Annotated in this window: 47 protein-coding genes and 7 pseudogenes (1 of these 54 running past the window's edge); 31 read left to right on the top strand and 23 right to left on the bottom strand. The window is 70.4% G+C overall.

The features are described from left to right. A protein-coding gene (locus tag ACH4SE_RS32025; RefSeq protein ID WP_398547042.1) for an ABC transporter substrate-binding protein crosses the window boundary here: on the bottom strand, positions 1-887 show its 5' portion. Its footprint begins 427 nt before the window's first position; only the first 887 of its 1,314 coding nucleotides appear in the window; the start codon lies at positions 885-887; the stop codon falls past the left edge of the window. A 296-nt stretch (positions 888-1,183) separates the two neighbouring features. On the opposite strand from ACH4SE_RS32025, the gene ACH4SE_RS32020 reads away from it, so the two are divergent. The 9 genes and pseudogenes from ACH4SE_RS32020 (at position 1,184) to ACH4SE_RS31980 (ending at position 10,293) form a co-directional block, all read left to right on the top strand. After that, positions 1,184-2,905, top strand: coding sequence for a class I mannose-6-phosphate isomerase (locus ACH4SE_RS32020; protein ID WP_398547041.1), 1,722 nt, complete (start codon positions 1,184-1,186; stop codon positions 2,903-2,905). Beyond that, positions 2,902-3,834 (top strand): ROK family protein, encoded by a 933-nt coding sequence (locus tag ACH4SE_RS32015; protein ID WP_398547040.1) that lies wholly within the window; start codon positions 2,902-2,904, stop codon positions 3,832-3,834. Before ACH4SE_RS32020 ends, ACH4SE_RS32015 begins: the two co-directional genes overlap by 4 nt. A 44-nt stretch (positions 3,835-3,878) precedes the next feature. Next, complete coding sequence (locus ACH4SE_RS32010; protein WP_398547039.1) at positions 3,879-4,910, top strand: LacI family DNA-binding transcriptional regulator; 1,032 nt, start codon at positions 3,879-3,881, stop codon at positions 4,908-4,910. Further along, positions 4,907-6,238 carry a glycoside hydrolase family 125 protein gene (locus tag ACH4SE_RS32005; RefSeq protein WP_398547038.1) on the top strand — a complete coding sequence of 444 codons (1,332 nt, stop codon included), beginning with the start codon at positions 4,907-4,909 and terminating at the stop codon, positions 6,236-6,238. Before ACH4SE_RS32010 ends, ACH4SE_RS32005 begins: the two co-directional genes overlap by 4 nt. 738 nt (positions 6,239-6,976) lie before the next feature. Continuing rightward, positions 6,977-7,633, top strand: coding sequence for a helix-turn-helix domain-containing protein (locus ACH4SE_RS32000; RefSeq protein WP_398547037.1), 657 nt, complete (start codon positions 6,977-6,979; stop codon positions 7,631-7,633). 167 nt (positions 7,634-7,800) lie between these two features. Continuing rightward, positions 7,801-8,184 (top strand): annotated as a pseudogene (locus ACH4SE_RS31995) (universal stress protein); the annotation flags it as partial. Between the two features lie 123 nt (positions 8,185-8,307). Continuing rightward, positions 8,308-9,000: a CBS domain-containing protein gene (locus ACH4SE_RS31990; protein ID WP_398547036.1), complete on the top strand. Its 693-nt coding sequence runs from the start codon at positions 8,308-8,310 to the stop codon at positions 8,998-9,000. Continuing rightward, entirely contained in the window at positions 8,997-9,554 is a 558-nt protein-coding gene (locus ACH4SE_RS31985) for a flavodoxin domain-containing protein (RefSeq protein WP_398547035.1), read from the top strand. Before ACH4SE_RS31990 ends, ACH4SE_RS31985 begins: the two co-directional genes overlap by 4 nt. 40 nt (positions 9,555-9,594) lie before the next feature. Next, positions 9,595-10,293: a CBS domain-containing protein gene (locus tag ACH4SE_RS31980; protein ID WP_398547034.1), complete on the top strand. Its 699-nt coding sequence runs from the start codon at positions 9,595-9,597 to the stop codon at positions 10,291-10,293. Here the strand turns inward: ACH4SE_RS31980 and ACH4SE_RS31975 are convergent. Together ACH4SE_RS31975 and ACH4SE_RS31970 are read right to left on the bottom strand one after the other, a co-directional pair. Then, positions 10,235-11,110, bottom strand: coding sequence for a universal stress protein (locus ACH4SE_RS31975; RefSeq protein WP_398547033.1), 876 nt, complete (start codon positions 11,108-11,110; stop codon positions 10,235-10,237). The two genes, ACH4SE_RS31980 and ACH4SE_RS31975, sit on opposite strands and share 59 nt — an antisense overlap. A 174-nt stretch (positions 11,111-11,284) precedes the next feature. Beyond that, positions 11,285-12,157, bottom strand: a complete 873-nt coding sequence (locus ACH4SE_RS31970; RefSeq protein WP_398547032.1) for a universal stress protein — start codon at positions 12,155-12,157, stop codon at positions 11,285-11,287. A gap of 488 nt (positions 12,158-12,645) precedes the next feature. Between ACH4SE_RS31970 and ACH4SE_RS31965 the strand changes: the two genes are divergently transcribed. Then, entirely contained in the window at positions 12,646-13,371 is a 726-nt protein-coding gene (locus ACH4SE_RS31965; protein WP_398547031.1) for an aspartate/glutamate racemase family protein, read from the top strand. A 582-nt stretch (positions 13,372-13,953) separates the two neighbouring features. Here the strand turns inward: ACH4SE_RS31965 and ACH4SE_RS31960 are convergent. Next, positions 13,954-15,261 (bottom strand): cation:proton antiporter, encoded by a 1,308-nt coding sequence (locus ACH4SE_RS31960; RefSeq protein ID WP_398547030.1) that lies wholly within the window; start codon positions 15,259-15,261, stop codon positions 13,954-13,956. A 766-nt stretch (positions 15,262-16,027) separates the two neighbouring features. On the opposite strand from ACH4SE_RS31960, the gene ACH4SE_RS31955 reads away from it, so the two are divergent. Both ACH4SE_RS31955 and ACH4SE_RS31950 read left to right on the top strand, forming a co-directional pair. Further along, positions 16,028-16,762 carry a DUF1963 domain-containing protein gene (locus ACH4SE_RS31955; protein ID WP_398547029.1) on the top strand — a complete coding sequence of 245 codons (735 nt, stop codon included), beginning with the start codon at positions 16,028-16,030 and terminating at the stop codon, positions 16,760-16,762. 445 nt (positions 16,763-17,207) lie between these two features. Further along, a pseudogene (locus ACH4SE_RS31950) lies at positions 17,208-17,741 on the top strand (IS5 family transposase); the annotation flags it as partial. A gap of 582 nt (positions 17,742-18,323) precedes the next feature. On the opposite strand, the gene ACH4SE_RS31945 reads toward ACH4SE_RS31950, so the two are convergent. Next, positions 18,324-18,989, bottom strand: a complete 666-nt coding sequence (locus tag ACH4SE_RS31945) for an NADPH-dependent F420 reductase (protein WP_398547028.1) — start codon at positions 18,987-18,989, stop codon at positions 18,324-18,326. A gap of 92 nt (positions 18,990-19,081) precedes the next feature. Between ACH4SE_RS31945 and ACH4SE_RS31940 the strand changes: the two genes are divergently transcribed. The 3 genes and pseudogenes from ACH4SE_RS31940 to ACH4SE_RS31930 all read left to right on the top strand — a co-directional run. Continuing rightward, positions 19,082-19,447: a winged helix-turn-helix transcriptional regulator gene (locus ACH4SE_RS31940; RefSeq protein WP_398547027.1), complete on the top strand. Its 366-nt coding sequence runs from the start codon at positions 19,082-19,084 to the stop codon at positions 19,445-19,447. A 335-nt stretch (positions 19,448-19,782) separates the two neighbouring features. Beyond that, positions 19,783-21,552 carry a RecQ family ATP-dependent DNA helicase gene (locus ACH4SE_RS31935; protein ID WP_398547026.1) on the top strand — a complete coding sequence of 590 codons (1,770 nt, stop codon included), beginning with the start codon at positions 19,783-19,785 and terminating at the stop codon, positions 21,550-21,552. Beyond that, a pseudogene (locus tag ACH4SE_RS31930) lies at positions 21,543-21,714 on the top strand (IS630 family transposase); the annotation flags it as partial. The gene ACH4SE_RS31935 and the pseudogene ACH4SE_RS31930, both read left to right, overlap by 10 nt. Before the next feature lie 40 nt (positions 21,715-21,754). Here the strand turns inward: ACH4SE_RS31930 and ACH4SE_RS31925 are convergent. The 7 genes and pseudogenes from ACH4SE_RS31925 to ACH4SE_RS31895 all read right to left on the bottom strand — a co-directional run bounded on the left by ACH4SE_RS31925 (position 21,755) and on the right by ACH4SE_RS31895 (position 25,081). Then, a complete protein-coding gene (locus tag ACH4SE_RS31925) occupies positions 21,755-22,294 on the bottom strand; it encodes a GNAT family N-acetyltransferase (RefSeq protein ID WP_398547025.1) in 540 nt (179 codons plus the stop codon). 131 nt (positions 22,295-22,425) lie between these two features. Continuing rightward, positions 22,426-23,067, bottom strand: a complete 642-nt coding sequence (locus ACH4SE_RS31920) for a gamma carbonic anhydrase family protein (protein WP_398547024.1) — start codon at positions 23,065-23,067, stop codon at positions 22,426-22,428. A gap of 196 nt (positions 23,068-23,263) precedes the next feature. Then, positions 23,264-23,368, bottom strand: a pseudogene (locus ACH4SE_RS31915) (IS5/IS1182 family transposase); the annotation flags it as partial. Positions 23,369-23,453: 85 nt separating this feature from the next. Continuing rightward, positions 23,454-23,588, bottom strand: coding sequence for a hypothetical protein (locus ACH4SE_RS31910; RefSeq protein WP_398547023.1), 135 nt, complete (start codon positions 23,586-23,588; stop codon positions 23,454-23,456). A 2-nt stretch (positions 23,589-23,590) separates the two neighbouring features. Next, complete coding sequence (locus ACH4SE_RS31905) at positions 23,591-23,872, bottom strand: transposase (protein ID WP_398547022.1); 282 nt, start codon at positions 23,870-23,872, stop codon at positions 23,591-23,593. A gap of 253 nt (positions 23,873-24,125) precedes the next feature. Next, positions 24,126-24,605, bottom strand: coding sequence for a hypothetical protein (locus ACH4SE_RS31900; RefSeq protein ID WP_398547021.1), 480 nt, complete (start codon positions 24,603-24,605; stop codon positions 24,126-24,128). Positions 24,606-24,685: 80 nt separating this feature from the next. Then, positions 24,686-25,081 (bottom strand): hypothetical protein, encoded by a 396-nt coding sequence (locus tag ACH4SE_RS31895; protein WP_398547020.1) that lies wholly within the window; start codon positions 25,079-25,081, stop codon positions 24,686-24,688. Positions 25,082-25,521: 440 nt separating this feature from the next. Here ACH4SE_RS31895 and ACH4SE_RS31890 point away from each other — a divergent pair, with 440 nt between their 5' ends. The 3 genes from ACH4SE_RS31890 to ACH4SE_RS31880 all read left to right on the top strand — a co-directional run bounded on the left by ACH4SE_RS31890 (position 25,522) and on the right by ACH4SE_RS31880 (position 27,861). Beyond that, a complete protein-coding gene (locus ACH4SE_RS31890) occupies positions 25,522-25,980 on the top strand; it encodes an RrF2 family transcriptional regulator (protein ID WP_398547019.1) in 459 nt (152 codons plus the stop codon). Positions 25,981-26,044: 64 nt separating this feature from the next. Then, positions 26,045-27,208, top strand: a complete 1,164-nt coding sequence (locus ACH4SE_RS31885) for an MFS transporter (protein ID WP_398547018.1) — start codon at positions 26,045-26,047, stop codon at positions 27,206-27,208. Between the two features lie 215 nt (positions 27,209-27,423). Continuing rightward, positions 27,424-27,861 (top strand): hypothetical protein, encoded by a 438-nt coding sequence (locus ACH4SE_RS31880; RefSeq protein WP_398547017.1) that lies wholly within the window; start codon positions 27,424-27,426, stop codon positions 27,859-27,861. A gap of 678 nt (positions 27,862-28,539) precedes the next feature. Here ACH4SE_RS31880 and ACH4SE_RS31875 read toward each other — a convergent pair. Then, positions 28,540-31,242, bottom strand: coding sequence for a hypothetical protein (locus ACH4SE_RS31875; RefSeq protein ID WP_398547016.1), 2,703 nt, complete (start codon positions 31,240-31,242; stop codon positions 28,540-28,542). A 715-nt stretch (positions 31,243-31,957) separates the two neighbouring features. On the opposite strand from ACH4SE_RS31875, the gene ACH4SE_RS31870 reads away from it, so the two are divergent. The 3 genes from ACH4SE_RS31870 to ACH4SE_RS31860 are packed head-to-tail and all read left to right on the top strand — an operon-like array spanning position 31,958 to position 36,884. After that, positions 31,958-33,238 carry a hypothetical protein gene (locus tag ACH4SE_RS31870; protein WP_398547015.1) on the top strand — a complete coding sequence of 427 codons (1,281 nt, stop codon included), beginning with the start codon at positions 31,958-31,960 and terminating at the stop codon, positions 33,236-33,238. Further along, a complete protein-coding gene (locus ACH4SE_RS31865; RefSeq protein WP_398547014.1) occupies positions 33,235-35,787 on the top strand; it encodes a ThiF family adenylyltransferase in 2,553 nt (850 codons plus the stop codon). Before ACH4SE_RS31870 ends, ACH4SE_RS31865 begins: the two co-directional genes overlap by 4 nt. Continuing rightward, on the top strand, positions 35,784-36,884 hold the full coding sequence (locus ACH4SE_RS31860; RefSeq protein ID WP_398547013.1) for a patatin-like phospholipase family protein: 1,101 nt from the start codon (positions 35,784-35,786) through the stop codon (positions 36,882-36,884). Before ACH4SE_RS31865 ends, ACH4SE_RS31860 begins: the two co-directional genes overlap by 4 nt. A 336-nt stretch (positions 36,885-37,220) precedes the next feature. Here the strand turns inward: ACH4SE_RS31860 and ACH4SE_RS31855 are convergent, their stop codons facing one another. After that, complete coding sequence (locus ACH4SE_RS31855; protein WP_398547012.1) at positions 37,221-37,571, bottom strand: hypothetical protein; 351 nt, start codon at positions 37,569-37,571, stop codon at positions 37,221-37,223. A 92-nt stretch (positions 37,572-37,663) separates the two neighbouring features. On the opposite strand from ACH4SE_RS31855, the gene ACH4SE_RS31850 reads away from it, so the two are divergent. After that, positions 37,664-38,511, top strand: a protein-coding gene (locus tag ACH4SE_RS31850) for an IS5 family transposase (protein ID WP_398547011.1) whose coding sequence is annotated in 2 segments (ribosomal slippage) — positions 37,664-38,024 and positions 38,024-38,511 — 849 coding nt in all. Because the reading frame shifts where the segments join, the coding sequence is not laid out codon by codon here. Here ACH4SE_RS31850 and ACH4SE_RS31845 read toward each other — a convergent pair. Beyond that, complete coding sequence (locus ACH4SE_RS31845) at positions 38,508-38,852, bottom strand: DUF2750 domain-containing protein (RefSeq protein WP_398547010.1); 345 nt, start codon at positions 38,850-38,852, stop codon at positions 38,508-38,510. The genes ACH4SE_RS31850 and ACH4SE_RS31845 overlap by 4 nt on opposite strands. A 111-nt stretch (positions 38,853-38,963) precedes the next feature. On the opposite strand from ACH4SE_RS31845, the pseudogene ACH4SE_RS31840 reads away from it, so the two are divergent. The 3 genes and pseudogenes from ACH4SE_RS31840 to ACH4SE_RS31830 all read left to right on the top strand — a co-directional run bounded on the left by ACH4SE_RS31840 (position 38,964) and on the right by ACH4SE_RS31830 (position 41,531). Beyond that, positions 38,964-39,839 (top strand): annotated as a pseudogene (locus tag ACH4SE_RS31840) (IS5 family transposase). Between the two features lie 197 nt (positions 39,840-40,036). Beyond that, complete coding sequence (locus ACH4SE_RS31835; RefSeq protein ID WP_398547009.1) at positions 40,037-40,774, top strand: hypothetical protein; 738 nt, start codon at positions 40,037-40,039, stop codon at positions 40,772-40,774. Between the two features lie 112 nt (positions 40,775-40,886). After that, the gene (locus ACH4SE_RS31830) at positions 40,887-41,531 is read left to right on the top strand and encodes a hypothetical protein (protein WP_398547008.1); all 645 of its coding nucleotides are present in this window, start codon (positions 40,887-40,889) and stop codon (positions 41,529-41,531) included. 27 nt (positions 41,532-41,558) lie between these two features. Here the strand turns inward: ACH4SE_RS31830 and ACH4SE_RS31825 are convergent, their stop codons facing one another. Beyond that, positions 41,559-42,326: a transposase gene (locus tag ACH4SE_RS31825; RefSeq protein WP_398547007.1), complete on the bottom strand. Its 768-nt coding sequence runs from the start codon at positions 42,324-42,326 to the stop codon at positions 41,559-41,561. Positions 42,327-43,083: 757 nt separating this feature from the next. Then, a complete protein-coding gene (locus ACH4SE_RS31820) occupies positions 43,084-44,385 on the bottom strand; it encodes an amidohydrolase family protein (protein WP_398547006.1) in 1,302 nt (433 codons plus the stop codon). A 389-nt stretch (positions 44,386-44,774) separates the two neighbouring features. On the opposite strand from ACH4SE_RS31820, the pseudogene ACH4SE_RS31815 reads away from it, so the two are divergent. Beyond that, positions 44,775-44,914, top strand: a pseudogene (locus tag ACH4SE_RS31815) (IS5/IS1182 family transposase); the annotation flags it as partial. Further along, on the top strand, positions 44,903-46,462 hold the full coding sequence (locus tag ACH4SE_RS31810) for a serine/threonine-protein kinase (protein ID WP_398547119.1): 1,560 nt from the start codon (positions 44,903-44,905) through the stop codon (positions 46,460-46,462). The pseudogene ACH4SE_RS31815 and the gene ACH4SE_RS31810, both read left to right, overlap by 12 nt. Before the next feature lie 30 nt (positions 46,463-46,492). On the opposite strand, the pseudogene ACH4SE_RS31805 reads toward ACH4SE_RS31810, so the two are convergent. Next, positions 46,493-47,511: pseudogene (locus tag ACH4SE_RS31805) on the bottom strand (IS5 family transposase). Positions 47,512-47,674: 163 nt separating this feature from the next. Here ACH4SE_RS31805 and ACH4SE_RS31800 point away from each other — a divergent pair. Both ACH4SE_RS31800 and ACH4SE_RS31795 read left to right on the top strand, forming a co-directional pair. After that, positions 47,675-48,013: a hypothetical protein gene (locus tag ACH4SE_RS31800; RefSeq protein WP_398547005.1), complete on the top strand. Its 339-nt coding sequence runs from the start codon at positions 47,675-47,677 to the stop codon at positions 48,011-48,013. A 7-nt stretch (positions 48,014-48,020) separates the two neighbouring features. Next, positions 48,021-48,791, top strand: coding sequence for a transposase (locus ACH4SE_RS31795; protein WP_398547004.1), 771 nt, complete (start codon positions 48,021-48,023; stop codon positions 48,789-48,791). Between the two features lie 332 nt (positions 48,792-49,123). Here the strand turns inward: ACH4SE_RS31795 and ACH4SE_RS31790 are convergent, their stop codons facing one another. The 4 genes from ACH4SE_RS31790 to ACH4SE_RS31775 form a co-directional block, all read right to left on the bottom strand. Continuing rightward, positions 49,124-49,876: a hypothetical protein gene (locus ACH4SE_RS31790; protein WP_398547003.1), complete on the bottom strand. Its 753-nt coding sequence runs from the start codon at positions 49,874-49,876 to the stop codon at positions 49,124-49,126. Positions 49,877-49,975: 99 nt separating this feature from the next. After that, positions 49,976-51,025, bottom strand: coding sequence for a MalY/PatB family protein (locus ACH4SE_RS31785; protein WP_398547002.1), 1,050 nt, complete (start codon positions 51,023-51,025; stop codon positions 49,976-49,978). Positions 51,026-51,316: 291 nt separating this feature from the next. Further along, a complete protein-coding gene (locus tag ACH4SE_RS31780) occupies positions 51,317-52,294 on the bottom strand; it encodes an aldo/keto reductase (RefSeq protein ID WP_398547001.1) in 978 nt (325 codons plus the stop codon). A 10-nt stretch (positions 52,295-52,304) separates the two neighbouring features. After that, positions 52,305-53,267 (bottom strand): alpha/beta hydrolase, encoded by a 963-nt coding sequence (locus ACH4SE_RS31775; protein ID WP_398547000.1) that lies wholly within the window; start codon positions 53,265-53,267, stop codon positions 52,305-52,307. 131 nt (positions 53,268-53,398) lie between these two features. Between ACH4SE_RS31775 and ACH4SE_RS31770 the strand changes: the two genes are divergently transcribed. Both ACH4SE_RS31770 and ACH4SE_RS31765 read left to right on the top strand, forming a co-directional pair. After that, positions 53,399-54,052, top strand: coding sequence for a TetR/AcrR family transcriptional regulator (locus tag ACH4SE_RS31770; RefSeq protein ID WP_398546999.1), 654 nt, complete (start codon positions 53,399-53,401; stop codon positions 54,050-54,052). Positions 54,053-55,101: 1,049 nt separating this feature from the next. After that, a complete protein-coding gene (locus ACH4SE_RS31765; protein WP_398546998.1) occupies positions 55,102-56,832 on the top strand; it encodes a SpoIIE family protein phosphatase in 1,731 nt (576 codons plus the stop codon). A 179-nt stretch (positions 56,833-57,011) separates the two neighbouring features. On the opposite strand, the gene ACH4SE_RS31760 is transcribed toward ACH4SE_RS31765, so the two are convergent. Continuing rightward, positions 57,012-57,443 (bottom strand): helicase associated domain-containing protein, encoded by a 432-nt coding sequence (locus ACH4SE_RS31760; RefSeq protein WP_398546997.1) that lies wholly within the window; start codon positions 57,441-57,443, stop codon positions 57,012-57,014. Positions 57,444-57,671 lie beyond the last annotated feature (228 nt).

Below are 57,671 nucleotides of genomic sequence, written 5' to 3'. Positions count from 1 at the left end.
CCGGGTTTCATGCCGGCCGCGGCGATCCCCTGCGACTGCCAGGTGCCGTGCAGGAACATGCCGACGGTGCCGGCCTTCAACGCGCCGGGGCCGCGCGCCTGGTCGAAGTCGGGCGGCGTCATCCATCCCTTGCGCATGAAGTCCTGCCAGATGTCCATCGCCTGGCGGGCCCGGGGGTCGGTGTAGGAGGCCTCACCGGTCACCAGCTTCTGGTAGAAGTGCGGGTCGACCTTGGTGACCAGCTCCTGGAACCACTCGATCGCGGGCCAGCCGCCGACCTGGCTGGCGAGGAACGGCGTGATCTTGTTGCGCTTGAGGACTTCCGCGCAGTGCAGCAGTTCCGCCCAGGTACCCGGGGCCGACAGCCCCAGCTTCGCGAACACGTGCTTGTTGTAGAACAGCACGTAGTACGACTCGTAGATCGGGATGCCGTGGACCGTTCCGCGGTAGGACACGGCGTCCCGTGAGGCCTCGCGCACCCACCCCTTGGCCACGTACCTGTCCCAGACCCCTGTCAGGTCCGTGAGCCCGCCCGTGCGCGCCAGCCGCTTGAGCTGGTAGCCGGATGCCCATTTGACCAGGTCGGAGGCCTTCGACGTCTGCAGGGTCATCTGCACGACCTGCTGATACGACGTCACCGAGGGGTTGGACAGCGGGCGCAGGGCGTAGCCGGTGAGCCCCTTCAGCGTGCGCCCGGCGGCGCGATAGCCGTCGTCCCAGGTGGCGTTGTCGTTGGAGAGGCTCGTGGTGCCCGGCTGCGCGGAGGTGCTCTCGCCGCGAGCACACCCCTGGAGCGCGAGGGAGGCCGCGCCCGCGGCCATCCCGGCGAGGAGGCTGCGCCGCGCGAGCGGCACAGCCGCACGGCGGGTCCTGCCCGATGCTGACATTGATCACCCTTCGCCGAATCGGGCCACCACAAGTGGCCGGATATGCCCCACGGGGCACACGGGTACTCGCAAACTCCCTGGAGCATCGAGTACACGTTGCGTGGAGGTTAACGACACCATTCGGTTGAAGGCAAGACTTCCGTGCCGAAAACACGGCTCCACGCCCCGCTCCGCCAGCAACAATGCAGGTCAAAGGCGTTTTAGGGAGCGAGAATCCACGGTCTAAGGGGGGTGACCAACTTCAGCCGAGAGCTGTTATCGTTAACGGACTCTTGGTGACTTGGTGAGGAGCCGATGTGCAGTCCGCGTCTCGTTCGTACGACCCCCACCCCAGCTACGGACCGGTTGACGGGCAGGTGGTGGCCGGCTGGCCGGCGGCGGTCGGCGGGCTGCCCGCCGGTCCGCTCGTCCTGTCCGTGGACGGGCCCTCCGCGGCCGACTGGGATGCGCTGGCCGACGGCCTGGCGGCGGCCCTGCGCTCCGCGGGACGTGAGGTGGAACTCCTGGACGTGCGTGACCACCATGCGCCGTCCGGCGCCGAGCGGCTGAAGGCCCGGCCCGTCCCCGCCGACGACCCGTTCTTCACCCCGCTGTCCGAGGCGAACCTCGCGGACCTCTTCGACGCCGTGCCCGCGCCGGTGAAGCCCGCCGGCGACGGGGTCGTGCTGGTGTTCGGGCCGGGCGCGGCGCTCTGCGAGTGGGACCTGCTCTGGTACGCGGACCTGCCCAAGCGGTACGCCGAGGCCGCCGTGGCCGGCAAGGACCTGCCGGTCGGCGTCAATCTCGGCCGCCCCGGCGAGCCCGGCGACCTCGTGCGCCTGTTCTACACCGACTGGCCCGTCCTCGACCGGCACCGGGACGCCATCGCCGGACAGGTCGACCGGTGGATCGACCTCCAGGACCCGAGCGGGCCCGCCTCCCTGGACGGCGCCGCGCTGCGCCGCACCCTGGCACACCTGGCCCGGGGCCCGGTGCGCACCCGGCCGTACTTCAACTCCACCCCGTGGGGGGGCCAGTGGGCGGCGACCGAACTGGGCTTCACCCCGGGCGGGGGCAACACGGCCCTGGGGTACGAGCTGATCGCCCCCGAGGCGGGAGTCCTCGTCGGCGAGCGGCACGGCGCGCAGATCGAGGTCCCGTTCCAGCTGCTGTGCGTGTGTCACCCTGAGGACATGCTCGGCCGGGAGGTGCACGACCGCTTCGGCACCTCCTTCCCGATCCGGTTCGACTACCTCGACACGATGGGCGGCGGCAACCTGTCGCTGCACCTCCACCCGCAGGAGCAGTACATGCGGGAGGTGTTCGGATGGCCGTACACCCAGCACGAGACGTACTACGTCACCGCCGCGGAGCCGGGAGCCCAGGTGCTGCTCGGCCTCACCGAGCACGCCGACCTCGACGTCCTGCGCCGGCAGGTGGAGGATGCCATCGCCACCGGCACCCCGCTGCCGGTGGCGGACCATGTGCAGAGCCACCCGGCCGCGGTGGGCCAGCTGTTCATGATTCCGGCGGGCACGCCGCACGCCTCCGGCGCGGGCAACCTGGTGCTGGAGGTGAGCGCGACGCCGTACCTGTACTCCCTGCGCTTGTACGACTGGCTCCGCAAGGACGCCGCCGGCGCCTCCCGGCCCCTGCCGTACGAGCACGGCTTCGCGAATCTGGACGCCTCCCGGCGCGGCGACCACGTGACGAGGGATCTGATCCAGCAGCCGCGTACGGTGCGCGCCGGTGAGGGCTGGCGCGAGGAGGTCATCGGCGCGCTGCCGGAGATGTTCTACGCGGTGCACCGCCTCGTCGTTTCCCCCGACACCGATGTCGTCGACGACACGGCAGGCCGCTTCCACATCCTCAACGTCTCCGCGGGCCGGGGGGCGGTCGTCGAGACCGGTGACGGCCGCAGTCACTTCCTGGCCTTCGCCGAGACCCTCACGGTCCCCGCCGCGGTGGGTTCCTACCGTGTCCGCCCCGTGGGGCCCGACGAGGTGCACGTCGTGAAGGCCCTGGTGGTCGAGCAGTGACCGCTGCCGCCGCGGGTCCGGCCGCGCCGGTCCCCGTGCTGGAGGTCGGCGGTACGCACGTCACCGCCGCGCTCGTCGCCCCGGACACCGGCCGCCCCGTTCCGTCGTCCGTGATCCGCAGGCCCCTGGACTCGCACGGTACGGCCGACGCCGTCCTCGGCACCGTCGCCCGCACCGGGCTGGAGCTGCCGGCGGGGCACCGGCCCTGCTGGGGTGTGGCCGTGCCCGGCCCCTTCGACTACGACAACGGCATCGGCCGCTACGTGGGCGTGGGCAAGTTCGAGTCGCTGTCCGGCGTGGACGTGGCGGCCGGTCTGCGCCGGCGCCTGGGCGGTCGCGCCGAGCGGCTGTGCTTCCTCAACGACGCCGACGCCTTCGGACTCGGGGAGTACCGGGCCGGCGCCGCCGCCGGGCACGACCGCGTCGTGTGCCTGACGCTGGGCACCGGCGTCGGGTCGTCGTTCCTCGAACGCGGTCGGCTCGTCCACGACGACCCCCGGGTTCCGCCCGAGGGATTCGTCCACCACCTCACCGTGCACGGCGGGCCGTTGGAGGACGCCGTCTCCCGCCGCGCCATCCGCGCGCGCTACGCCCGCCGGGCGGCTCTGCCGGACGGCCCCGAGGTCCCGGACGTCCGGGAGATCGCCGCACGTGCCCAGGGCGGGGACCCCGTGGCCGCCGAGGCCTTCGAGTACGCTTTCGGCACGCTCGGCCAGGCCCTGGGCCCCTGGATCGACCGGTTCGAGGCCACCTGCGTGGTCATCGGCGGGTCGATGGCCCGGTCGTGGGAGCTGGTCCACACTGCTTTCACCGACGGGCTGCCCGCGGCGAACAGGGCGGTGGTGAGCGTCCTGCCGGCCGGACTTCCGGAGGAGGCGCCGTTGATCGGGGCCGCCCGATGGGCTCAGGACGCGCCGGACCCCGCATGATGAGAGTGACTCCGCCGCTGGACGGCGCAGGGAGGAGGAGGGGCATGCCCACTCAGCGAAGCGGCGGGCCGACCATGCACGACGTCGGCAAGCTCGCGCAGGTCAGTGCAATGACCGTCTCACGGGTGCTCAAGAACGATCCGGGCGTGTCGGAGGCGACCCGCGAGCGCGTCTTCGCCGCCGTGGACCGGCTCGGCTACCGCCGCAACGAGACCGCTCGCAGCCTGCGTCTCGGGGGCAGCGGGATGATAGGGCTCGTCGTCACCAACCTTGCCAACCCGTTCTACTCACGCCTCGCGCTCGGAGTCCAGGAGGTCGCCACCGAGCACGGCTTCAGGGTGGTGCTCAGCAATTCCGCCGATCAGGTCGACAAGGAGCCGGGCCTGGTCGACGGCCTCGTCGACCACCAGGTCGAAGGGCTGATCGTCGTTCCCGCGGGAAGCCGGCAGAAGCACCTCGAGGTCGCGATGCGCCACGTTCCCGTCGTCCTGGCCGCACGGCCGCCGGCGGGACTCGACACCGACTGCGTACTCGTCGAGGACTTCCACGGAGCCCGCGAGGCCACGGCGTGCCTGCTGGCCGAAGGGCACACCCGTGTCGCCTTCCTCGGCAACCCTCCCGCCCTGTACACCGGGACGGAGCGGCTGCGCGGGTTCTGGGCGGCGCACGAGGAGGCCGGTGTCGAGCCGGACAGCACCCTGATCCGCCAGGGCCTCGTCGACGCCGTGACGGCGGAGCGGGCGACCGCGGAACTCCTGGACCTGCCCAACGCCCCCACAGCGCTGTTCTGCGCCAACAACCGCATCAGCCAGGGCGCGATCCGGGTCCTGTTGAAGACGGGGACCAGCATTCCCCTCGCGGGGTTCGACGACTTCGACCTCTCCGACGTGCTCGGCCTGTCGCTCACTCTCGTCTCCTACGACGCCGACGAGATCGGCCGCCAGGCCGCACGCCTGCTGCTCGACCGCCTCGGCAACCGGGGCGCACCGCCGCCCGCCGCCCGCCGCGTCACCGTTCCGACGCGCGTCATCCGTTACGGGCCCCCTTCCGGCGGCCCGCGCGAGGTCCCCGCATGAAGTTCCCCACCACCGTCAAGGACCACCCGACCGTGGAGGAGGCGCTTCGCCGCCTCGACGCGCTGGGCGACCCCCGGTTCGGGCAGACCCTCGTACGCTGCCTCGACGACACCCTGGCGCGCACCATCCGCCCGATGCCCGACGGCACCGCTTTCGTGGTGACGGGTGACATCCCCGCCATGTGGCTGCGCGACTCGACGACGCAGATGATGCCGTACCTGGCGCTGCTGCGGGACGACGCTCCGCTGCGGAACCTCGTCACCGCCGTGATGAGGCGGCAGTTCCGGCAGATCGAGCGCGATCCCTACGCGAACGCCTTCAACGCCGGGCCCTCCGGGCGGGCGCACGACGCGGACGACCTGTGCGAGGACCCCTGGGTGTGGGAGGAGAAGTACGAGGTCGACTCCCTCGCCTTCCCCCTCCTGCTGGCCCACCGCTTCTGGGCGGCCACCGGACTGACCGAACACCTCGAGGACACCGCGCGTGTCGCCCGCGTCGTCATCACGGTGTGGCGCAGGGAGCAGGATCACGAGGGACGGTCGACGTACCGCTTCGTGCGGCGGGCCGGCCCGCCCGGCGACACGCTGCCGAACGGGGGACGGGGGACGCCGGTCGCCCGGACCGGCATGACCTGGAGCGGATTCCGGCCCAGCGACGACGCCTGCGTCTTCGGGTACAACGTGCCCGCGAACCTGTGCGCTGCTGCCGCCCTCGACGGTGTGGCCGACATCGCACGCCACCTGTCGGACACGGCGCTCGCTGCCGACGCCACGCTGCTGGCCGCGGAACTGCGCGAGGGCGTCCGCAGCCACGGGACCGTGCGCCACGCCGGCCTCGGCGAGATCTACGCGTACGAGGTGGACGGACACGGCAACGCGCTCCTCATGGACGACGCCAACATGCCGAGCCTGCTGTCCCTGCCTCTCGTCGCGAACATCCCCAGTACCGACCCGCTCTACCGTGCGACCCGGCAGTTCGTGCTCTCACCCGAGAACCCGACCTGGTACCGGGGAAGCGCCGCCGCGGGGGTGGGCAGCCCGCACACCCCCGCGGAGCACATCTGGCCGATCGCGATCGCCGTGCAGGGCCTGACGAGCGACGTCGCCCAGGACCGGCTGAGGGCGCTGCGCGTGCTGATCGACACCGACGCGGGCACCGGGGCGATGCACGAGTCCTTCCACAAGGACGACCCGCGCCGGTTCACCAGGCCCTGGTTCTCCTGGGCCAATGCGATGTACGCCGAACTCGCCCTGGACGTCGTCGGACTCGGCACCCGCTCCCTGTGGGCGACCGCCGACACCGACCGTGGTGAGGCGCAGCCGGTGTGACTCGGCACGTCGGGTGTCGTCTCAGGTACTGGGCAACCTTGCGGGTTTCAGGCTGGATGGGGCACGCGTGGACGCCGTTTCCTTCGGGGGCGCGCGCGTTGTCGATCTTCGAGGGGCATGTACAGCACCCAGTTCCTTGGGGGACCTGTCCAGGCGGTGGTTCCCGAGACCGACACGATTCCCAGGCAGGCAGTTGCCGAGGATGCCGCGCGGGCAGCTGGAGATGTGGGGTACCACGACGGTCGTCACAAGACAGGCATTCCCGGAGCGGCGCTGCGCAGGGGGCGTCGAGCAGTAGCGACGTAGTTGCCCTGACGTGGAGGCCGAGGCGCGCCACGCGCTCCTGAGCCGACCCGACGATGTACTCCGCGAGTACCCGGCGGCCCGGACGGCCTCCAGCGGCCGCGCGCCCCGGACGTCCAGTCGCCCCCGCAGCTCCTCCGGCAGCCGGTCCAGCTCCAGCCGGGCGTGGTGCGCCCCGTCGCCGCCGGCCCGGCTCACCGCGTCCTCCGGGGTGCGCCACGTGCCGCGTCCGCAACCGTCACGGCCACCCGAGCCGGGCGCCCTCCGGCGGGCCTGTCCGGCCACGGGCGGCAGAAGGGGTGTTCCGGCCCCTCTTTCGGGGCCGTGCCGCTCGTGCACCGACCGCCGTGCGGCGGCGACACTGGGAGTGACAGCGGTACGGGCCCCGGCAGGGGACCGGCCGCAGGACAAGGGCAGCCAAGGGAGGCCGACGCCATGTCGAAGGAATCCGCGCCGGCGGGCGACATCGGCCGCCGGCTGGCGCTGCGCCGCCGCGAGCTCGGTCTCAGCCGCGAGCAGGTGGCCGAGCGGGCCGGCATCGCGCCGGAGTATCTGCGGTACGTGGAGGAGCGTCCATTCGCCTCTCCGGGATCGACCTTCCTGCTGAGGGTCGCCGTCGCGCTGGATACCAGCGTGTCCCGCCTGCACGGCGCCGACACCGGGCTTCCGCCCGGGCTCGGTGAGGCCGCGGACAGCCCGCGGCTGAGCGCGCTGGACCCCGCCGAGTGCCGCGAGCTGCTGTCCGGCCACGGAATCGGACGGATCGCGGTGACCACGGACGACGGGCCGGCGGTTCTCCCGGTCAACTACGCGGTGGTGGACGGCGCCGTCGTCTTCCGGACGGAGCGGACCGCCGCTCCCGCACAGGCGGTTGGCCGGCAGGTCGCCTTCGAGGTGGACCGGGCGGACGAGGCGCTCAGCGAGGGCTGGAGCGTCCTGGTCGTCGGCCGCGCCTCCGCCGTCACCGATCCGGACGCGGTACGCGCCCTGGGGACGCAGATCCGCTCCTCGCCGTGGGCCGGCGGCGAGCGCCTGCTGTGGGTACGGATCGAGCCGGAACGCATCACCGGCCGCCGCATCACCGCGGAATGACCGGGAGGAGAACCTCGTGACCGGCACGCACGAAGGCGGCGTCTCCGGCGTCTCCGGCGCCCGGACCGGGCGGAACGGACCGGTGGCGGAATGGGCCGCCCACGGGGCCGCGGCACGCGGGCTTCCGTTGCACCTCGTCCACGTCCGGTGCGGGACCCGTCGTCGTCGGCGTCGACGGTTCGCACGCGTCCTCGGCAGCGGTCGACCTGGCCTTCGAGGAGGCTGACGCGGCCGGTGCGCGGCTGATCGCCGTCGCGGTGCGCAGCCCCCGCGACTACACCTGGGCGGAGTACCGCGAGGACACCGGCCTGCTCGTGGCCGAGCAGGTGGCAGGCCACCGGCGGCGCTACCCGGACACCGAGGTGCGGCAGGAGGTCTGCAGCGGCGACCCCGCGCAGGTGCTCGCCTCCGTCTCCCGGCAGGCTCGCTGCCTGGCCGTCGGAAGCAGGGGCCGCGGCGGATTCAGCGGCTGCTCCTCGGCTCCACCAGCCGTGCCCCGGTCCACCACACCGACCGCCCGCTGCTCGTCGCCCCGCGACCGCCGGACGTGACGTGTGACGGCACGAACCCGTGGTGGACCGGTCGGCCGCAATCCGGGCGACCGACGGCGCTGCCCGCTGCCGCCCGGATTCGTGCACGCTGGAGTGGGGACCCTCGTGGAAGGGAGACTCGCGATGTCGACGCACAGGACCGTCAGCGATCTCATGACGCACTCGGTGGTGCGCGCCAGGCCGGACACCGCGTTCAAGGAGGTCGCCAAGCTTCTCGTGGACAACGGCGTCACCGCGCTGCCGGTGGTCGACGAGGACGACCGCCCGCTGGGCGTGGTGTCGGAGACCGACCTCGTGCACCGGGAAGCCGGCCGGCCCGAGCCGGCCGGACTCCCCGGGCTGCTGGACGTACCGCCGCCGGAGTCGGCCGAGGAGAGGACCACGGCGGCCGCACTGATGAGTGCGCCGGCCGTGGTGGCCAGGCCGGAGTGGTCGGCGGTACAGGCGGCCCGCGCGATGGACCAGGCCGGCGTCAAGCGCCTTCCCGTGGTGGACGGCACGGGGCGCCTGGTCGGGATCGTCAGCCGTGCGGATCTGCTGCGGGTCTTCCTGCGCCGCGACCACCTCATCCGGGAGGAGATCGCCGGCGAGGTCCTCGATCGCACGCTCGGCATCAGCGCGGACGAGGTGGGTGTCAAGGTCACCGACGGGCGGGTGTCCTTGCACGGCAGCGTCGAGCGACGCAGCCTCATCCCCGTGCTGATGCGGCTCTGCGAGGGGGTGGACGGGGTCGTCGAGGTCACCGGGCACCTCGACTGCCGCACCGAGGAGGCGGCCGCGGTGGCATCTCACGAGCCCGGAAGACTGCTGCCGTGACTCAGCGGCCCGGAAACAGGGCTGACGGGGCCGACACGGGAACGCCCGTCGTCCTGGTCGTCTACGCCACGAGGAACGGCGGAACCGCGGAGATCGCCGACTGGATCGGTACGGCTCTGGCCGACGGGGGAGTCGACGCCCTCGTACGGCCCGCGGCAGCGGTACGGGACCTGCCTCCGGTACGCGCCGTGGTGCTCGGGTCCGGACTGTACGGCGGCCGCTGGCTGCGCGAGGCCACCCGCTTCGCCCGGCGGCACCGCAGGGCGCTGGCCTCCCTCCCCGTCTGGCTCTTCAGCAGCGGTCCGCTCGACGCCTCGGCAGCCGCAGGCGACCTCCCGCCCACCCCTGCGGTACGGCATCTCGCCGACCGGGTGGACGCCGCCGGACACATGACGTTCGGTGGGCGGCTCGTCCCCGGTGCCCGCGGCCCGCTCGCCCGCATGATCCTCGCCCGCGGACAGGGCGGGGACTACCGCGACCCCGAGCGGATCGGCGCCTGGGTGCGGGACATCGCCGCCCAGGTGCGTGCGGCGGCCGATCAACCGACGCGATGACCGGGACGGCCCGGGCCGTCGCCCGACCTGCGGAGAGATCATGTACAACTCACCACGTACCGTCGGTGACGTCATGACGCACGAGGTCGTCGCCATCGGCCCTGACGCGACGTTCAAGGAGATCGTGGCAACTCTGGCGGAAGGGAAGGTGAGCGCCCTCCCCGTGCTCGAGGGGGACGGACGGGTCGTGGGGGTGGTGTCGGAAGCGGACCTGCTGCACAAGGAGCAGCTCCGGGACAGCGAACCCGGCCGCTTCGGATCGGTTCACACGCTCTCCGACGTCACCAAGGCCGAGGCCGTCACCGCCGAGCACCTGATGACCTCCCCCGCCGTGTGCGTCCACACCGGGACCACGCTGGCGCAGGCCGCCCGCATCATGGCCCAGCGCAAGGTGAAGCGGCTGCCGGTCACCGACGCCGAGGACAGACTGCGCGGCATCGTCAGCCGCGGCGACCTCCTGGAGGTGTTCCTCCGCACGGACACGGAGATCGCTGCCGAGGTACGCAAGGAGGTCGTCCACGCGCTGTTCCCGGACGAGGCAGGCCCGCGGGTGGACGTGCACGAAGGCGTCGTCTGGCTCACAGGCCGGGTCCACGAGGCCGGGCTGATCCCGGTGGCGGGTCGCCTGGCCCGAACCGTCGAGGGAGTGGTGGACGTCCATACCGACCTCACCGCCGGGGTCACCGGCGGGGGAGGACGGCCACCGGGCAGTGGGCGTGGTGCAGCACGGCGTGCGTGACCCCTCCGAGGCCGACGCCCATCACGTGGGCCCGCCGCCGAGCCCCCATGACGAGCAGGTCGGCGGACGCGGAGGCGTCCACCAGCGCCGCGGCCACGGAACGTGAGCGCACTGCGTCCTCCGTGATCGTCAGGTCGGGGAACTCCGCACGAATCGGGCCGACCGTCCGCCGGGTCGCCTCGACCTCGGACCTGGCGACGGCGTCGATGTCGACTGCCACCGCGCCCATGCTCCCGACGTTCTCCAGGAACCTCCACACGCTGACCACGCGCAGAACCGCGCCGCGCCGCGCCGCCGTGCGGGCGGCGAACCGCACTGTCTCCCGGTCTCCGTCGTCCCGGACCGCCGCCACCACCGTGCCGGTCGTGTCCTCGGGCACGGCCCGCACCACGACCACCGGCCCCCGGCTGCGGGCGGCGACCCGCAGGCTGACCGAACCGAGCAGGAGTGACGCGAAGCCTCCCCGGCCACGCGATCCCACGACCAGCGTGTCCTCGGCCCCTCCGGCCTCCAGCAGTGCCGCCGCGGGGTCACTCCTGCTCAGCGTCGTCGCGACGGGGAGGCCCGGGTAACGCTCCGCGACCACGGACTGCACGTGGTCGAGCAGCCGCCCGCCTCCCGTGATGACGGCCTCGGCCTCGTCCGGCGTCCAGTAGCCCTGCCGTTCGGCCCCCACACCGTGCACCACCGTCAGCGGCCGCCCCCGGGCCTCCGCCTCCGCCGCCGCCCACACCGCGGCACGGTCGGAGTGCTCCGAGCCGTCCACACCGACCACGACCGGTCCCAGGCCACCCTCGTTCGGCGCGCTGTTCTCCATGCCCTCGCCTCCGCTCTCATGGGTCCGCGGCCCCGCCGGCCCGCACGGAGCACCGCGGACATCGCGATTCGGTCCCCTCCATGGTCCCCTCGGCGAACGATCGCCGCTCGTCCCGAAAGACCCTGCGCCGGGCCGGAAGGCCCCGGGCTGCCGCGGCCGAGAGGCGCTGCGCCCTCAGTCGTGGGCGATCACGGCGACCGGGCAGGGCGCATGGTGCACCACCGCATGGGTGACGGCACCGATACGGACCCCGAGCGGCGTGCGCCGCCGGCGGCGGCCCACGACGAGCAGTCCGGCGGCGCTCGCCGTCGTCACCAGGCCGTCGGTGACCGACCCCTCTGCGAGGTCCTCGACCACCCTGACCCCGTCGAACCCCGCACGGTACGGCTCGAGCAGGGAGGAGAGCTCCTCCGCCTTCTCCCTGTGCAGTTGATGCTTCAACTGCGGGCTGAAGGCAGGTACCGCGTAGCCGTACTTCCTGTGCAGGTCCCACACGTGCAGCACGCGCAGAACGGCGCCGCGGGCCGCGGCCTCCTCGAACGCGAACGTCATCAGGGCGTCGCACGGACGGCCGAGGTCGACGCAGAGAACCACCTCGGCACCCTCCTCACCGGGCCCTGCGTCCGGCTGCCTCACCAGTACCACCGGCCGGTCACAGCGGGCCACCACCTGCAGACCCACCGACCCGTAGACGTAGCCGGCGAGCGCCCCGGCACCGCGTGACCCCAGGACCAGCATCGCCGAACCCCCGGCCGCCTCGACCAGCGCCTGCACCGGGGCCCCGGGCACCTGCTCGGCGGTGGCGACCACCTCCGGGTGGTCCTGCTCCACCTGCCGTGCCGCGTCGAACGCGCGGGTCTCCTCCCACATGCGCAGCCCCTCGGGGCCGGGCGAGAACTGCACGTTGCTCGTCGGGGCGCGCCAGACGTTGAGCATGCGCACCGCCGCACCCCGCATCGACGCTTCGCGCCCGGCCCACTCGGCTGCCGCCGCGCTCGCCGGGGAGCCGTCGATCCCGACCACCAGTTGCTCCACCATCGCCGTCATCACCCCATAGGCCCCACCATCGGACACAACCACCTCTCGTAGCTGTTCCCCTCGGAGCACCAGGCCCGACAGGGCCGAACGGGGCGTCCGCGGCTCCCGCGACTCCGCGCCGATTCGGCCCGGGCGGCTCGTCACGGTGAGTTGGGGGGCTGGGCGGCGGTGGTTGCCGTTGTCGCAGGCTGCCGCGTCTGCCGATGCGCAGGTGGTCGCCGGTCGCCGCGTCGGCGTCCTCGCTGTCCCCGGCTGCGGTGATAGGCCGCTTGACCCGGTGGTCTCAGTGCCGGCCCTCGGCGGCCAGGCGGCGAAGTCCTGCGGCGACGTCCTGGGGCATGGGGAATGCCGCGCCTGCGCAGGCGCCCTCCGTTCGCCGTAGCCCGCGCTGCCCAAGCCACCCTTATGGTCGACATCAACAGCGCTTACTTTGCTTATGGGAGCCTGGAGGGGTGAGGGGAACTTCTGGGGGACCGATGCGGTGTGGGAGCGAACTGGTGCAGACGATCGGGCTGATCGGCGGGATGAGCTGGGAGTCGACAGCGGAGTACTACCGGTACGTGAACGAGTTCACACGCGATCGGCTCGGCGGCCTGCATTCGGCCCGGTGCGTCGTCTACAGCGTGGACTTCGCGGAGATCGAGCGGTTGCAGGTGCGGGGACGCTGGGAGGAGGCGGGGGAGGTCCTCGCCGCGGCGGCCCGGTCCCTGGAGGCAGCCGGCGCCGACTTGCTGCTGCTGTGCACCAACACCATGCACAAGGTTGCCGACGTCGTCGCGGCGGCGGTGTCCGTCCCCCTGCTGCACCTGGCCGATGCCACTGCGCAGGCCGTACGGGCGTCCGGCGTGCGCCAGGTCGGACTGCTCGGCACCGCCTTCACCATGGAGCAGGACTTCTACCGGGCCCGCCTGGAGGCAGCGGGCCTGGACGTCCTCGTTCCGGACGCCGAGGGACGCGCGCTCGTGCACCACGTGATCTATGAGGAGCTCTGCCTCGGGATCGTGCGGGACGAGTCGCGCGATGCTTACCGGGGGGTCATCGAGGATCTCGTCGGCGCCGGCGCGGAAGGCGTCATCCTGGGCTGCACCGAGATCGAGCTGCTCGTCGGCCCCCAGGACAGCCCCGTTCCGCTCTTCCCCACTGCGCGCATCCACGCCGAAGCGGCCGTCAACGCCGCGCTGTCCGGTACCGGGAACGGCAGGCGCACGGAAACCGGTCCCTGACTCGCCTTCCCGGGGCGTGGCCTCCTCGTGACGGCAGGCGGGCCGGGGCGGCCGGCCGCGCCGAGCCGCGGGTGCCGGCATCGGGTGCCGAGTGGTGCGGTCCTGGCGGCAGGCGGCAGGAGCCGGCCGCCGGGACCGGACGGTGGTGAGGAACACGAGCGGTGTCCCCGCCGCCCGTGCCGGCGAGGAACAGGAGCGCGGGTGCGGCACCGGTGCCGGCAGCGCGGACGCGCCTCGCGGGTGGCCGGAGAAGAGAGCCGCCCCGCTGCCCGCACTGCACCGTCCAGTCCTCCAGATGTACTGAGTAGCCGTTAGGCGGCGTTGTCGTGCGAACTGGAGCCTCAGCGGACAACGGAGCGTCGCGCGTCGCCACGAGAAACCAAGCACCCGAGCAGCTCCGACCGGAACTCCGCCACCACTGTCAGCGAGTCTCGTCGAGCCCCGTGCTCGACCAGTCCCACGATCCCTGCCTCCGTGCTGCGTTGTCGCTGGGCACAGGATCGGGCCGCGTCCCCTCACCCGTCCGATGGACTGGGGAAAGCCGACCGACTTCGAATCCCGTTCGACGCCCAGTGTCAAACGTCAAGCTGAGCCCCGGGGGCGTGGGTTGCCGTGGGCGTTGCCGGTGGTGAGGGTGTTTTCTCGAAGGTCCGGTGCGGTGCGGATCGTTGTGGCGAACCATGTGGCGTAGCGGTCGCCGAGGTACGGGGCGGTGGCGCCGTGGAGGAGGATGCTCAGGCCCACGGTGATCGCGATGACACCGTTGAGCAGCGTGGTCCCGGGCAGGTGTTCGTCGAGGGCGAGCAGGCCGAAGACCAGGGAGGCGAGGCCGCGTGGGCCGAACCAGCCGATGTAGGCGATGGAGGCCGCCTGTAGCCCTGTGCCGGCCATGGCGAGGACTACGGGGAGCATCCGGATGACGGTCAGGCTGATCAGTGCATAGAGCACCATGCGCCAGGTCAGGTGCTCGACAGCCGGACCGAGGATGACCGCGCCGAAGGCCAGGAAGCTCACCGATGCGAGCAGAAGCCCGAGCTGTTCGCTGAACACGACACTCTGCAGGTGGTCGGGAGCGCCGCCGTGATCGTCCCGGCGTGGTGACGCGCCCCGCAGCCGGCTGCCGTAGGCGAGACCGGCGGCCCAGGCGCCGATGAAGCCGCTGCCCTCGGCAGCGCCGCACAGCGCGTAGGCGACCAGGGGAACGGCGAGGGACACGAACTGCCGCCAGTCGGGAGTGATCCAGCCCCGCGCGACCGACCACCGCAGCACACCCGCTGCGCACCAGCCGGCCGCGAGCCCGATCGCACCGCTCAGCAGGAGCGCGCGAAGGAACGTTGCGACGACGCCCGGACGGCCCTCGCTCCCGCCTGCCGCTGCCAGAGCAAGGACGAAGAACGGGAGGACCAGGCCGTCGTTCAGGCCCGACTCGACGCCCAGGCCTCCTCGGACCAGGGCCGGAACCCGCTGGTTGGAGAAGGCCTGTTGTCCGAGCGCGGCATCCGTGGGCGCCAGGATGATCCCGGCCAGAGCCAGTTCCCACATGCTCAGACCGGGCAGCAGGGGCCAGGCGACCAGCCACCCCAGCGCCATCGTGAGTGGCAGCCCGATGGCGAGCAGTCGCAGCGGCAGGAACTCCTCCCGGCGCAGGTCCCCGAACCTGATTGCTGCCGCGTCCGTGAACAGCAGGAGGATCAGCGCGCTCTCCAACAGGATCCGGGTGACCTCCGGGTCGCGGTTGGCGTTCAGCAGGTCCAGGCCCAGCGGCCCGATCGCCAGCCCGCACGCGGTGAACACCATGGGCCCGGACAGCACGGTCGTCGACAGCCGACGCGAGAGCGCCCCGTAACAGGCGACCACCCCGCCGCCGGCCACCAAAGCCCACTGGCTCATCCGTACGTCCTTGCCTGGGAGAAGGGGCACCGGTCAGGCGGCTGCGGTCAGGCGCGCGCTGACTGCTGACCGCCGCGCCCCTTTACGCAGGGGAACGGTCATTCACTCTAGGTGTCCCTTGCGGTCTCATGGGGGACGCTCGACGCCAGGCGTGACAGATCGTGGGCCCGAGAGCCGTTGGAGTGACGTCTGCGATCACGCCGGGGCGTTCTGCGCGCCCCTATGCCGTCCTTGGGACACTTGGCCACTGCGCCACGCAAGCGGCCCCTTGCCCGTACGGAGCCGGGAAGCAGCCAGCACCTCGCCCCTCGGTCACCGGATCAACTCATGGCGCGGTCACCTCGGCAACTCGGCCGGGCGGACCAGCGGGCTGCGCGAGGAGGCCTGCACGGCCGCGCATCGCGGGGCGTCGAGAGCGGAGCTCTGCGGTGAGAAGCGATTCCCGAACCGGAAGGCAGCGCCTTGATCGAACTGTCGTCCAAGCGGGTCTTGTTCAGGCAAGCAAGGCTGGGCCGTGCACAGCAACAGGGCCTCTTGAACATCTCACTGATGTCGAGTCAGCCGAGGACAGGAGGCCCTGATGTCCCACTGTGTCGCGTTCGCAACTCCCTCGTCCCCTTCCGGTGCACCGGCGTGTGACGGTCTTGCCAGGTTTGTGGCGCATGGTGGCGAGCCTGGACAGTAGCGGGGCCACCCGGATTGATCGGTGCGGGCACCTGATAGGCGGACAATGATCACTCCTGGATATTCTGTGAAGATGAGATCAATGGAGCTGTTCCGCGACGAAGCCCTCCGTCTTGGCGTACCGCAGGACGAGGTCGAGCGGTGGCTCGGCACAATCCTCCGTCCGTGCGCGTCGCTGGGCCCAGGAAAGCCGACCGACGGCCCGGTGGCCGGACGGCTCGGCGGGCTGCCGCCGATACCCGAGGACGAGCCCGTGCCGAACTTGCCGTTCCTCGCTTCGGTCGACCTCGCGGCCATCCCACCGGACGCGACGGACCTCCCGCTGCCGAAGGAGGGCACGCTGCTCTTCTTCGCGGATACATTCGAAAACGCCCCGTACGGCGACTATCGCGACTGGTCCCGGCTCGTCTACGTCCCGGCAGGCAGGCCGGTTGCCGAACGCGGTCCGGGCGGTGAGCGGCCGCCGAAGGTCTACCCGGGCGGAGATCTCCGTGTGGTGATCGATCCCTCGCTGCCCAACCGCAGCGACCACATCAAGGGGTTCCCGCACGGCGACGAGCTGGCCGAGGTGTGGTGGGACTACTCCTACGAAATGCAGACGGGCGGATTGGTGCAGATCGGCGGCTACCCGTGGGTCGAGAACAACGATCCCATCCCGGACATCGAGCACGGCCCGGGCGACTGGGTGCTGCTCGCGGAGATCGGAAGCGCGGTGGTCGAAGGCGACATGGGGCGTGTTTACTGGGTGATCCGCCGGGACGATCTGGCCGCAGGCCGTTTCACCCAGGCCCGGGCCGCGTACGACATGACCGGCTGACGCGGCCTCAAGGCAAGCAGTAGCCGCGGTGACGATGCTTGATCGAAACATCGTCACTGTGGCTGCCGTTCGGGTATGAGCCGTGCACGAGATTCTCTCGTGCTTCACGCCTACTGTCCGCATGGAACCCCGGTGTCGACACACAGTTCGTGACGCTTGTTTTCTTTGAGAAGCGACTCCCCAAACCGGAAGGTACGGGCTCGGGTCGAACTGTTGGTCTGGTTGGTCTCGTTCAGGTGGTCGCCGGACGGCCGGGCATGAAAGAGGGCCTCCTGAACATCTCGGTGATGTCGAGTCAACCGAGTCGCCAGGAGCCCTGACGACCCACTGTGACGTGTTCGTGCCCGCCTCATCCACTCCGGGCACCCCGTTGTGCGACTGTCTCGCTCACCGGTTCGGAAACGCGGCCGACCGTCCGGACCGCGTACGGTGCTACGACTCCGACATGAGCGACGCGGAGTGGGCGGTGGTACGCCCGCTGCTGCCGGTCCCGGCCTGGCTGGAAGGCCGCGGTGGGCGCCCGGAGGGCGACTGCCACCGCCAACTGATCGACGCCGTGCGCTATCTGACCTGGGAAGGCGTGCGCTGGGCCAGCCTGCCGAGGGACTTTCCCGCCTGGCGGGCCGTCTACCGCTTCTTCCGCCGCTGGCGCGACAACGCCCTGAGCAAGGAACTGTACGGACGGCTCCGCAAACTCCTTCGGGAACTCGCAGGCAAGACGGAAGAGCCGACGGCCGCGATCATCGACTCGCAGTCGGTGAAGGCCGACGCCACCGTCCACGCCGCCACCCGTGGCTACGACGCCGGGAAGAAGATCAACGGACGCAAGCGGCACATCGCCGTGGACACCCTGGGCCTGCTGCTGGTGATCACGGTCACTGCCGCTTCGGTGAAGGACAACGACGCCGGCCGCGACCTGCTCCAGCAGCTCCGCGAACAGCACCGGGCCATTACCCTCGTCCGGGCCGATGCTGGCTGCTCCCTCGCGTCCGTTGCCGGCCAGCTCAGCTCCTCCCGCATCCGCCGGGCCCTCACACCCTCCCCACCCCCGGCCGCATCCCGCTCCACCAACGCCACAATCCGCGCGCAATCAGACGGCAGCACCTCGGCCCCCAGCCCCTCGCGCCACACCGGAACCTCCACCCGCGGCGGGCCCATCAGCCGACTGCCCAGGGCCCGCGCCATCGCCGACAACCTAGGCCACCGCCGTGACCGTCTCCTCACGAGCAATGACCGCACGTCGAGCCGCCTCCACCGCCTCGGCCACAGCGGCCTCGAGACGCGCGAGCTCTGCCGCAATTCCTCCGCCCGGGCCAGCGCCACCCGCTCGCGCCTCTCCAGCACACCCAACACCGACGGCATCCGCCACCTCCGAACACAGCCAGCACCGACACGACGGCCCGAGCCTGCCTATCGAGCGACGGCCACACACCTCACCTGGGAAAACGTGACCCTGTCTTCGGAATGGGAATCGCTTCTGAGGCATGCGGTGGGCTCTGCGGGCTGCGTGGAGAGAGGGCCGGGGGTGCGACGTCACGGCCCTCTCTTGCGGTCTGCCGGCTCAGCGGGTCGCCGTGCGAGCGGCGCTGACGAGTGCCGGGTCGACATCGGGCACGGCGAGCCTCGGGTTGTGGCCGGACGCGACGACCCTCATGACGAATCCCGCGGCCTCTTCCAGTTGCCGGGCGCTGTCGAGCCCCCCGATCACGGCCGTCCGCCCGCCCAGGTCACCGATCAGCGTTGTGGCGAGATCCAGAGCGCTGCGCTCGCTGCCGCAGATCGCCACGACCGGCGCCGTCTCCTGCAGGCCCGTATATGGCCACGAGGCTCCCGCGAACAGGTGCAGTGCCTTGACAACGTGGGCACCGGGAGCAGAGCGAGCCGCGAGCTCTGCTGCGGAGCCGGATGCCGGCTTGAGTTCACCGGTCGCGTAGTCGACGGGGTTGGTGCAGTCGATCACGGTCTTGCCCGCCAGCGTCCGGTCGGAGCCGCCGACGAGATGCAGGGCGACCTCCAGCCCTTCCCAGGAGACCGCTACCACGACCGCATCGGCCCTCCCCGCGAAGTCGGTGGGGGCAACTGCTTCCGCCGAGGGGCCGATCTGGTCGGCGGCCTGGCCGGCGTGCAGCGGATTGCGCCCTGTCACCACGAGCGAATGGCCGGATGCGGCCCAGGCGCGACCAAGCGTCACGGCCAGGTTTCCGGTGCCCAGGATGCCTACGTTCACAGCTGTCTCCTCCGTCTGGAAGCGGTGTCCTCCAGAACGCTACGACCGCAGCTCCTACCATTCGGTAGGAGGCTGATGGGACACTGAACTCCGTGATCGAGGAGTCCTGTCAGACGTTCATCTCCGACTGCCACGTGCGCGCGGCAGCGGAGCTCATCCGCCATACGTGGGATCCCGTCGTGCTCTCAGCCCTGCGTCTGGGGCCGACGCGACGCAACGAACTACTCCTGCGCATTGCGGGAGCCAGTGACAAAGTGATCAGTCAGTCGCTTCAACGACTGCAGGCTCGCGGTCTCGTCGTCAAAGCGGCCGGCACCGAGCAGTCGTCGGAGCATCCCGGCGCGATCTACCAACTCTCCTCCCTCGGCGAATCGTTCGCGAACGGGCCTCTGGCGCGGCTCGCGCAATGGGCGGCAGACAACCAAGCCGAACTCACCGGCCCGTTGACAACCTCGTGATCAGTACAGCGGTTGTGAGCAGGCACCTTGGCGACAGCAGGTGGGCGGCAGCGGTAGCAAGCGCAGATCGCCTGGTGGCGGGCAGTCGTGTGGGCCGCTCTGCTGTCACGAGGTGACCGGGTGGCTGCCGTGGTCCGACCAGGACTGGTTCGGCGGGCTGTTACGGGGGTGCCTGCTCACACCACGTGCTGGTTCACCTACGAGAAGTACGGCACGCCCCACTCCACCTCCACCTGCGGTCGCGGTCGCGCCGTCTGGAGCGGCGGTGTGACGGGTGGTCCGGCGGAACCGGGGTAGCCGCCCGGCACACCGCCGTTCCGGTCCCGAGGAGAAGCATGTTCCTGTTCGCGTCACGCAGGCTGCGCAGCACCGCCCGCCGGGTCTTCGGCTGGGAGCGGCTGCGTCCGGCGCAGCTCACGGCGATGAAGGAGGTGATGAAGGGCCGCGACGTGCTCGCCGTGATGCCGACCGGGGCGGGCAAGTCGGCCGTCTACCAGGTGCCGGCGGCGCTGCTGGGCGGGCCCGTCGTGGTGGTCTCGCCGCTCATCGCCCTCCAGCGGGACCAGATGCAGGGCCTGCTCGCCTCCGGCGCGCTGCGTGCTGCCGCGGTCAACTCCGCGCAGCGGCGCGGCGACACCGAGAGCGCGTGGGACCGGATCAGCGCCTCCCGCGTCGACGTGGTCTTCCTGGCGCCCGAGCAGCTGGCCAAGCCGGAGGTGACCGCAAAGCTCGCCGCGGTACGGCCCCGGCTGCTCGTCGTCGACGAGGCGCACTGCGTCACCTCGTGGGGCCACGACTTCCGCCCGGACTACCTGCGGCTGCGCCAGGCCCGAGAGAGCCTCGGCAATCCGCCGGTGCTGGCGCTGACCGCGAGCGCCGCCGCACCGGTGCGCCGGGACATCGCCGAACGGCTCGGCATGCGCAGCCCGGTGGAGATCGTGGCCGGCTTCGACCGCCCGAACATCGCCCTGGAGGTGGCGTCCTTCCAGGACAAGGCGGCCAGGGACCGCTTCACCGTGGAGCGGGCGGCGGTGGAGGCCAAGCCCGGCATCGTCTACGCCGCGACCCGCAGGCAGGCCGACTCCATCGCCGCCGACCTGGCGGAGCTCGGCCTGTCGGCCAGGAGCTACCATGCGGGGCTGCCGGCCCGCGAGCGCGGCGACGTCCAGGACCGCTTCCTCGCCGGCGACGTGGACGTGGTCGTCGCCACGTCCGCCTTCGGGATGGGCATCGACAAGCCCGACGTGCGCTTCGTCCTGCACGCCGCGGTGCCGGGGTCGCTGGACGCCTACTACCAGGAGATCGGGCGGGCCGGGCGCGACGGGGCCCCCGCTCGGGCGATCCTGGCGTACCGTCCGCAGGACCTCGGCCTCCAGCGGTTCTTCGCCGCCGGGGCGCCGGACGCCGACGTGCTGCAGCGGGTGGCCGAGCGGCTGCGGGAGGCCGGCGGGCCGGTCGGCGCGACGAAACTGCGGGACGCGTGCGACCTGAGCGCCACCCGGCTGTCGGCCGTGCTCAACCTGCTGGAGGAGGCGGGGGCGGTGCACACCGGGCGCACGGGCAGCCGCTGGACGGGGCAGGACACCGACGGCGCCGTCGATGCGGCGGTCGCCGGCGCGCTCGCCGCGGACACCGCGCACCGCCGGCTGGAGGAGTCCCGGGTCGAGATGATGCGCGGCTACGCGGAGACCGCCGGCTGCCGCCGCGCCTTCCTGCTCGGCTACTTCGGGGAGACCGTCACGACACCCTGCGGGGCCTGCGACGTCTGCGCCGGGCGGGCCGCGGAACCGCTGCCGGGCGAAGGCCCGGGGGTACCCGCAGGGCGGGAGCAGCGGTCCGGCCGCGCCGGGGCGCCCGCGCGGGGCGGCCGGCTCCGCCGGGGTGCGGGCAGCACGGGCGCGGCCCCGCAGGAACCCGCCGCGGACGCCCATCCGTACCGTCCCGGTGTCCGCGTGCACCACGAGCGGTGGGGCGAGGGCGAGGTGATGAGCGAGGGCGACGGAAGGCTGACGGTCCTCTTCGCGTCGGTCGGCTACCGTACGCTGTCGCTCGATGTGGTGACGCACAGGCAGCTGCTCGCGGTGCTGCCCGGCCAGGCCCGCTGAGAGTTCACCGCCGCCACTCCAACCACCGCAACCACGCTGCCCGGACCCGGGCCCTGCACGCCCACCTGCGCTGGCGCAACACCTGCGCCCGACGTCCTGGCCACCCAGCGCCGCGAGGGCGCCCGCATCCGCAGCGAGAAGGGCATTCGCTGGGACGGACGTCCCCTCGCGACCGCTGATCAAGCGACCTCGGTGAAGAACGTCAGGTCCTCGTACCGCGGGCGATGCGGTACAGCACGTTCGGACGCCGCGGACCTTCGGGCTCGGTGGGGTCGTCGAAGTCTTCAGCCGGGTCCCGGGTCATGCCGATCCGGCGCATCACCGCCTGCGAACGAAGGTTGGTGGCTGTGGTGACAGCGAGGATCTCGGGAAGTTCGAGAGTGTCGAAGCCGTGGGCCAGGACTGTCAGCGCAGCCTCGGTGGCGTAGCCGTGGCCCCAGGCCGAGCGGGCGAGCCGCCAGCCGATCTCCACCCCCGTGAACGGCATGTACTCGTCCACTTCGTCCAAGCCCGCGAAGCCGATGAACTCGCCCGTGGCCTCCACCTCGACCGCCCACCACCCGTAACCCCGCTGGTCGAACTCGGCCTGGAACCGCGCCACGGAGTCATCACTCTGTTCGCGGGTGAGCAGGTCGCCCAAGTGCTCCCGCACCTCGGGATCGGCATTCATCGCCGCCCACGGTTCAAGATCGGAGTCACGCCATCGGCGCAGGACGAGGCGGTCGGTACGCAGTTCAGCCATGCTGCACAGCCAACATGGGCTCTGCCCCCAGGGCAATCTCTCTTCTCCTGCGTGGCACCGCCCCAGAGGCACGACTCCGCCCACAACGCACGGAGCCGCCACCAACCCGGTGAATCTTTGCGGTCACAGCACTAGCCGAGATTCAGTACCTCGTCGTCGGCATGCGTGCCGAACTCGGCGACGCGTACCTCCGCGATGTGCTCGTACCGGTTGATCCTGTCGGTCCACTCCGTTTCGACGCCGAACGCCACCTGCGCGAATCCCACCCGGCCGATGGCCTCGGCCAGGCCCGGATCGCCAGGGGCCAGCAGCCGCACCGGCGCGTCAAGTGCCACGGTGTGCGGCGGCACGAAGTACTCGTCCGGGAGAACGGTGCGGGCATGGACCAGCGCGCCGACAGCGACAACCGAGCCGGCCCCCAACCGTGCGCCCTGCAGCACCGTCGCCGCGGTCGCCACGTAGACGCACCTGCCGACCTCGCAGCCCAGCAGCGTGGCATGCGGCCCCACGAAGACGTGGTCGCCGACGAGCACCGGCTGATCGCCGGCGACCGCAGACCCGCGCAGCACCGCGTTCTCGCAGATCACCGCCGCCTCCCCGACCTCGATCCGAGACCCCTCGGCATCGAGCACCGCTCCGTACATCACCCGCGCTCTCGGCCCCACGCGGACATCACCGACCAGCGTGGCCGTCGGGGCGATGTAGGCGGTGGGATGGACCTGCGGTTCATGCCCGCGATGCCGGATACGGATTCCCTGCGTTTCAGCGATCATGAGCGAATTCTCACCCGACCGACCGTGAGCGCGCCTGCGAATTTTGGACCTCACGTTCGTCACGACCCGCGCCATCGGAGATCTGAGGCACTTACAGGGCGAACAGTGGCTTATGCGGCACCAGGGCCTGTTGGGGGTTCGGATCACGTGGTGAAAAGAGGCCCGGTTGGCCTTCGATGAGTAGGCCCTGTCCGCGGCCACGGGTCAGGACGAACGACAGCGGCAGTCCTGTGGCGTCGACCGTGGCATGGGTCTTGCTGCTCAGTCCGCCTCGGGACCGGCCGAGCCCGGCGGCGTCCGCCCTGGCCCTGCGGCGCCGCCGCGTTGCAGCCCTGTCCGGGTCCGGCGCGTGCGTGCCACCCATGTCCGCACCGGCCCCCTGCGGATCACCCGCAGCACCGGTGGTTGGTGCGGGGAGCCCCCTTTTCCTCGGTCAGGGCCTGTTCCAGGGCGTCCAGGGTCTCCCCGGCCACGGCCAGACCCGCCGATTCGTGATGCGCCCGCACGATCGTGGAGTCCACACTCACCAGCTCCAGGCCGACCTGACCTCCCCGGCCGCCTCGGCGATCAACGCCTCCATGAGGCCCTGGAACACCCCGGCCTTGGACCAGTTGCTGAACCGGGAGTAGGCCGTGGACCAGAGCCCGTACCGGTCCGGGACGTCACGCCAGCCGCTGCCGGTGCGAAACCTCCACAGCACCCTGAACTGGTTCCGCACCCGCCGCGGCAACGGCCCGGTGGCCGCTACCGGCAAGTGCGGCTCGATCAGAGCGCATTCGGCATCCGTCACGTCAAAACGCGCCACGCCCGATTTCTACCAGCCACCGCCACCAGGCCACCGGGTATGCAGCCGGGCCCGGTTGTGGCACCTCGTGTCAGGCAGGGCCACACGGCTGCGGGCACGGGTCAGGCCCGGGCCCTCAGACCGGCTGGCCACGGTGACGGCGCCCGATGCCGACGACTTCGCGCCCCTGCGTACGGGGCGGTGGCGGCCGCTGGTCAGGCTCCGCCGGGGACGGGTGGAGCATGTTGTCCGGCATCCACGTCCCGGGACTGGTTCACTCTGTGAGTAACTGATCGAGTCGGCCGGTGATGATCATTCTTCGGCGTTCCTGCAGGTCCTCAAGCATGCGTATCGGGTCCGCGATATCGGATGTTTCCATGCGTATGGCGGCGAGACGTGCTTCGGTGCGGAGCAAGCGGTAGGCCCTCTTCCGCTCCGTCGCGGACACGTTTCGGGCGTCGGGCCGCAGGAAGGTGGATACCGACACGAGGCACCCGCTGATGAGCGCGCACAGCGCGGCAGGGACTCGTGCCCCGGATGACGACAGTCCTGTGGCGCCTGCGATCGTGGCGAGCACGACCGCAGGGAGTCCCAAGATCACACGGATCCATTCCCATCGTCGTGCTCTGGAGGCGTGCTTGTTCTCCTGGACTTCGCACTCAGCGATAAATGCGTCCAATTCGGCTCGTGCTACGGCATGGGCCCGCTGCTCTCCCTCGGTCTGCTCATCACCTGGTCCGTTGGCCTCCGACATGACTGAAGCGTGTCAGGCTCTCGCCGAGCCGTGGCGTGAATACTGGATCACGGCGACCGGCGACCTGGCCGGATCCTGCGCTACCAGCACGTGCCGAGTACGTCGGGTTCCGCGCGCCGCTCGGGCTCCAGCTTGTCGGCCCGGCGCCCGCAGTTGTCGATGAACATCCCCACCTTCACGGTGGTCTGCGATCCGTCCGGCTCGGTGAGTTGGATGACGGCCTTGCGGGGCACGGCTTGCAGGCTGCCCTGCGGGCGTGGATCTGCCTCGCCGCCCGGATGTTCGCCGCCCACTTGTCCGCCTGTGTACGGAGCGCTGGCGGCCGCGCCGAGGCCTCCGCCGGGGGAGAGGTGGAGCATGCGTTCGAGCATCCAGGCCTGTGCGGGCAGCAACTCCTCCCAGCCGTGCCGCTGGGTCTGGATTCGTGCGCCGAGGTCGTCGCCCTGGGGGAGCCGGCAGTGATGAGGGCGCGTCACAGCCGGTAGTGGCGCTGCCGGGCGACCGGCCGGGCCGAGCGCCACGCAGGGTCGATCGCCCCCCGGGGACGTTGCGGCGCTCCTCGGTCAGGGCACCCGCGGTGGAGCCGTCCGAGTCGGCCGCTGCTTGCGTCCGCCGGGGCAGGTACGCAAACAGGCCGCCACCATCCTGGTCAGGAACCCCTGTCGCCTACGCCCTCCGCGGCGGTTCCGCTCGCCAGTGGTCCACGACGGCCGAATACGGCGGCCGGCCCGGCCCGAGGACGGCTTCGCGTCCTACCGCCGGGAGTGGGTCTCGCCGGCCGCCGTCCCGTCCCTCGCCGAGCGCGGCGAGATGAGGTCCGCGAACGCGGTGGCCGCGCTTGTCCTGCTGCACCCGATGCACGCCGCCGAGCAGGAAGTCGCCACGGCCCACTCCAAGTGGATATATGATGTCCGCTATGAAGATGGGCAAGGGTGTCGAAGCAGCAATGCACTGCTGCCTGGTCATGCACTGGCTCGAAGGCCGGCCCGTGACGTCTGCGCAGCTGGCCGAGTTCTTCGGTCTGCCGCCCGCGTATCTGCAGAAGACCCTGCGCGCTCTCGTTGCGGACGGGATCGCGCAGGCGGCACGCGGGCAGTCGGGTGGCTTCGTGCTGGCGCGCGCGGCGGGGGCGATCTCCCTGATGGACGTCGTGGCCGCCGTCGAGGGGCGCTCGCCGGCGTTCCGGTGCGAGGAGATCCGGTCGGCCGGCCGGTCCGGGAGCCTCGGCGCCCGCTCCGGGCAGTGCGCCGTCGCCCATGCCATGTCGCGCGCCGAGATGGCGTATCGAGCCGCGCTGGCGGCCGAGAGCATCGCCGACATCGCCGAGCGGACCGGCTCGGTCGTCCGCGAGCGCACCGTCGCCACCCTGGTCTGACCGCGGCGGCGGACGCCGGTGAAGCCGGTCGCCGTTCCCTACGAGCATCGAAAGATTGTGGACAATGAGTATCGATAACCCGCGGTGGTGGCCTCGCCTGCTGCCGCTGCTCGCCGCGACGGTCGCGGTCGGAACCGACGCCTGGGTCGTCGCGGGTTTCCTCCCGGCGCTGGCGGGCGACATGGCCGTGTCGACGGCGACGGCGGGCTTGTCCGTGACCGTGTTCGCCGTGGCGTACGCGGTGGCCGCTCCGGTGCTCGCGGCGCTGACCAGCGCGGTCCGTCCGCGGCGTGTGATCGCCGTCGCGCTGGTCGTCCTCGCCGCGGCCAACGTCCTGTGCGCGGTGAGCACCGGCTTCGGGCTGTTCCTCGCCGGGCGGGTGCTTGCGGCGCTGGCGGCATCGATCGTGACACCGGCCGCCGGTGTTCTCGCGGCCCGCGTCGCCGGGGAGCGTCACCGCGGACGGGCACTGGCCCTCGTGATCTCCGGCCTCACCGTCGCCACTGCGGTGGGCGTCCCCCTCGGCAGCGTCCTGGCCACCATCACGAGCTGGCGCGCGGCGCTGCTCGGTGTCGCGGTGCTGGCCGGGGGCGCGGCGCTCGTCATCCACCGCACCGCGCCGGACCCTCCCGCCGGGGCACGTCAGCGCATCGTGGAGCGGCTCGCGCCGCTGAGGCGACCTCGTGTCGTCGCGATCCTCGCCCTCACCGTCCTGGGGATGACAGCCGCCTACGTCCCGTACGCCTACGCCTCGACCCTGCTCCCGGGGGGTGGCCACGGGTGGCTCGTCGGCGTGCTCACCGCCTACGGCGTCGGTGCGGTGTGCGGGTCGCTCGCGAGCGGGCACCTGACCGACCTGCTCGGATCCGGCCGGACGCTGGCCGTCGCATACGTCGTGATGGCCCTGTCGTTCGCGGTTCTGGCGAGCCACCCGTCCGCGATCCTCGTGGTCGCGGCGGCTGCGCTCTGGGGCACGGCGAGCTGGATGCAGACCCCGCCGCAACAGCACCGCCTCCTCGCGGCCGCACCAGGGAGCGGACCGGTGACCATCGGGTCGAACGCCTCCGCCCTCTACGCCGGAATCGCACTCGGCAACGCACTCGGCGGCATCCTCCTCAGCGCGGGAAGAACGCCCCTGTGCCTCGCCGCAGCCGCCGCGGCTCTCGCGGCGCTGCTGTGGAACCTCGGGCTGTCGTTCCGCCTCCGTCCCGCCGCAGCCGGCCGCTGACACACGCCAAAACGAGCACGAAAGGCCACGGGGCGAGAGCCCTTGCGAGGCTGCCCAAGCCTCGCGGGGAAGGGGTTGCCCATACCCTGCGGCACCTTGGTGGTGTGATGACGCCTCGTCTCTACGGCGCCAACCACGACGATGCCGACCCGCTCGCGTCGGCGGGTCGTTGTCGGTGCCGGGCCGTACGCTGCGGCCACTGATCAGCAACTCGAATGGAGGACGAAGACATGGGTGGCGACGGGTGGAGCCAGACAGGTCCGTATCAGCAGGATCTCGCAGCGGCGTTCCGGCAGGCGCAGGAGCAGGAGCTGGCCCGGGACAGCCACGGCTTCGACGGCCTGACCATGGACGAGTTGTGGCAGGACGAGGAGTGGCGGGAGTACATCATGACCGGGGGAACGGGCACTGTACTGGACCAGATACGCGTGGTGGACGCTGCCCACAGCGAATGGGGTCCGTTCATGCGGCCGTTGACCGACGCGGAGGTCCGGGCCTGGTGCCCGAACGGCCGGCCCACGCAGGCTGAGTGGCGTGATGCCCTGAAGGCCGGCCGACTGGACTATCCCGAGCGTGCCTGCGGGAACTGCACTGTGCTGTACCACGAGGGGCAGCCCGCTCAGATCGGCTACTGGGGTGTCACCGCGGACTGACGTCGGCATCGCCGGTTCCCCAGCGAGCGCGGTGCCGTTGGCGGCGGCTGTGATGGGGCTGCAGGGCGGCACACAGAAAGGGCCATGCCCGGTCTCCGACGTTGATGAGGCTTCGTGACTTCAGGGAGCCTCAACAACGTCACGTCATCTGCCAGCGCATGCCGAGCTCGATCAGCTCCTGGCGTCGTTCGGGGGTGAGCTTGTCGGCCCGCCTGCGGGCATTGTCCACGAACAGGCCCAGCTTGCAGGACGCGCCGTCGAGTTCTTCGATGTGCTTGCGGGGACGGGAAGGTGGCCTTCGCGGGTGTGGAACTGCCGGGCGGCCGCCATGTTCGCCGCCCATTTGTCGGCTTGTGTGCGGTGTGGATTCCTGGTTCTGATCTGGAGCGCTTCAGGATGTGAGCTGGGCACACGTGGTCAAGCTGGATAGGCACGGCCCGAATTGGGTGGTATCTGACCTGTATAGGTTGCGTTCTGTGTGGCTATGGCCAGCGGTACGTGGCGCTGTGAGCTGCGAGTCCGTAATGGAGCTGGAAAGCCGCAACTACCACGGGAACCCTTATAGGGTTCCTCGCATTTGCGCAGGTTAGAGGCGTGTAAGAGTGTGCGGTGTCGCCAGCCGGATGGCCAGCGCGCCGGTTTGAGGGAACAGGCGATCGACCTGCTTGGCGGGGTGGGTCAGGGGCGGCCTTGTGCCTGTTGAGCAGCGAGTTCCTCGATGATGCTGGCCTGCTCGCGAATGTCGTCGGCCTGTGCTGGGGTGGGCTCGTACCGTGTGAGGCTGCTGATCTCTGCTCTGGCCGCAGCGATGTCTCCGGTACAGGCGAGGACCACGGCTCGGTGAGACCTGAGCCCGACGATGAGTTCGGGCAGGTTGTAGGCCTGAGTGATGGGCAGGAGCTGCCGGTCGATCAGGCTCAGGGCGCCCTGTGCTTCGTCGAAGCACAGGAGGGTCTCGACCACATCCTGGCCGAGGTCGACGGCGGATCGCCAGGCCCCAGCGACCATGTAGAGCTTCATCGCGGGGAACGCGGCGCTGCCGTAGTCGAGTTTGAGCTGACGGCAGCACTTGACATGCATGGCGAAGCAGTCGGCGAGGCGCTTGTAGTCGTCGGGTGTCTCGCTGTTCAAGCAGGCTTGCTGCAGCGCCTCGGTGGGGCCGTGGAGGTCGGCCAGATTCAGGCCGAGGTGATCGCAGTAGGCGTCGGCGAGCTCCAGGGCTGCGGGGCCTGCGGCTCGGTAGCTGCCCGCGTGGTAGAGCCCCTGAACGTAGCCGTAGCGCAGAGATCGCTCCAAGAAAGAGGGGGCGGGAAGCTCAGCCAGGGCTGTCCTGAACGCAGCATCGAGGGTTTCGATGTCACCGGTGCGCCCGTACAGAGGGAACTGGCGGATGGCCACCAGGACCTTCTCGCGTGGTCCGATCCCGCTGCTGCCCTCTGCGGCGAGGGCTTCCATGGCGCGGACGTGGCGTGCGTAGGCCTCCCAGTCGTTGTCCCCATATGCCCAGGCGGCCAACGCACTGTGCGCATCAAGGCGGTCGACGGCGTCCCGACCCGCTTCCTGCGCCACCTCCGCGATCACCGTGCGCAGCTCGCGCGGGAAGCCACCCTCGTAGAACCCCTCCTGACTGGTGATCCCCAGCAAGAGGTCGATCTGGCCGGTATCGGCGAGCAGCCGCATCCAGCGGGCCAGCCGCGGCAGCTCCCTGTGGCCCTCGACAAGATCAGCCAGGGTCTGCTCGACACGGCGGGCGGCTTCCTCAGGCAGGTCATGCGACGCATGGAGGGCCAACGGCGCGGCCGCATCGTGGAGTTTGGCGAAACCGTCGGCGAATGTCTGCACGAGGCCGAGCCCTGCGAGTTCGCGCACGGCCCCGGCCGCGGCAGCGGGACGTGTCGGTCCCGCTGCTGCCGCCAGCCGCTGCAATTCCGGGCTGCTCAGGGGCACTTCGGCGATGGCCATGAGGCCGGCCATCGTGCGTGCCGGCACGGACAGGTGCCCGAAAGTCTCTGCCAGGATGCGTTCCTGGGCCGTGGGGGCGAGGTGGGTCTGCTCCTGCACCGACGCGCAGAAGGCTGCACCGTCACCTGCGTAGAGAGTGCGGGTGAGAGCCGCGGAGTTGAGGATGTACAGCGGCAAACCAGCTGTGAGCGCCAAGGCCCGCTGTGCGGTGGGGTAGTCCAGGGTGCAGCCTTCGGCAGCGAAGACGGCGGCCACGGTGTCGGTGTCCCAGCCGGGCAGGGACTCGGCGATGAGACCCAAATGCGCGGCGAGCGCGGTCTGCTCCGGGTGGGGGTGGCCCAGCAGCATGATCCGGGCCGTCGGCAGCGCCTGGACAAGCAGCCGTACGTCGTCGGACGGGAGGTCGTGCACGTTGTCGATGACGACCGCGATGGCTGTGCCGTCGTGGGCCAGGCGGCCGTGCACGGCCCGAAGGACGTCGATGCCGGCCCCGCTCGGCAGGTTGACGGCATCGGGCCCGCTCAGGTGCCGGGCAGCAACCTCCCGGGCCAGCGCACCGGGCACCACCGCGGGCGGCATCTGGCCGGCATCGAAGTAGGTCACCGGGAGCGGGCACCGGGCGGCGGCGTTCGCCGCCCAGGTCGTCTTCCCGGCCCCGGAGAAGCCCGTCACCAGCCGCACGCGCTGCTCGCCCGTCAGCTCCGGTTCGCTGCCATGCGGCCAGTAGACGTCGGGAACCTGGGGAAAGGCCTGCAGCTCCTCGACGAACTGCTCGTACAGGGCGGGCAGTTCACCGGCATGAAAGGCTCGCCGATGGGCTCCGGCACTCGCGTACTGGACGCGGGCAGCCAGCTTCCACACCAGCGTCTGCGCTCCCAGGGACCCGAACGGCACCTGGGCGGCCTGCTCGGTGCACCACTGCAGGACACCGGTGAGATCCGCAGCAGCGGGCGGCAGCCACGTCTCCTGCGGATCGGGATGGCCCGGCCACACCAGCGACACGCCCGCCGGCCAGCCCGGCTGCTGGGTCCGTCGCAGCAGATCTGGCCCCGGTGCGGTATTGCTGACCACGACCAGCTTGGGCGTGCCGAGGCGCCGCCCTGCCGTGTGCTCGGCGCGTAGCTTGGCGAACTGCTCGACCGACCCCCTGATGTCGCTCCACATCAGATTGCCCTGCCGGGTCTTGACCTGCAGGTAGAGATACCGATCCGGAAGCACGACCTCCAGGTCCTCGTCCAGCTCCATCAGCAGCGTTTGCGCACCGGCCTGACGCAGCCGCAGCAGGCAGCCCACGGCGTACAGGTTCTGGTAGGTGAACCCGCGGTGCAGGGACGTGATCCGCCGCAGCTGTGCCGCATTGAGCGGGGCGGCCGGCCCTGTGGCGGTGTCGCTGGCCGGTGGCGGTTCCTTGTCGTGCACGCCGCCAGGGTAGCGGCCCGCCCGCAGCAGCCGTACGTCCCGCATCGCGGTGGTCCGGGCCTGCCGCCTCCCGCAACGCGATGTCGGCGGCCGTTAGGGGCGCTGGAGCAGGCAATCTCGTCGTCGCCGAGACTGCATTGGTGCGCAGGGTGCTGGTCAACGCTGGGTCCAAGGGGCCGGGATCCGGAAAAAGCTCGCGGACGGAAACGGCATGCCCTCCCAGGACCCCCGGCCCGGGGAGCCTTCCAGGCCGCACCCGCCGTGACGCATGTTCGTCTGCCGAGACGGTTCGTGGACCGGCCAGGCCGGGCGGTGAGAAAGAGCCGAGCCTGCCGGGGCACATGGGGCGTCGAGCGGGATCCACCCCGTAGCGCGCCGGATGCCTCACCACGGCCTGTAGCGGCCGATCTTGGTGCATGGCATGCCAGGTCAGGCCGCAAAGCAAGCGATGACACAGCACGTGGGTCACCACCTCGTGATGGTCACCCGGTCCCGCCCCTGCTCGCGAAGAGGTCGCGTGCTGGCCGTGTCCGGGGCTGGCAAGGACCCCTGACGTTGGCCCTGTTGACGCATGAAATGCCTGATGAGGCCGTGTTGTCAGTGGCGCATGGTAGATGTGAAGACAGGGAGAACTTGTTTGGTTTTCCCGTTAGTTGATCAACGCCGAGTTAAGAGGCAGGGCATGGTCGTGACGGAACTTCCTGAGCGTGGGGTGGTGTTCTGGCCTGTCGGCACGGGCGACTCCACCACGATCGTGCTCGGGGGCGACCTGGTCCTCCAGGTCGATCTGCGGGACATGAAACAGGCCGACGAGGAAGGGGCAGTGGTCGCCGCCGTCATCGACCGGCTGGTGGATACCCTGCCGCGCCCCGACTGGCTGGACGGGGAGACGCCCTACCTGGCGGTGTTCGCCCTGACCCACGCCGACCTGGACCACTGCTGCGGGTTCGGTGACCTGCTGGACAGCGACATCCTGATCGGAGAGATCTGGGCAACACCCCGGCTGTGGCGGGAGATCTCCGAGGACAAGACCATGTGCCAGGACGCCCAACTCTTCCAGGACGAAGTCGAGCGCCGCGTCGCCGCCACCCTGGAGGCCCTCGAGAACGGTGAGGAGCCCGCCAGCGGCAACCGGGTACGGATCATCGGCTACGACGACGACCGCGACCAGCACTCCTACAACGAGCTGCCCGACGAGTACTTCACCTTCCCCGGCAAGACGATCACAATGATCGATGGCAACGACCTGTCCGAGACGTTCGAGGCGTTCGTCCACGCCCCGTTCAAGGGCGACTGCGCCGGCGAGCGCAACGAGACCTCCCTCGCCCTGCAGATCCGCATGCACACCGGCGACGGCACGACGGGCCGGCTGCTCCTCCTCGGCGACCTCGCCTACCCCACGATCAAGAAAATCTTCGACAACAGCAAGTACTACGGCAACACCGACCGGGTGGAGTGGGACCTGCTGCTCTCCCCGCACCACTGCTCCAAGAAGGTCATGTACGCCAAGGGCGAGGATGGTGAGGAGGAGCGCAAGCAGGACATCCTCGACCAGTTCGAGACCTACGCCAGCGCGGACGCGCGGGTGATCGCCAGTTCGCGGCCCTTCCGGGACCAGGACGAGAAGGGGCACAACCCGCCCCATCTGCTGGCCCGTGACGCCTACGAGAAGATCACCGTGCTGCCGGTGCTGTGCACGGGGGAGTACCCCACCCAGGACGAGCCCCGGCCGGTGGTGTTCGCCCTGGAGCCCTTCTTCGGGTTCGAACTCGTCGACGTCGCCGAGCTGGAGAGCAAGTCCCTGGTGATGAAGGCCGCGGGCGGTGGCCGCCGGATGCTGGCCGCGCTGGGCACCACCCGCTTCCCGGCCGCCGCGTTCACCGCCACCGCCGCGCTTCCCTCCCCGCGGGCGGCCGCCGCCGCGCGCAGCGCCGTCGAACAGGCCCGCGGAGACAAGGCCGCGCCCGCCACGCCCTTGGGATTCGGTGACGCGTGAGCGACCGAACCACTACGGCCGTCACGCCAGGCCAGCAACTTGCCCTCGACCAGCTCCGGCAGATCACAGGCTCCGACCGCGGTGGGGTCTTCCTCTCCCACGTGGACACGGCACCCGCGGCCCCTAAGGGCTTCGTGGAGGCGCGCATCAGCGTGGGCTGCGCCGGTCTGCCCCGCGGCGAGGGCGGCCTGCGGCTGCGCAGCGAAGAACCCGTCACGCTCTACATCCCGCCGGACTTCCCCTTCGAGACCCCGATGGTGTACTCCCGGCACAGCCGCTTCGCCGGGGCCCCGCACGTCGTCTGGGCCCATTTCCCGTGCCTGTACCGCTCCACGGCGACCGAGTGGGACCCGGCCGACGGCATGTACGGGTTCATCACGCGCCTGCTGGACTGGTTCAGGGCCGCCGCGGCCGGGGAACTGGATGCGCCCGGCGAGCCCCTGCACCCACCCCACGCGGTGGGCGACTACGCGGATGGTCTGCTCGTCGTCCGCCGCGATGCGCCCGCCGCCGAGGACGACGAGCCGTGGCTGGGCGCGGCCCTCCTGCACCGCATCAGTGATGAGCGCAGTGACGTGGTCCACTGGCTCCCCTTCGGCCAACCGTGGCCGCCCACCCTCGCCGATGCCCGCGCCGCAGCCCAACTCCCCAACGACGCCGAGTTGTTCCTCGCTCCGGCCGTGATCACCGCAGACCACCTGACCTTCGAATACCCCGACACCGCACGTGCGCTCATCACCGCCCTCGCCCGCGGCCGCATCACCGCACGCATGGTCCTTGGTCTCGTCGGCGTGGCAGCCGACCACAACCGCCGCCTGCGCACTACTGCCGAGCAGACCGGCCCGGATGGCACACCGCACCCGGCCGCCCCGGTCCACCTGCTGCTGGGCACCCCCTCCCGGGGGACCAGCGGCCACGGCGTCCGCCGGACCCACCTGGTGGCCTGGCACCTGCCCGACTTCGCCGACAAACTCACCCGTCTCGCCGTCACCGCCTACGTCGACCGCCAACTGCCCGAACTCGGCGACGAGGTCATGCAGATCGGCGAGGAATGGCTCGACACCCTGACCACCCGGTGGATCCGCCTGTACGAGGCCCGTCCCGAGGTCACCGTCCGCCGCGATCACCACACTCCGGCGGCGTGGCTGCACGGCAAACGCATCCTTGTCCTGGGCGCCGGGGCACTGGGCGCGCCCGCCGCCGATATCTGCGCCCGTGCCGGTGCCGCCCACATCACCGTCGTCGACCAGTCACTCGTGCATCCCGGCATCCATGCCCGCCAGCCCTACGCCGACGCCGACATCGGCTATCCCAAGGCCGACGCCCTTGCCGCCCGCCTCAATGAGATCGCCCCGCACGCCACCTGCATCGAGCCCGTCGTCGCCGACATCACCCGCCGTTTCTCCGCCCTTGACGTGCACTCCTTCGACCTGATCCTGGACTGCACCGCCAACCGTGTCGTACGGGCCTACCTCGAACGCGCCCGCCGCACCGACCCGACCGCCTGGCCGCACCTGGCCACCGTGATGATCGGCCACCAGGCCACCCGCGGCATCGCCGCACTCTCACCCCGCTCGGCCACCGGCGGAGGCACCGACGTGCTGCGCCGCACCGCCCTGGCCGCCCGCCAGGATTCCACCCGTGCCCTGGCCGACATGGTCGAGGATTTCTTCCCCACCGAGCCCCACACCGAGCTCTTCCAGCCCGAACCCGGCTGCTCGGACGCCACCTTCACCGGCTCGGCCGCCGACGTCACCGCCCTGGCCGGACAGCTCATGACCGGCATCCTCCACGCCCTCAACGCCCCCGACGACCGGCACACCATGGCCGCGCTCACCGTCCGCACCCCGAGCGGCCCCACCGACCCCCAGCCCGCCGGACCGCGCTGGCTGGCCTGGCCCAACGACACAATCGTCACCGACGACGCCACCGGCTACGACCTCCGTATCGCCCCCGCCGCCCTCGCCGAGATGCGGGCCGAAGCCCGCCGCGGCGCCCGCGTCCGCGGCCCGCGCGTCGAAACCGGCGGCATGCTGCTGGGCGCCATCGACGACTCCACCGGCATCATCTACGTCGACGAGGCCACCGGACCGCCCCCGGACTCCCTGCTGGCCGAGACCTACTTCCAGCACGGCCTGCACGGCGTCACCCGCCACCTCGCCGCCCGCCGCACCGCGACCGGCAACACCAGCCGCTTCCTCGGCCTGTGGCACACCCACCCCCACTCGCCGGCACAGCCCAGCGCCACCGACCGCACGGCCATGGAACTGCTGACCCTGCCCCTGGACGACGCCCCCGCCCGCGCCCTCGTCCTCATCGTCGGCGGACCGCAACCCGTCTGGGACAAATGGCTCGCCACCGGCGACGGACCAGACCTCTACGCCCGCCTCGCCACCCGCACCACCGCGGCCACCACCCCACCAGCAGAGACGCTGCCACCCGGCCGCCCCCGCTCGGCCCTCTGGTGGCCCGGCGGCTACGCCACCCGCCCCACCACCGCCGACAGCACCGTGCCCGCCCCACGCCGATCGGACGACCCCCGCCCATGACCCGCACTCTCGGCCTTGCCCTGTCCGGCGGAGGCTCCCGCGCGGCCGCCTTCCACCTCGGCTGCCTGCGCGCCCTGCATGACCGCGATCTCCTCGACCGCATCCGCGTCGTCTCTGGCATCTCCGGCGGATCCCTGCTCGCCGCCCTATGGGCCTACGGCCCGCCCGACTTCGCCGACTTCGACGCCCTCACCACCGACCTGCTGCGCTCCGGCCTGCAACTCGACATCGCACGACAGGCGTTTACGCCCTCTGCCGTCATCCGCAACCTCACCGCAGGCGCCCGTGCCGGCACCCGCCAACTGTTCACCCGCACTACTGACGTCAGCGTCGCCCGTCCCGCCAACCGCACCGACGCGCTCGCCGCCGTCCTGGCCCGCAAGGCCTTCGCCACTGCCACCATGGCCGACGTCACCCACCCCGGCCTGGACGTCGTTCTGACCGCCACCGACCTGGCCACCACCAACGCCGTCCGTTTCGGCAGTACCCGCAGCGGCTGCTCCCGCTACGGCACCATCACCGAGCCCGTCCACGTCGCCACCGCCGTGGCTGCCTCCGCCGCCTATCCCGCCTTCCTGCCAGCTCTGGAGCGCACCTTCACCTTTCAGCACCACGACGGGCACAGCCAGCAGCACACCGTGCTGCTCACCGACGGCGGCGTCTACGACAACCTCGGCCTGTCCGTCCTGGAACCCGGACGCTCACCGCGCCACACCCAGCACGTCTACGACGTGCCCTTCATCATCGCCTGCGACGCCGGCGTGGGCGAACTCCCCCTGCAAACACCGCACTTCATGACCGGCCGTCTCAGCCGCTCCTTCGTCACCGTCCATCGCAAAGCCCAGGACTCCGCCCGCTCCCGCCTGCACGAATGGGCCGCAAGCGGACGTATCGACGGCTTCGCCCTGGCCTACCTGGGCATGAAGGACCACCGCCTGCCCGCACCGCCGGCCGACCTCGTCCCGCGCAGCGCAGTCGCCACCTACCCCACCAACTTCCGTGCCATGAACCGCACTCACTTCGACGCCATCACCACCCGCGGCGAACAACTCATGCGCACTGTCCTGCCGATGTACCTGCGCTCTTCCCAGCGCTGACATACAGCCAGCGCATTCCTGCGCTGCGCACACCAGGAAGCCCGCCGCCGCAGCGCGGCGAGGGGAGGGTGAGAAACCACGCCCTCAGACCCCGGGCCATCGCCGCGGCGTGCGTGAGCCGGTACGGGCTACAGGTTGCGACGGCAGCTCTCTTGGGCCAGTCCGGGCAGGCCATGCCGAGACCACCAGTGGAGGTGCCCGTCAGAGAACTGCGGCTGGGTGAGGTCCGCCCCGGTCAGCACGATCGGCAGGACGGGATGAACGAACCCTTGATGATCATTGAGTGTGATCGGGGGATGCGTGCACAGTCTCTGCAGAGCGTCCATCTCGCTGGGCTCAAGGTGATCGCGCAGCACGGCGGCCAGGAGGTAGCACTCCACCCCGCTGCTCCCGAAGGCGGGTCTGAATGGCGGTCAGCACGGCGAGGTCGTCCTGGTTGATGAGGTCGCCCGGCTGGGCACTCAGCCCACCCTTGACCTCGCCGACCACCACCACCGGCTGTGGCCCGTCGTCCAGCACCACCACGAGGTCCACCTCACGCGGCCCACCCGGGAACTCGAAGCTGACGCGCAGCTGGCACGTCATCGTCGTCCCGCCGGCAGCGGGCAGCAAACCGGCAGGAAAGAGCTGCTGGTGGTAACAGGCAAGAACAGTCGCGGCTGCCATCACCGGCCGGGTCTCGGCCATCAGGTTCCGCGTGATGCCATCCGCGAGTCGGAAATGCCAGTTAGAACTCCTAACGAAATGATCTCCGGGTTGGTTGGATCGTTCTGGGACCGATGATCTGGGGGTGCGGGGTGGCGCGGCCGAAGCCGTGGGAGGTCGACGACGAGCTGTGGGCGGTATTCGAGCCGCTGCTGCCCAAGGTCGAGCGGCGGAGCCGGCACCCAGGACGCAAGCAGCATCCGGACCGGCTGGTGTTCCAGGGCATCCTGTTCGTCCTGCACACCGGGATCGCCTGGGAACATCTGCCGCAGGAACTTGGGTTCGGATCGGGCATGACCTGCTGGCGCCGCCTGGCAGAGTGGACCGAGGCCGGCGTGTGGCCCCGATTGCACGAGGTCCTCCTCGCCAAGCTCCGCAGCGCGAACGCCCTGGACTTCTCCCGCGCGGCGGTCGACGGCTCCCACATCCGGGCGTTAAAGGGGGCTCCAAGACCGGACGAAGCCCTGTCGACCGGGGCAGAACCGGCAGCAAACACCATCTGATCACCGACGCCACCGGCATCCCGCTCGCTGCCACCTTGACCGGCGGCAACCGCAACGACGTCACTCAGCTCATCCGGCTCCTGCAAGCCGTGCCGCCGGTGCGGGGCAAGCGCGGCCGGCCCCGGCGCCGACCGGACGTGGTACTGGGCGACCGCGGCTACGATCACGACAAGTACCGCCGCCTGGTCTGGAACCTTGGCGTGAAGCCGTCGATCGCCCGCCGCGGCACCGAGCACGGCTCCGGACTGGGCACCCAACGCTGGGTCGTCGAGCGCGCGTTCGCCCACCTGCACTGGTTCCGCCGCCTGCGGATCCGCTGGGAGATCCGCGACGACATCCACGAAGCCTTCCTCACCCTCGGATGCGCACTCATCTGCTGGCGGCGGCTGCGCGCTCTGACGAGCGATGCTGTGGGTTAGTCAGCCGCCGCCAGTCGGTTGAGAACCTCCATGGGGGTAAGGCTCCAGCCGACCAGGCGCGGTCCGCTCCAGTTGATACCGATCACGAGTCCATCCCGTGCGGTGTCGGGCAGTACATGCTCGCACCAGGTGTCCAAGGGCATGGATTCAACGCGTAGCCCATGCCCCCAGATGTCTGCTGCCCTCTGGGCGCGGGCGGACGACGACCAGAAGGGGAGACTTCGCTCGCCGTGCTCGGAGAGGTGAGTCGGACTTCCCTCGCCATTCCGGACAAGCCAGACCACTCGGTTCCGGCAAATGTCTCGGAAGAACGCTGCCGCTTGCGAACCGCTCTGACTCATGGCCACCGAGCCTACCGACCCCCACCACTCATTTCGTTAGGAGTTTTTAGGGGAACAGGGCGCCTAGGGCCTGTTGCGAAAGTGGATCTTGCTCATTGATGATCGCCCATTGTGGGACGTGGGGATCTGACGAACGACCAGTGGGACCGGTTTGAGCCGCTGCTGCCGCGGGGTATCAAGCCGGGCCGGCCGCATGTGTGGACGAGACGGCAGCTGATAGACGGCATACGGTGGCGGACACGGGCTGGTGCCCCGTGGCGTGACGTGCCGGAACGCTATGGTCCGTGGGACCGGGTCTATGACCTGTTCCGGCGCTGGCAGCGGGACGGCACCTGGGCCCGGATCGTTACCCAGCTCCAGGCCGAGGCAGACGCGAAGGGCCTGATCACCTGGGACGTCAACGTCGACTCAACGGTCTGCCGAGCTCACCAGCACGCCGCCGGGGCGGTGAAAAGGGGGATCTTCAGAAGGAACCTCCCGGCGGTGTCTTCGTCGAGCCGGCCGACCACGGCCTCGGCCGGTCTCGGGGCGGGCTGACCAGCAAAATCCATTTGGCGGTCGAGCAGGGACAGAAGCCGCTGTCGGTGGTGATCACGGCTGGTCAGCGGGGTGACTCCCCGCAGTTCGAGCCTGTGCTGGAAGCAATCAGGGTGCCGCGGCTGGGCCTGGGGCGGCCGCGTATTGCGGCCGGACCGGGTGCGAGCCGACAAGGCATACGACTCGCGCAAGAACCGCGCTTACCTGCGCACACGCGGGATCAAGGCGACGATCCCCATCCCCGCGGACCGCGCCCGCAATCGGCAGAGCCTCGGATCTCGCGGTGGCCGGCCGCCGAAGTTCGACAAGACCGACTATCGAGAGCGCCATGCAGTCGAGTGCGGCATCAACCGCCTCAAGAGGCACCGGGCCGTTGCCACGAGGTACGACAAACTTGCCGTCCGCTACGAGGCCACCGTCCAGATCGCAGTCATGAATGAGTGGCTGTGACCGGAATTTCAAGGCGCCAAGCTGGCCTGACTTGGAACAGTCGTATGCGAGACCGCCCGGCAGACCGGGCGATAGAGTCCGCACGTGCGTTGATCTTCCGGGCGGCGGCCAAGCACCGCTGCAGACGTTGTGGGCGCCTCAGGTGAGCCGGGGCGTCTGCCTGGCATGCCCGTCACTACATCGCCGGAGACCACGCAATGACCGCCCAGGAACACCTCACCTACGATGCGTTCGTCGCACTCGCCGCCGCTGATCCGGCGGTCGTCGGGCTTGTCCTCAAAGGCTCCCAGGCCCACGAGGGCATGACCACCGAGCACTCCGATCACGACCTGTACGTCATCCTCGCTGATGGAGCGACGACAGAACTCACTCGGTTCACGGGGCACCGCACTGCAGAACTCGACCTCGTCGTCCTCTCCCTCGACGAGTTCCGCGCTGCCGGAATGCCTGGCTTCGAGCGATACGCCCTCGCCCGAGCCCGGATCGTGTTCGACCGCCTCGGCGGAGTCATCGCCCAGATCCTGGCCGACAAGGCACATCTCGCCGCCGACGAAGCCTTCCACGCAGCGGGCTCATGGCTCGACGCCTACGCCAACTCCCTCTACCGCTCGGTCAAGAACGACCGCGACGGGCATGTCCTCGCGGCCCGACTCGACGCCGCCGACAGCACCAGGTTCCTGCTGGAGCTGCTCTTCGCCCTGGACCGACGCCCCCGCCCTTACAACAAGTACCTGGAATGGGAACTCGCCCGATTCCCACTGCCCGGCTGGGACACCGAGCTGCTGCTCGACGCTGCGAACCATATCTCAGCAACCGGCGACGCATCCACGCAGCGCCGCCTCTTCGCCGAGGTCGAAGCAGCGGCCCGGCGGGCCGGACATGACGCGGTGCTGGATGCATGGGGCGAGGATCTGGGCCTGATGCGACCTCAGTAGGGACGCCTCGAAACTCTTGCTGCCGGGCTTTCGCAACACCCCCTAAGGGCTGTCCCGCAACGTTGAGGCGGGCGGTTGAGTGACCGAGAGGTTCGCCGCATATCCTCCTGTGGTGCAGCTGCCCCGGGATCCGTCGAACGTCGCCCCTGCGCTGACGGCAGCGTTTCCGACCCGTTTTGCCGGCGACGTGCGTACCGTCCTGGCGGTCATGCCGGAGGCCAGGCACGCGCCGATGATGCCCTTCGAGGTCGAGGTGCAGGGCGAGACCGTCGCCATCCCGTCGCGCATCTACAACGATGAACCGGGCGTCGGCTCGGATGGGCAACTGTCCGGGACACAGCAGGTGATTCTGCACTGCCTGTACTCCCGGCACCATGATGGCCGGGTACGCCAGCGGCACCTTGAGCGGATCGTGGCGTCGGACGAGCCGTGGGTAGTCCCGTTCGTGGTGCAGTTGGCCGGCGAGTACGTGCTGGAGATCATCGAAGCGATCGGCCGGGGCCTTCCCGGGCTCGCGGACCCGGGCTCGGCCCAGCGCCGTGCCTACGGGGAGTTCATCGCTCGGAATCCGGCCTTCTTCGCGCGCACGGAGCGGCGCGTGGTGAGCTACTGGTCGTGCTACTACCACTGGAAGTACCGAGCGTTTGGGACGTACCCCGGAAGCGTCCTTTTGGAAGCCTTCCGAGCCGCTGTGGTGGAACAAGTGGGCGTGCAGTGGCCGCGACACACTCCGCGCCCCGCCGACGGACGCGGGTGAGAAACCTGCGGGAGTTCGGCTGTGGTCCTATCCGGCAAGGTTGAGGTTGTGCAGGCGGGCGATGCCGCACATGGCGTGGTGGACGCCGTCGCCTTTGAGCCGGCAGTCGCGGAGGATTTTCCAGGTCTTCATTCGAGCAAAGACGTGCTCCACTCGTGCACGGACCTGCTTGTGTAAGCGGTTGTGCTCCCGCTTCCAGTCGGGCATCTCCTCGTGCTTGGTGCGGCGGTGCGGCATGATCAATCCAGTCCCTGGGTACCCGCCGTCAGCTATCACGGTCGCCCGTCCGACCGCTGACTTGGCCCCTGATTCCTCCCACGCCTTGCAGTCGTTCCGGTTGCCGGGCAGCGGCCGTCCGACCACGACGACCAGACGGGTGTCGGCATCGATGACGACCTGGTGGTTGGTGGAGTACCGATAGTTCTTCGACTGCTCAGCCACCGCGTGATCGCGGGTGGGCACCAACGTCCCGTCCACGATCAGAACAGTGCCCCTCGCGAACCGGCGTCGGGGAGGCAAGGCCAGCAGGGGCCCGATGTGGTCGATGATCCGGTCGGCCGCCGACTTCGAGGTCCCGAACAGCAGAGCCAGTTGGCGCATGGTCAAGTTAGTGCGCCAGTAGGCGGCGACCAGGAGAATACGGTCCTCAAGCGACAGGCCCCACGGACGACCCGTCCGTGGTTCAGCTGCGCTCTCGCGCCGCACCGCGGTCACCAATTTACCGAAGGAGCGCGGGCTCAGCCCGGTGAACGGACGTATCCAAGACGGCTCCGACGCCGTGATCACACCAGCCACATCAAGATCATCTCACCCATGACCGGCAGTTACGGGACACCTCTTAGCCTCGCAGCGGCCGGCCGCGCCCCGGGGCGGGCCTGGCCGCGGGCTGTCTAGCGGCAACAGGCGGAGCAACTGCCCGCGCAGCCGGACCTGGCGGCATGGCGGCAAGGGAGCGTGCAAGAGGCCGTGCAAGGAACCGTGCAAGGCAGCGTGCAAGGGGGCGTGCGGCCGCTTCGGCCGCCGAAGCGGCGGAGCGCAGGTCAGCGGCTGTTTTCGTAGTGAGCGGCATGCCGACTCCCCCCTGATCCGCCCCTGCCCGCCGGGAAGAGAAGGGCGGTGGGCCAGATCGGGGGAGGAGACGGCGGTGGCTCGCGCTGGCCCGGCGTCGGGATTGGGGCCGCCGCCGGGGTTGCGACTGGGGGGGGAGGGGCCGGGACCGGCGGAAGGCGGAAGGGGCCCGGGTTTCGCCGGAGGTATCGCGGCCGGTTTCGCGGCGGGTTTCGCCGGAGGTATCGCCGACGGTTTCGCGGCGTGCTTTACCGCGCCGCCGGGGTCGGGGGCGTTCAGGCAGGTCAATCCCGAAGTGCAACCGCGGCCGCGGGATCGACACCTCTTCCTGGAGCAGGAAGAGGTCACCTCTTGGTTGGTTCGGCGGCAAGGGGACGCGGCGGCCGGCCGCGCGCTCCGTCAGGCAACCCGGCGGGAGTCCCCTGAGGTCCAAGTCGTTCTGCTGGCCGAGTCGGGCTCGGGGCGGCTCGGCCAGTGGCTTCTGTCAGCCGAGGAGGTTCTTGTAGATGCGGCCGTCCTTGATGATGACGGCGAGGTTCTTGTCGGGGTCGCTCAGCACGGTGAGGTCCTGTGTGGGGTCGCCTTCGACGAGGAGGACGTCGGCCCAGGCGCCTTCCGTGATCTCGCCGAGACGGCCGGCCTTGTAGGGGTCGCGCTCGCCGGAGAGCCGGAAGAGATCGGCGTTGCCGGACGTGGCGATCCTGAGTGCCTCGGTGGGGCTGAACCCGAATTCGGTGGACAGGCGGGTGAACATCTCGTTCTGCCGGTCGGCTTTGTCGGGTTCGAGTAGTAGGTCGGTGCCGAAGGCGATCTTCGTCCCCGTCTCCCGTGCCCAGGCGAAGGTGTTCGCGACGCCGTCGCAGACCTGCTTGTTCTTCGCGCTTTTCTCCGGATTGGCGTACTCGTGGTCATCCTCCAGGAAGGGCTGGGTGCTCAGCCAGACGCCCTGCTGCGCCATCAGCCGGACGGTGTCGGGCCCGGCGGCGAGGTGGCCGTGTTCGATCGACTTGATTCCGGCGGCGATCGCGCGGCGGATGCCCTCGTCGTTGTAAACGTGCGCGGCGACGTAGGTGCCCCAGTCCGCCGCGGCCTCGACCGCGGCGCGGAGCTCGTCCGGCGTGTACTGCAGGACGTCCAGGGGGTCGTAGGCGGATGACACCCCGCCGCCCGCCATGACCTTGATCTGGGAGGCCCCGCGCTTCAGCTGCTCGCGCACGGCGGCGAGTACCTGGTCACGGCCGTCGGCGACGCGCATGAAGCCGATCTGCTCGGCCCGCGGGTGCAGCCCGCAGGAGAAGGCGGTCGCGTCCTCGTGGACGAAGGAGAAGTCGCCGTGGCCGGAGGTCTGGGAGATCGCCGCCTGGCTCGGGTAGATGCGCGGGCCGGGGAACATGCCGGCATCCAGGACCTGCCGCAGCGGGGCGACGTCGCCGGCCATGTCCCGCACGGCGGTGAAGCCGCGCATGAGCATCCGTCCGGCCTCCGCGAGCGCGGTGTAGTGGATCGTCCCCGTGGACCCCGCGATCAGCTCTGCCTGGGTGGCTGAGGACCCGAAGAGGTGCACGTGTGCGTCGGTCAGTCCTGGCATGAGCACCCGCCCTCCGCCCTCGATAACGACGACTCCTCCCGGCCGGTCCTTCACGCCGATCGCGGCGATTCTGCGGTCCTGGATGAGCACCGACGTCGGCCCGATCAGCCCGGTGCCGGCCGGATCGGAGGGGCTGGTGGCGTCGAAGACGCGCACGTCGCGGACAAGGATCGGCGCACAGGCCCGGTACTGGGTCACGATCTTCCTCTCAGGATCGCGTGGCGCGGCCGACGGCAGACGCTCTCCAGGCGGCCCCGCGGGACGAAAGCACCCCGGTGACCTGCTGACACGACCGCGATCACAACCGGCCCAGCCTTGCAAAGCCTCACCAAGAGCCGGGGACAGTACCTCTATCGCGGCGTGTTGCTATCCCCGGGGATCGAGTTCGTAGCGGATTGACGCGCTGGAGGAACGGAGCGGCGCCTCGCATTGGCAGCTGTGGACGAGGGCGGGACCCGGGGGTTCAACCCGGACGAGGGCGAGGGCGCGTCATGCCTGCACTACTGCGTCCCTGCCTGCCGACCGGCAGCAACGGATGCCCGAGCTGAGTTCTTGCACTCAACGATCTTGGTCGGCCAGCTGTCCGGGTGCGTGTAGATCTTGTTCCGGACGACCTGTGGGAGCGGGTGGCGCGCCTGTTGCCGCCACGTCCGCCGCGACGGCATCGCCATCCGGGTGGTTGCCGGCCGACGACCGTGCCGCGCTGCGCGGCATCGTGTACGTGGTCGTGCAAGAGCGTGAGCTGGTGGGACGTGCCCGGTCGCCTTCCTGGACAGCCGAATCTCTCTTCTTCGTCTGGGAGTTCTGCGAAACTGCGGGGGCAACGGCGATCACGGGGGTCAGGGTGGCTGAGGAGCAGATAGTTGGGCGGCTGATCGGCGGACGGTACCGGCTGGTGCGGGCGCTTGGGGCGGGTGGGTTCGGGAGCGTGTGGCTGGCACGGGACGAGACACTGGGGGTGGACGTCGCGGTCAAGGAGGTGCGTCTGCCACCTGCCGGGACGGCCGCGGAACATGCCGAGTTGCTGGAGCGGGCCCAGCGCGAAGCTCGGCACGCTGCGCAACTACGGGATCACCCGCACGTGGTAGGAGTGCACGACGTGGTGCTGGATGGTGGCGTTCCGTGGACGGTGATGCAGCTGGTCGAAGGCCGTTCGCTGTACGAACAGATCACCGACGAGGGTCCGCTGCCCGTTCCAGAGGCGGTCCGGGTGGCGACCGCGGTGCTGTCCGCGCTGGACGCCGCGCACCGGGTTGGCATCGTGCACCGGGACGTGAAACCGGCGAACATCCTGCTCGCCCAGGACGGGCGGGTCCTGCTCGCCGATTTCGGGATCGCCGTCCAGCAGGACCAGACCGCGCTGACTGCCAGCGGCGTGTTCCTCGGGTCGGTCGACTACGTCGCCCCCGAACGTGCCCAGGGCGCCCCCGCCGACCCGTCCGCCGACCTGTTCTCGCTCGGCGCGACGCTGTACCAGGCCGTTGAAGGCCGGCTCCCCTTCCGCCGCGATACCCCCGTCGCTACCCTCACCGCCGTCCTGTTCGACCCGCCCCCTCCGTGCGTTCTCGCCGGGCCGCTCACCCCGCTGATCGAGGGCCTGCTGGCCAAGGACCCGGCCCGCCGGCTCACCGGCGAGCAGGCCACCGCCTTGCTCGCCGCGCGGTTGAAGGCGACACAACCGACCGCCACGGTCCCTGCGTCTCCCACCGCCCCGCTGCGCCCAGTCCAGTCGGCCATCCCGAGCACCCGTTACCCCGCCGCGATGGTGGTGCCCCCGCTGGCGGTGCTCGCATTGATCGGGGTGGCGATGCCCTTGAAAGCTTTCCTGCCCCGGGTGGTGGATCCGCCACCGTCTTGGCAGGGTGACACGAGCCTGGACTACATCTTGGTGCACCGGCTGCTCGATCTGAATCAATTTCCTCACGCGGGGCCCACCGGGATGCCGTTCTGGCTGTGGCTGCTGCCCACGGTGATGGCCCTGGCGGCGGCTGTCGCTATGCCGTCCCGGGTTCCGGCGGCAGCCCGCCTACCCGGCATAGCAGCAGCGCTGATTCTGCCCATCCGGCTGCTGACCGGTTCACAACTGGGTTCCGATTACTTCCGGGGTATCCAGGCGGCTCAGGAGGCACACATCGCAGTCGGTCTCGGGCCGGGCTGGTGGCTGCTGCTCGCGGCGTCAGTAGCCGCGCCAGTGGTGCTGCTAGTGCAGTACCTGTCAGCGCGCCGAGCCGGGGCGGTGAGTCCCGTCACCCGCGGTCCCCAGGTGAGACTGTGAGAGGGAGCTAGGGCCTGTTTGAAGTTCGGATCATGTGGTTGTGGTCAGGAGTTTCAGCCACATGATCGATCCGCGGAGGTGGAGTCCGGCTTCGTAGCTGTCGGGAGACTTGTCGTAGCGGGTGGCCAGGCCGCGCCAGGTCTTGATCTTCTGGAAGCAGCGTTCGACGGCGTTGCGCTGTTTTTAGCGTTCGGGGTCGTAGGTGACCGGCCGTCCGCCGGCTGAGCCCTTTTTCTTGCGGTTGGCCTGCTGGTCGATCTTTTCCGGGATGACCGCGGTGACGCTGCGCCGGCGTAAGTAGGCCCGGTTGGCCTTGGAGGAGTGGGCCCGGTCCGCGGCCACGGCCGGCGGCCGGGTGCGGGGACGGCCGACCGGCCCGGGTATGCGGACCTTGTCCAGCACGATCGGGAACTGGGGGCTGTCCCCGGCCTGTCCGGGGGTGAGCACGAACGACAGGGGCAGTCCTGCGGCGTCGACCGCTGCGTGGATCTTGCTGCTCAGCCCGCCTCGTGACCGGCCGAGCCCGGCGGCATGCGCTCTGGCCCTGCGACGCCGTCGTGCTGCAGCCCGGTCCGGGTCCGGCGTGTCCGTGCCACTCGCTTCCGCACAGGCCGTCGCTGGATCACCCGCAGCACGGGCGGTTGTCGCGGGAGCGGAGCCCCCTTTTCCTCGGTCAGGGCCTGTTCCAGGGCGTCAAGGGTCTCCCCGGCCACCGCCAGACCTGCCGATGCGTGATGCGCCCGCACGATGGTGGAGTCCACGCTGACCAGTTCCAGGCCGACCTTCCCCCGCTCGGCCGCTTCGGCGATCAAGGCGTCCATCAGGTCCTGGAACACCCCCGCCTTGGCCCAATTGCTGAACCGCGAATAGATCGTGGACCAAGGCCCGTACCGCTCGGGGACGTCACGCCAGCCACTGCCGGTGCGGAACCGCCACAGCACCCCGCTGAACTGGTCCCGCACCCGCCGCGGCAACGGCCCGGTAGCCGCCACCGGCAAGTGCAGCTCGATCAGAGCCCACTCGGCACCCGTCACGTCAAAACGCGCCACACCCGAGTTCTACCAGCCACCAATCGCAGACCACCGGGCCTCACAGAGATCCGAACCCCAAACAGGCCCTAAGGGCTGCCCCGCAAAGGCTGCTGGTGCCCGTGCCAGGTACTGAGCGGGATACTCGCGAGACTCCGACACGGGGCTGTGACAGCCTGCGGACATGCCAGAGCTGCGCGTTCATGGGGGCCGTCACTATGCTGTGCAGTTCCACTACGCCTTGCCGGACGACGCATGGTGTGTGGAGCTGAGCGAAGCCGTCCCTGCGCCGGCCGCGTGGGCTGAGATCCCCCACGCCGAAACGCATGTGCCTGGAGTGGCCTTCCTGGTGGCGGTGGTACCCGATGAGGATCCGGACCTGGAGCCGACGGTCCACATCCACAGCCACGACGAGCACGTCATCCCCTACGAGATCATGCGCTGGTTCATGGAGCACGTGGCTGAGCAGGTTGAACGCTGCCGCATCGCGTTCGAGCAGGGAGCACCCGAAGCAGTGGAATGATCACGCAGTGACTGGTGTGATCATGGCGTCGGAGCCCTCCTGGATAGCCCCGTTCAGCGGGCTGAGCCCGCGTCAGTTCGGCAAGCTGATTACCGCGCTCCGGCGCGAGGGTGCAGATCCGGTACGCAAGGGCCGGCCGTGGAGTCTGCCTCTGGAGGACCGCGTGCTGCTGGTCGCCGCGTACTGGCGGACGAACCTGACCCTGCGCCAGCTCGCGCCGCTCTTTGGGATGTCCAAGTCCGCGGCCGACCGCATCATCGACCACCTCGGACCCGCGCTCGCCCTCCAGCAACGCAAGCGGTTCCGCAAGGACACCGTGCTGATCGTGGACGGCACCCTGGTACCCACCCGCGACCACAGCATCGCCGAGCAGTCGAAGAACTACCGGTACTCGACCAACCACCAGGTCGTCATCGACGCAGACACCCGGCTGGTCGTCGCGGTCGGACGGCCGTTGCCCGGCAACCGCAACGACTGCAGGGCGTGGGATCTGTCCGGTGCGAAGGCCGCAGTCGGCAAGACCACGGTCATCGCGGACGGCGGCTACCAGGGCACCGGCCTGGTCATCCCACACCGCCGCGAACCCGGCCAAAGCGAACTGGAGGCATGGAAAGAGGAACACAACACCTCCCACCGCAAGGTTCGCGCTCGCGTCGAGCACGCCTTCGCCCGGATGAAGACCTGGAAGATCCTCCGCGACTGCCGCCTCAAGGGCGACGGCGTCCACAACGCGATGCTCGGCATCGCCCGCCTGCACAACCTCATCCTCGCCGGGTGACCACGAACAGGCAGGTCAACGCACACGTCGTAGATCATTTACGGGACACGCTTAGACGCGCAACTAGCGCGCACCCTCCGGTACACGCCCCCCGAAAAAGGGGCCCTGACCTGCGACAGGAATGTACACCGCCCGCAGACTTCCCTCAGGCCTCCGCTCTCCCCACGCCGGCAAGGACAAGGAAGACGGCGAAGTGGAAGCGCGGAGGCCTGAGGGAACGGGGGCGCGGTCGGCCGCGCGGGCCGCCCGGCCTGGGGGCCAGGCGGCGCCGATCGGCGCGCTCCGCCGCCGGTGACACGGGGACGGGAGCGCGGCCGTCGTGGCGCGCTGCGCTACGTCCCGGCGTGGGCGCTGACCCAGTGCTGGATGGGGTCGGCGGTGAGCGCCTGCACGAGCAGGTCCGCAGCGTGCTCGGGCGGGAGGCCGGCCTGCTCGGCCCCAGCCGCGATCCAGGAGCTGAGCCGGTCGACGTGCTCGGCGCTCAGCAACCACCGCCCGGCCGCCGGGCCGGGGTCGGCGGCGCCCGTTCCCAAATTTTGGAACGCCCCGTTTTGGCTGGTGGGAGCGCTGCCGGGGCCACCTTCTGCGCCCGCGCGGGGTAGGACCGTGCCGGTTACCGGCTGGCCGGGTAGGGCTTGAGCGCCCGTGCGGCGGGAGGGCTTGCGCGCCTTGGGGAGCTGGCGGGGGGTGAACAGCGCGTCCAGGCGCTCGGGCTCGGTGCCGGTGCGGAGGAAGTCGGCGAGGTTGGCGACGACGTCGGCGGTGACCCGGTGCCCGTGCCGTTGGCCGTGGACGCGCAGCTGCTCGTACCAGTGAGCGACGGCCTGTTGCCCCTGCTCGTCGGCGACGTCGACCAGGGCGCGGACGTGGGAGTCGGGCGCGGGCCGCTCGCACACGTCGCCGATCGCCTTGGCCAGCGGCCACTCCCGGATCTCCAGGTAGGCGGCGGACTCGCTGATGCCGTCCCACTCGTCGTCGAGGTACTGCTGGCGGGTTCGTCCCGCTTTTGAGTGAGAACAGGTTCTGAGAACGAATCCGAGCCCGGCGAGGGTCCGGCCGGCCTGCTGTTGATCTTGCTCGCGCAAAGGATCGTTTGCGCGAGCGTGCAGTCGCCGCTCCCGGTCCGGACGCACGTCCCAGCCGGACGCTTTTACTTCAGTCCAGGGCTATTACGGAGGGCGCGATCAGCCTACAGCTCCGCGTATACGCCCCAGGATGTCCCGCAGGAGGTCCGGTGACGTACCGAAGTTGAGCCTGACGAAGCCCTCGCCGCCGGGACCGAAGGTCCGGCCGTCATTCAGCAGGACACGGGCCTTCTCCAGAAAGAACGTGTGCGGGTCAGTGGGGAGTTTGAGGGCGCGGCAGTCTAGCCAGGCGAGGAAGCCTGCCTCAGGGACGCGGTATCCGATGCCGCGCGGCAGCCCCTCATGCACCAGCGCGGCGTTCCGCTCCAGGACCGTCCGCAGCTGTGACAGCCAGGAGTCACCGTCCCGCCAGGCTGCCAAGGTGGCGGCCACGCCGAAGGTGTTGGGCTCGCCGTACAGATGGGTCGGGCTCGAAAGGGCCGCGCGCACGTCGGCCGCGCCGATGTGCGCGATGGCGCAGCGTACCCCCGGCACGTTGAACGTCTTGGTCGCGGAGGTCAGAGTCACTGTCCGGGCGGCCGCCTCGGACGACAGGGAGGCAAGGGGGATGTGCCGGTGCGGGCTGTGCGCGAGGTCGGAATGGATCTCGTCGGATATGACCAGCAGGTCGTGGCGCTCGGCGAGTTCGGCGACCTTCTCCAACTCCTGGCGGCGCAGCACGCGCCCGGTCGGGTTGTGCGGGTTCACCAGTAGCAGCACCCGGCAGCCACCATCGGCCAGCTCCCGGTCGAGCCGCTCGGCGTCGAAGACCCAGCCTTCGTCCTGAAGGACGTAGGGGACGGGGTGCAGGCGCCGCTCCATGCCCGTCACCGTTTCCAGGAAGGGCGGATACGTTGGAGTGTGCAGGGCGACGCCGTCGCCCGGGCGCGTGGCGACGCGCAGGACGGCCTGGAGACCCTGGTTGATGTCGGTGAACTCCCGGACGTGGCCGGGGTCGAGCACCCAGCCGTGGCGTTCACGCATGCGCTCGGCGAAGGCGGCCCGCAGGGGGATCTGCTCGGGGCGCCCGTCCCACGAGGGGTATCCCAGGTCCTCCTGCACACACCGCATGAGCGCCTCCTGCACGGCGGGAGCCGGCGGGAAGTCCATCTCCGCAATCCATGCCGGCAGCACACCCGGCTCGGCCCGGCTCCACTTCACTCCGGGGCGACGGGTCAACGATGAACGGTCAAGGTCGTCAAACATGGCCTCTCTCCTGTCCCTCAGGAGCCGATGGAGGTGCATCTGGTCAGTAACTACGCGACAAGGTGTGGTCGGCCGGCAGGTGGGTGGTGCCGCGGTCGACGCCCGTGGCGATCGTCGCAAGGACAGTGAGCGCAAGGTCCGCGGCATTGTTCCGCTCGTGCATGGGGTGGGTTCGTCATCAGGGTGCTTCTCTCGTCATTGGTCGATCAGGGCGAGGCCGTGGTCGCCGTATCGGGCTCCGTGGGCCCCGGTGTCGGGGACAGCGGCGTCGATGTCGGCGAGGTCGGTGGCGGTCAGGTGCAGATCGACGGCGGCCAGGTTGTCGCGCAAGTGGGGGCGGCGGGAGCTGCCGGGGATGGGGATGACGTCGTTGCCGCGCGTGAGGAGCCAGGCGAGGGCGATCTGGGCGGGGACGGCGCTCTTGGCGGCGCCGAGGCGGGTGATGGCGTCGACGATGGCCAGGTTGCCCTTGAGGGCGTCGCCGTTGTAGCGGGGGGCGGTGGCGCGGAAGTCGCCAACTTCGAAGCGCGTGGTAGCGCGGACGGTCCCGGTGAGCAGGCCGCGGCCGAGAGGGCTGTAGGCGATGAGGGTGGCGCCGAGACTGCGGATCGTGGGCAGGATGTCGTTTTCGACATGTCGTTCCCACAGCGAGTACTCGGTCTGGACGGCGCTGATCGGATGGATGGCGTGGGCGCGGCGGAGGGTGGCGGCCGAAACTTCGGACAGGCCGATGTGGCCCACCTTGCCCTGGGCGACCAGGTCGGCCAGGGCGCCGACGGACTCCTCGACGGGGACGGCGGGGTCGATGCGGGCGAGGTAGTACAGGTCGATGTGATCGGTGCGTAGCCGGCGCAACGACGCTTCGCAGGCACGCCGCAGTTCGTCGGGTGAGCCGGCGGGGAGCAGGCCTTCGGCGGTGCGGCGGACTCCGGTCTTGGTGGCCAGCACGGCGCGATTGCGGTGTGGTGCGAGGGTCCGGCCGAGGAGTTCCTCGTTTGCTCCGTCACCGTAGAAGTCGCCGGTGTCGAACAGGGTGACGCCCGAATCGAGGGCCTCCAGCACAGTGGCCGCGGCCTCGTGCGGGTCAGTGGCGCCGTAGATGCCGGTCATGCTCATGCAGCCGAGGCCGAGTCGAGAGAACGTCGGGCCGTCGGGTCCAAGGGTGGGGTGCATCGTTCTTTCGTCACTTTGCCAGGGCCGCGCGGAGGAACGCGAGGATCTCCGCCTGGGCGGCCTCGGCCTGTGGTTCCACGCCGGGCAAGGTGAGGAACGCGTGCTTTGCTCCCGGGTATTCCGAAAGCCGCACGGAGGTCCCTGCCTGGCTCAGCCGCTCGGCGTAGCGGCGGCCGTGGTCGGCAACCGCGTCCTGGGTGGGCACCACCACGAGCGCCGGGGCGAGCCCGCTCAGATTGTCCGTGTACAGCGGTGAGACTGCGCCGGCGTCGGCTCCCGGCGGGACGGCGAGCGACTGGATGAGCCGCAGTTGCGGCAGGGCCTGGGGCAGTCGGTATACGTACGTGGCGATCGAGGGATAGTCGAGCATCGTCTCGGTCACGTCGGCCACGGGGTTGACCAGTACCTGTGCCTTGAGCTCCAGATCATCCTCCCTGGCCCGGATGGCCGTCAGCGCGCTGATCAGCGCGCCGCAGCTCTCGCCGAAGACGGCCGCGCGCGCCGGGTCGACGCCCCATTGCGCGGCGTGCCGTACCACGTGCTCAAGCACGTCCCAGCCGTCGTCGGCGGCGTCCGCGAGCGGGGAGCCGGGGGCGAGGAGGCGGTGCTCGACCGAGACGACGAGCGCGGGCAGGTGAGCGGCGAGGTGGCTGTTGGTCCAGTCGCACTGCACTGCCGTGCCCACAAAGCCGCCTCCGTGGACATGGACCACGAGTGGCAGGTCGCTTCGGGCCGCGGCTTCGTCGTCTCTCGTCGGGGCCGGCCGGTAGACCCGGACGGGGAGGTCGCGGCCGGGCAGCGCGATCTCCTGCCAGACGATCGCGGCGCCGGTGTCCGGCTCTCCGAGGATCGCCCGCGCCGCGCCGGAGGCCCGCCAGCGGTTCTCCGCGTCGCTGTAGGCGCGCAGTTCCCCGGCCGTGATCGCCGAGAAGTCCGGCTCCGGCGGCCGTACCGCGGTCGTGGTCTCACTCATGCGTCCTTCTCCCCTCCCGGCCGGATGCCGGGTGTGTCGTTATGGCCGGACAGTGCGTTGCCCTGATTATGCACGCAGTGCGTGCATAGGCAAGTGCATAGGTTAGGCTGAGTCCGAGTGAGAGGGGCGAGATGACTGGCCGAAGGCGATGGTCAACCGAGGAGATCCTGGACACGGCGGCGGAACTGCTGCGCACGAGCGACGCCGAGTCGTTCAGCGTGCGCAAACTCGCCGCAGCGCTCGGGACCGACTCCTCCAGCCTCTACCGGCACTTCCGCAACAAGACCGAACTGCTGCGCGCGGTCGCCGACCGGATCCTGCTGGCCGCCATGGACGGCCACCATCCCGAGGGCGACTGGAAACAGCGCATCACCGCCCTGGCCCTGCGCATGCGCGAGGCCTTCGGCGAGCAACCCCAACTCGCCACGGTGTGGGGACGCTACGGGTCCAGCAGCATCGGATCCCGATTGGTCATGGAGGAACTGCTGCAGGCCCTGCGCGCATCCGGCCTGCCCGACGAGGAGGTCCCGGTGCGATACCACCGCATCGTGATCCTCCTCGCCGCGCTGATCGCCTCCGAGGCCGGCATCAGCACCATCACCCCCAAGGAGCACGAACAGGCCATGGAGCAGTTCCGCGTCGCGGTGCTCGGCGCAGACCCCGAACGCTTCCCCACCCTGGCCCACTTCGCCCGCGACATCCGCCCCCTCGCAGCAGACCGCCGCGCCGCATTCGAAGAGATCCTCGCCGCCCAACTCGCCGACATCGATGCCCAGATTCCCTGACGTGCCGGATATGCGGAGGGCTCTTTGCGCTCCCGTGCCATGCGGTCGGGTCGCGCCACTGCCGCGGGCCCGGTGCCGGAGGCCGGGTGCTGGAACGGCGGCCTGGACACGGTGCCGTTCTGGGAGACGCTCTGTCCCCGCACGGGCCTGCCCGGGGTGGCCGCCGCCGGCGGTCGTGCTCACCGGGGCCGGCCCCGCCGTGCTGACCGGCCGGATGCGCGTGGTCGGCGTGCTGTCCTGCGGGTTCTGGGCCGGGCAGGGGCACGCCGGCTACCACTGCGGGGTGACCGGCGACGGCGGGTGGCGGCTTCTGTCTCGGCTTCACCGGCAAGGTGCTGCTGGTGATGACAGCCCTGGACCGTCTCAGGGAGCACGGCCCGATGGGACCGGTTGGTTCCGTGTCGCACGGCACCGCGGCGGCTCACCGCCGTGTCGCACGGCACCGCGGCGGTGAGTCCGAACCGTTGCTGATGGTGCTCGCCGACACCCACCACGGCAGCCGGGTGCCGCTAGCGCCGCAAGGCAGCGCCGGCGTGTCGCGGAGGCTGCCGAAGCCGGCGAGCAGCGCCGTGGAGCAGTCGAGCGGCAGCGGCTGGACGGGAAGCGGGAGAGGAAGGTGAAGGAGCTCGCGCGCTTCTGGGACGAAGCCGGGACCGGCCGGCGAACGGTGAACACCAGGCCCTGGGATCTCGCTTTGGCGGCAGTGGCGGGAGCCGGGAGTTGTCACCGCCGCGACGGTGGTGCTGGGCCGGGCAGCGGCCCGGGCCTTGCGCCGCGCAGCTCTGTCCGGCGCGTGCCCAGGTCAGTCAGCTTCTGATGCTGGCCGGTGTGGTGGCCGTGCGGTGCGGTCTGCGTCATCGTTCGCGTGATGTTCCGGTCCGCACCGGCGGACGTGATGTGGTGAATGGCCGGCAGGTTCGTCTTCTGTTCCGCGAGGGTGGCTGCCGGTCTGGGCGATCACGCACGATGTGAGTCGTACTACCGTTCGTGGTGGAACATGGAAGAGTCGTGCGCAGTTGGCGGAGGCGTTGCAGGAGGTGCGGTAGGGCGTGTCGCATTCCGGGGTCGGCAACGTGTCCGTGTCCGGTTCTGCGCGGTCGGCGGAGGTGCTCGGCGAGCTCGACGCAGCGGTGTGCCTGGTGGACCAACGTGGGACGATCACGCAGGCCAACGCGTGTGCGGAGCGCCTGCTGGGGAGAGGCGCCGCGGATCTCGTCGGGTGGGACGCCCATGAGCTGCTGCATCGCGACCGGCACGGCCGGCCGCTGGCCAGGGCCCGGTGCCAGATGGTCGAGGCGGTGCTGGCCCGGCGGGCGCAGGCGGGCAGCAGCTGGTGCGAGCGGGGTGACAGGTCGCTGGTCGAGCTTTCCTGGTTCGTCGCACCGTGCGGCGGCGTGGGCGGCCCCGCCGGAACGGTCCTCGTCTTCACCGCTGCGGACCACGGACCGGACCGTACCCACCCGCCGCATGCGCCCGAGTCGCTGCTGGTGGAGCTGGAGCGGTTGGCGCTGCTGGCCGAGACCACCACGCAGCTGACGTCGACCCTCGACAGCGACGAGGCGCTGCGCCGTCTGGTGCGTCTGGTGGTGCCCAAGATCGCGGACTGGGCGGTGATCGACCTGATCACCGAGGCCGACGAGGTGGAGCGGGTCACCGTCGTGCACTGCGAGGACGGCGCGTTCGTGGCACATGAGGATCTGCAGGGGCCGATGCCGCCGATCCCGGAGGAGTCGCCCATGCCGCTGTCGCGGGCGCTGCGGGGCGCGGCCTCCACGCTCGCGACACCGCACACCTACCAGGGGCCGCCGGATTCCGGTATCGCCATCGAGCAGAAGCGGCTGTTCGAGGCGACCGGCATGGTGTCGGCGGCGATCGCGCCGATACGGGGTCTGCGGGACGTGCTCGGTGCGCTGACATTGGGCCGGTCGGCGGACCGTGAGCCGCTGACCGGGGCGGACCTGTCGCTGCTGGAGGACATTACCCGCCGTACCGGGCTGGCCCTGGACAACGCCAGGCTCTACCAGAGGCAGCGCAAGGTCGCCGAAACCATGCAGCGCCACCTGCTGCCGCAGCTGCCTTCGGTGCCGGGCCTGCAGATGGCCGCGCGCTACGTGCCCGCGCCGGACGACTCACAGGTCGGCGGCGACTGGTACGACGCGTTCACCGTGACCAACGGAGCGACTGCGTTGGTCATCGGTGACGTGGTCGGACACGACCTGGACGCCGCCGCAGGAATGGCGCAGGTGCGCAGCATGCTCCGCGCGTACGCCTGGACGCACCACGAGCCGCCCAGCGCGATCGTGCACCGGCTGGACGGCTCGATGGCCCACCTGACAGGTGTACCTATGGCGACGCTGGTTTTCGGCAGCCTGGCACAGACAGCCGACAGCGCGTGGCAGCTCACCTGGACGAACGCCGGCCATCCACCGCCACTGCTGGTCACCCACGACGGGCAGGCCCGCTACCTCACCGAAGGGCACGGCCTGCTCTTGAGCACCGGCCTGGAATGGACACGCACCGACGCGAGCTTGCTGCTGCCGCCCCGCTCGACCCTGGTCCTCTACACCGACGGCCTGGTCGAGAGCCGGGACCGGTCCATCGACAGCGGTCTGGAGCAGCTCCGCAAGCACGCCGCGTCCCTGGCCCACCGCCCGCTGGCCGCGTTCACCGACCTGCTGCTGGAACGCGCCCGCCCCACCACCGGGAGCAACGAGGACGACATCGCCGTCCTCACCGTGCGCACGCCGGAAATCCAAAGCGCCGCCGGAGGGGACCTCTGAGGCGTCCAGCCCCGTCTGCCGGACGCCCTGCAGCCACACACCGGGGCGCCCGGCAGGGCCCGATGTACGGGGCCTGTGACCGCCTGGCGGCAGCAGCCCAGGCCCAGTTGGTCAGCCGACCTTAGGGGGCAGTCACAGCGGCGCACGAGGGCCGGGCCCGGACCTTCGGCCGTGCAGCTTTACCAGCGCATGCCGAGCTCGGTCAGCTGCGCGCGGCGCTCACCGCTGAGCTTGTCGGCCCGGCGGCGGGCGTTACCGAGGAACAGCCCGATCTTGTGTTCGACGCCGTCCACGATTTCCACGGCCTTCCTGGGCGGCTGGAGGTGGCCTTCACGGGCGTGGAACTGCCGGACGGCTGCCATGTTCGCCGTCCATTTGTCGGCCTGCGTACGGGGCGCCGGGGGCCGTTCGTCGGGGCCAGCGGGGGTGAGGTGGAGCATGTGCTCGAGCATCCACTGCTGCACGAGCAGCACCTGCTCCCAGCCGAGGCGCTGCGCCAGAACCCACGCTCCCAGATCCTCGCCCTGCACCGTGGCCTCGCCCGGCCCCGGCAGTGGGGCTCCGGCCTCGATCAGGCCCCGGCACAGCTTGTAGCAGCGCTGCCAGGCCACCGGCCAGGCCGGGCACCAGGACGGGGCGATGGCCTCCAGGGTGCGATCTCTCGGGTTTGTGGCAGTGGTGGTGAGGGACAGTTGGTTGTGGGTGGGTTGTTGCTGTTCAGGGGCTGTTTTCCGGGTGGGGAGTCACTAAGACCGTGTCCTATGTGGTGAGGCGGAGGAGGCGTTTGTAGCAGCAGAGGGCGGCGGCGAGTCCGAGGAAGGCCAGGTAGTTACGGGGAT

Source organism: Streptomyces sp. NPDC020983, assembly GCF_044333485.1.
Taxonomy (GTDB): domain Bacteria; phylum Actinomycetota; class Actinomycetes; order Streptomycetales; family Streptomycetaceae; genus Actinacidiphila.
This window is presented reverse-complemented; position numbering and strand designations above follow the sequence as displayed.

Bases quoted from the DNA above. Each gene is read 5' to 3' on its own strand.
- ACH4SE_RS31780 (WP_398547001.1), bottom strand. From the start codon at position 52,294: ATGCACCCCACCCTTGGACCCGACGGCCCGACGTTCTCTCGACTCGGC.
- ACH4SE_RS31770 (WP_398546999.1), top strand. From the start codon at position 53,399: ATGACTGGCCGAAGGCGATGGTCAACCGAGGAGATCCTGGACACGGCG.
- ACH4SE_RS31955 (WP_398547029.1), top strand. From the start codon at position 16,028: ATGGAGCTGTTCCGCGACGAAGCCCTCCGTCTTGGCGTACCGCAGGAC.
- ACH4SE_RS31835 (WP_398547009.1), top strand. From the start codon at position 40,037: ATGACCGCCCAGGAACACCTCACCTACGATGCGTTCGTCGCACTCGCC.
- ACH4SE_RS31935 (WP_398547026.1), top strand. From the start codon at position 19,783: ATGTTCCTGTTCGCGTCACGCAGGCTGCGCAGCACCGCCCGCCGGGTC.
- ACH4SE_RS31785 (WP_398547002.1), bottom strand. From the start codon at position 51,025: ATGGACTTCCCGCCGGCTCCCGCCGTGCAGGAGGCGCTCATGCGGTGT.
- ACH4SE_RS31800 (WP_398547005.1), top strand. From the start codon at position 47,675: ATGCCAGAGCTGCGCGTTCATGGGGGCCGTCACTATGCTGTGCAGTTC.
- ACH4SE_RS31775 (WP_398547000.1), bottom strand. From the start codon at position 53,267: ATGAGTGAGACCACGACCGCGGTACGGCCGCCGGAGCCGGACTTCTCG.
- ACH4SE_RS31900 (WP_398547021.1), bottom strand. From the start codon at position 24,605: ATGTCGGAGGCCAACGGACCAGGTGATGAGCAGACCGAGGGAGAGCAG.
- ACH4SE_RS31990 (WP_398547036.1), top strand. From the start codon at position 8,308: ATGTCGACGCACAGGACCGTCAGCGATCTCATGACGCACTCGGTGGTG.
- ACH4SE_RS32005 (WP_398547038.1), top strand. From the start codon at position 4,907: ATGAAGTTCCCCACCACCGTCAAGGACCACCCGACCGTGGAGGAGGCG.
- ACH4SE_RS31885 (WP_398547018.1), top strand. From the start codon at position 26,045: ATGAGTATCGATAACCCGCGGTGGTGGCCTCGCCTGCTGCCGCTGCTC.
- ACH4SE_RS31980 (WP_398547034.1), top strand. From the start codon at position 9,595: ATGTACAACTCACCACGTACCGTCGGTGACGTCATGACGCACGAGGTC.
- ACH4SE_RS32010 (WP_398547039.1), top strand. From the start codon at position 3,879: ATGCCCACTCAGCGAAGCGGCGGGCCGACCATGCACGACGTCGGCAAG.
- ACH4SE_RS31920 (WP_398547024.1), bottom strand. From the start codon at position 23,067: ATGATCGCTGAAACGCAGGGAATCCGTATCCGGCATCGCGGGCATGAA.
- ACH4SE_RS31890 (WP_398547019.1), top strand. From the start codon at position 25,522: ATGAAGATGGGCAAGGGTGTCGAAGCAGCAATGCACTGCTGCCTGGTC.
- ACH4SE_RS31925 (WP_398547025.1), bottom strand. From the start codon at position 22,294: ATGGCTGAACTGCGTACCGACCGCCTCGTCCTGCGCCGATGGCGTGAC.
- ACH4SE_RS31970 (WP_398547032.1), bottom strand. From the start codon at position 12,157: ATGACGGCGATGGTGGAGCAACTGGTGGTCGGGATCGACGGCTCCCCG.
- ACH4SE_RS31855 (WP_398547012.1), bottom strand. From the start codon at position 37,571: ATGGCCGAGACCCGGCCGGTGATGGCAGCCGCGACTGTTCTTGCCTGT.
- ACH4SE_RS31860 (WP_398547013.1), top strand. From the start codon at position 35,784: ATGACCCGCACTCTCGGCCTTGCCCTGTCCGGCGGAGGCTCCCGCGCG.
- ACH4SE_RS31975 (WP_398547033.1), bottom strand. From the start codon at position 11,110: ATGGAGAACAGCGCGCCGAACGAGGGTGGCCTGGGACCGGTCGTGGTC.
- ACH4SE_RS32000 (WP_398547037.1), top strand. From the start codon at position 6,977: ATGTCGAAGGAATCCGCGCCGGCGGGCGACATCGGCCGCCGGCTGGCG.
- ACH4SE_RS31960 (WP_398547030.1), bottom strand. From the start codon at position 15,261: ATGAGCCAGTGGGCTTTGGTGGCCGGCGGCGGGGTGGTCGCCTGTTAC.
- ACH4SE_RS31880 (WP_398547017.1), top strand. From the start codon at position 27,424: ATGGAGGACGAAGACATGGGTGGCGACGGGTGGAGCCAGACAGGTCCG.
- ACH4SE_RS31845 (WP_398547010.1), bottom strand. From the start codon at position 38,852: ATGAGTCAGAGCGGTTCGCAAGCGGCAGCGTTCTTCCGAGACATTTGC.